This is a genomic window from Rhodococcus sp. IEGM 1366 (assembly GCF_033142425.1).
Lineage (GTDB): Bacteria > Actinomycetota > Actinomycetes > Mycobacteriales > Mycobacteriaceae > Rhodococcus_F > Rhodococcus_F globerula.
On sequence record NZ_JAWLRZ010000002.1, the window covers coordinates 516,946 to 574,616 of the forward strand.

The 57,671-nt window shown below is 61.7% G+C and carries 50 protein-coding genes (2 of these 50 only partly in view); 17 read left to right on the top strand and 33 right to left on the bottom strand.

The window, feature by feature from the left end; all coding sequences use genetic code 11:
- Positions 1-559, top strand: the 3' end of a protein-coding gene (locus R4P64_RS08385; protein WP_317820227.1) for an MFS transporter. It extends 986 nt beyond the left edge of the window; only the last 559 of its 1,545 coding nucleotides appear in the window; its start codon lies beyond the left edge, outside the window; the stop codon is at positions 557-559.
- Between the two features lie 26 nt (positions 560-585).
- On the opposite strand, the gene treZ is transcribed toward R4P64_RS08385, so the two are convergent.
- Positions 586-2,307 (bottom strand): malto-oligosyltrehalose trehalohydrolase, encoded by a 1,722-nt coding sequence (gene treZ / locus R4P64_RS08390; protein ID WP_317820229.1) that lies wholly within the window; start codon positions 2,305-2,307, stop codon positions 586-588.
- Positions 2,308-2,370: 63 nt separating this feature from the next.
- Entirely contained in the window at positions 2,371-4,362 is a 1,992-nt protein-coding gene (locus R4P64_RS08395) for an MFS transporter (RefSeq protein ID WP_258956811.1), read from the bottom strand.
- Between the two features lie 174 nt (positions 4,363-4,536).
- Between R4P64_RS08395 and R4P64_RS08400 the strand changes: the two genes are divergently transcribed.
- From R4P64_RS08400 to R4P64_RS08410, 3 genes are all read left to right on the top strand, one after another.
- On the top strand, positions 4,537-4,725 hold the full coding sequence (locus R4P64_RS08400) for a DUF1918 domain-containing protein (RefSeq protein ID WP_033230977.1): 189 nt from the start codon (positions 4,537-4,539) through the stop codon (positions 4,723-4,725).
- A 77-nt stretch (positions 4,726-4,802) separates the two neighbouring features.
- Positions 4,803-5,432: a TetR/AcrR family transcriptional regulator gene (locus R4P64_RS08405; RefSeq protein WP_033230976.1), complete on the top strand. Its 630-nt coding sequence runs from the start codon at positions 4,803-4,805 to the stop codon at positions 5,430-5,432.
- A 56-nt stretch (positions 5,433-5,488) separates the two neighbouring features.
- Positions 5,489-5,842 (top strand): PLD nuclease N-terminal domain-containing protein, encoded by a 354-nt coding sequence (locus R4P64_RS08410; protein WP_092800644.1) that lies wholly within the window; start codon positions 5,489-5,491, stop codon positions 5,840-5,842.
- Between the two features lie 34 nt (positions 5,843-5,876).
- Here R4P64_RS08410 and R4P64_RS08415 read toward each other — a convergent pair whose 3' ends face one another.
- Positions 5,877-6,470: a TetR/AcrR family transcriptional regulator gene (locus tag R4P64_RS08415; protein WP_317820235.1), complete on the bottom strand. Its 594-nt coding sequence runs from the start codon at positions 6,468-6,470 to the stop codon at positions 5,877-5,879.
- Positions 6,471-6,525: 55 nt separating this feature from the next.
- Here R4P64_RS08415 and R4P64_RS08420 point away from each other — a divergent pair, with 55 nt between their 5' ends.
- The gene (locus tag R4P64_RS08420; RefSeq protein WP_317820237.1) at positions 6,526-6,954 is read left to right on the top strand and encodes a PaaI family thioesterase; all 429 of its coding nucleotides are present in this window, start codon (positions 6,526-6,528) and stop codon (positions 6,952-6,954) included.
- Between the two features lie 8 nt (positions 6,955-6,962).
- Here R4P64_RS08420 and R4P64_RS08425 read toward each other — a convergent pair whose 3' ends face one another.
- From R4P64_RS08425 to R4P64_RS08445, 5 genes are all read right to left on the bottom strand, one after another.
- Positions 6,963-7,886, bottom strand: coding sequence for an NADP-dependent oxidoreductase (locus R4P64_RS08425; RefSeq protein ID WP_317541655.1), 924 nt, complete (start codon positions 7,884-7,886; stop codon positions 6,963-6,965).
- 78 nt (positions 7,887-7,964) lie between these two features.
- Positions 7,965-8,777, bottom strand: coding sequence for a mycofactocin-coupled SDR family oxidoreductase (locus tag R4P64_RS08430; protein WP_317820240.1), 813 nt, complete (start codon positions 8,775-8,777; stop codon positions 7,965-7,967).
- Positions 8,778-8,887: 110 nt separating this feature from the next.
- A complete protein-coding gene (treY, locus tag R4P64_RS08435) occupies positions 8,888-11,242 on the bottom strand; it encodes a malto-oligosyltrehalose synthase (protein ID WP_317820242.1) in 2,355 nt (784 codons plus the stop codon).
- Between the two features lie 10 nt (positions 11,243-11,252).
- On the bottom strand, positions 11,253-13,607 hold the full coding sequence (glgX, locus tag R4P64_RS08440) for a glycogen debranching protein GlgX (protein WP_317541660.1): 2,355 nt from the start codon (positions 13,605-13,607) through the stop codon (positions 11,253-11,255).
- A 60-nt stretch (positions 13,608-13,667) separates the two neighbouring features.
- A complete protein-coding gene (locus R4P64_RS08445) occupies positions 13,668-14,954 on the bottom strand; it encodes an adenosylmethionine--8-amino-7-oxononanoate transaminase (protein ID WP_317820244.1) in 1,287 nt (428 codons plus the stop codon).
- Positions 14,955-14,992: 38 nt separating this feature from the next.
- Between R4P64_RS08445 and R4P64_RS08450 the strand changes: the two genes are divergently transcribed.
- Both R4P64_RS08450 and bioD read left to right on the top strand, forming a co-directional pair.
- The gene (locus R4P64_RS08450) at positions 14,993-16,138 is read left to right on the top strand and encodes an 8-amino-7-oxononanoate synthase (RefSeq protein WP_317820537.1); all 1,146 of its coding nucleotides are present in this window, start codon (positions 14,993-14,995) and stop codon (positions 16,136-16,138) included.
- Entirely contained in the window at positions 16,135-16,827 is a 693-nt protein-coding gene (bioD, locus tag R4P64_RS08455; protein WP_317820246.1) for a dethiobiotin synthase, read from the top strand. Before R4P64_RS08450 ends, bioD begins: the two co-directional genes overlap by 4 nt.
- Before the next feature lie 28 nt (positions 16,828-16,855).
- Here bioD and R4P64_RS08460 read toward each other — a convergent pair whose 3' ends face one another.
- From R4P64_RS08460 to R4P64_RS08485, 6 genes are all read right to left on the bottom strand, one after another.
- On the bottom strand, positions 16,856-18,238 hold the full coding sequence (locus tag R4P64_RS08460) for a tripartite tricarboxylate transporter permease (RefSeq protein ID WP_317820248.1): 1,383 nt from the start codon (positions 18,236-18,238) through the stop codon (positions 16,856-16,858).
- Positions 18,235-18,717, bottom strand: a complete 483-nt coding sequence (locus R4P64_RS08465; protein WP_317820250.1) for a hypothetical protein — start codon at positions 18,715-18,717, stop codon at positions 18,235-18,237. The genes R4P64_RS08460 and R4P64_RS08465 overlap by 4 nt, the downstream gene beginning before the upstream one ends.
- 43 nt (positions 18,718-18,760) lie before the next feature.
- A complete protein-coding gene (locus R4P64_RS08470; RefSeq protein WP_317820252.1) occupies positions 18,761-19,732 on the bottom strand; it encodes a hydroxymethylglutaryl-CoA lyase in 972 nt (323 codons plus the stop codon).
- A gap of 5 nt (positions 19,733-19,737) precedes the next feature.
- Positions 19,738-21,024: a hydroxymethylglutaryl-CoA reductase, degradative gene (locus R4P64_RS08475; protein WP_317820254.1), complete on the bottom strand. Its 1,287-nt coding sequence runs from the start codon at positions 21,022-21,024 to the stop codon at positions 19,738-19,740.
- Positions 21,025-21,140: 116 nt separating this feature from the next.
- Positions 21,141-23,063 carry a helix-turn-helix domain-containing protein gene (locus R4P64_RS08480; protein ID WP_317820256.1) on the bottom strand — a complete coding sequence of 641 codons (1,923 nt, stop codon included), beginning with the start codon at positions 23,061-23,063 and terminating at the stop codon, positions 21,141-21,143.
- Positions 23,064-23,139: 76 nt separating this feature from the next.
- Positions 23,140-23,943: a FadR/GntR family transcriptional regulator gene (locus tag R4P64_RS08485; protein WP_317820258.1), complete on the bottom strand. Its 804-nt coding sequence runs from the start codon at positions 23,941-23,943 to the stop codon at positions 23,140-23,142.
- A gap of 96 nt (positions 23,944-24,039) precedes the next feature.
- Here R4P64_RS08485 and R4P64_RS08490 point away from each other — a divergent pair, with 96 nt between their 5' ends.
- Genes R4P64_RS08490 through R4P64_RS08510 form a run of 5 tightly spaced genes read left to right on the top strand, consistent with a single transcriptional unit; the run spans position 24,040 to position 29,252 of the window.
- Entirely contained in the window at positions 24,040-25,215 is a 1,176-nt protein-coding gene (locus tag R4P64_RS08490; protein ID WP_045070249.1) for an acyl-CoA dehydrogenase family protein, read from the top strand.
- Positions 25,212-26,201 carry an acyl-CoA dehydrogenase family protein gene (locus tag R4P64_RS08495; RefSeq protein ID WP_219111937.1) on the top strand — a complete coding sequence of 330 codons (990 nt, stop codon included), beginning with the start codon at positions 25,212-25,214 and terminating at the stop codon, positions 26,199-26,201. Before R4P64_RS08490 ends, R4P64_RS08495 begins: the two co-directional genes overlap by 4 nt.
- Positions 26,198-26,980, top strand: a complete 783-nt coding sequence (locus tag R4P64_RS08500) for an enoyl-CoA hydratase/isomerase family protein (RefSeq protein WP_317820263.1) — start codon at positions 26,198-26,200, stop codon at positions 26,978-26,980. Before R4P64_RS08495 ends, R4P64_RS08500 begins: the two co-directional genes overlap by 4 nt.
- Positions 26,977-28,155 carry an acyl-CoA dehydrogenase family protein gene (locus R4P64_RS08505; RefSeq protein WP_317820265.1) on the top strand — a complete coding sequence of 393 codons (1,179 nt, stop codon included), beginning with the start codon at positions 26,977-26,979 and terminating at the stop codon, positions 28,153-28,155. The genes R4P64_RS08500 and R4P64_RS08505 overlap by 4 nt, the downstream gene beginning before the upstream one ends.
- Complete coding sequence (locus tag R4P64_RS08510) at positions 28,155-29,252, top strand: acyl-CoA dehydrogenase family protein (protein WP_317820266.1); 1,098 nt, start codon at positions 28,155-28,157, stop codon at positions 29,250-29,252. Before R4P64_RS08505 ends, R4P64_RS08510 begins: the two co-directional genes overlap by 1 nt.
- 57 nt (positions 29,253-29,309) lie before the next feature.
- Here R4P64_RS08510 and R4P64_RS08515 read toward each other — a convergent pair whose 3' ends face one another.
- Genes R4P64_RS08515 through R4P64_RS08525 form a run of 3 tightly spaced genes read right to left on the bottom strand, consistent with a single transcriptional unit; the run spans position 29,310 to position 33,238 of the window.
- Entirely contained in the window at positions 29,310-31,010 is a 1,701-nt protein-coding gene (locus R4P64_RS08515; protein WP_317820267.1) for a class I adenylate-forming enzyme family protein, read from the bottom strand.
- Between the two features lie 28 nt (positions 31,011-31,038).
- On the bottom strand, positions 31,039-32,238 hold the full coding sequence (locus tag R4P64_RS08520; RefSeq protein WP_095886485.1) for a MaoC family dehydratase N-terminal domain-containing protein: 1,200 nt from the start codon (positions 32,236-32,238) through the stop codon (positions 31,039-31,041).
- A gap of 16 nt (positions 32,239-32,254) precedes the next feature.
- Positions 32,255-33,238, bottom strand: a complete 984-nt coding sequence (locus R4P64_RS08525) for an MDR family oxidoreductase (protein WP_095886484.1) — start codon at positions 33,236-33,238, stop codon at positions 32,255-32,257.
- Between the two features lie 337 nt (positions 33,239-33,575).
- Here R4P64_RS08525 and R4P64_RS08530 point away from each other — a divergent pair, with 337 nt between their 5' ends.
- Positions 33,576-34,976 carry a diguanylate cyclase gene (locus tag R4P64_RS08530; RefSeq protein WP_317820270.1) on the top strand — a complete coding sequence of 467 codons (1,401 nt, stop codon included), beginning with the start codon at positions 33,576-33,578 and terminating at the stop codon, positions 34,974-34,976.
- Between the two features lie 18 nt (positions 34,977-34,994).
- On the opposite strand, the gene R4P64_RS08535 is transcribed toward R4P64_RS08530, so the two are convergent.
- The 4 genes from R4P64_RS08535 to R4P64_RS08550 form a co-directional block, all read right to left on the bottom strand.
- Positions 34,995-36,287, bottom strand: a complete 1,293-nt coding sequence (locus R4P64_RS08535) for an acyl-CoA dehydrogenase family protein (protein ID WP_242484547.1) — start codon at positions 36,285-36,287, stop codon at positions 34,995-34,997.
- Positions 36,284-37,423 carry an acyl-CoA dehydrogenase family protein gene (locus R4P64_RS08540; RefSeq protein ID WP_219111932.1) on the bottom strand — a complete coding sequence of 380 codons (1,140 nt, stop codon included), beginning with the start codon at positions 37,421-37,423 and terminating at the stop codon, positions 36,284-36,286. The genes R4P64_RS08535 and R4P64_RS08540 overlap by 4 nt, the downstream gene beginning before the upstream one ends.
- 125 nt (positions 37,424-37,548) lie before the next feature.
- Positions 37,549-38,325, bottom strand: a complete 777-nt coding sequence (locus tag R4P64_RS08545) for an SDR family NAD(P)-dependent oxidoreductase (RefSeq protein WP_233365225.1) — start codon at positions 38,323-38,325, stop codon at positions 37,549-37,551.
- On the bottom strand, positions 38,322-39,848 hold the full coding sequence (locus tag R4P64_RS08550) for a class I adenylate-forming enzyme family protein (protein WP_045071076.1): 1,527 nt from the start codon (positions 39,846-39,848) through the stop codon (positions 38,322-38,324). The genes R4P64_RS08545 and R4P64_RS08550 overlap by 4 nt, the downstream gene beginning before the upstream one ends.
- A gap of 80 nt (positions 39,849-39,928) precedes the next feature.
- Here R4P64_RS08550 and R4P64_RS08555 point away from each other — a divergent pair, with 80 nt between their 5' ends.
- From R4P64_RS08555 to R4P64_RS08570, 4 genes are all read left to right on the top strand, one after another.
- Positions 39,929-41,077, top strand: a complete 1,149-nt coding sequence (locus R4P64_RS08555; protein WP_141484438.1) for a CaiB/BaiF CoA transferase family protein — start codon at positions 39,929-39,931, stop codon at positions 41,075-41,077.
- Positions 41,068-42,312, top strand: a complete 1,245-nt coding sequence (locus tag R4P64_RS08560) for an acetyl-CoA hydrolase/transferase family protein (RefSeq protein WP_317820275.1) — start codon at positions 41,068-41,070, stop codon at positions 42,310-42,312. The genes R4P64_RS08555 and R4P64_RS08560 overlap by 10 nt, the downstream gene beginning before the upstream one ends.
- A complete protein-coding gene (locus R4P64_RS08565; protein ID WP_317820277.1) occupies positions 42,312-43,079 on the top strand; it encodes an enoyl-CoA hydratase/isomerase family protein in 768 nt (255 codons plus the stop codon). Before R4P64_RS08560 ends, R4P64_RS08565 begins: the two co-directional genes overlap by 1 nt.
- Positions 43,080-43,200: 121 nt before the next feature.
- Complete coding sequence (locus tag R4P64_RS08570) at positions 43,201-44,532, top strand: HNH endonuclease signature motif containing protein (RefSeq protein WP_317820279.1); 1,332 nt, start codon at positions 43,201-43,203, stop codon at positions 44,530-44,532.
- 85 nt (positions 44,533-44,617) lie between these two features.
- On the opposite strand, the gene R4P64_RS08575 is transcribed toward R4P64_RS08570, so the two are convergent.
- From R4P64_RS08575 to R4P64_RS08630, 12 genes are all read right to left on the bottom strand, one after another.
- Positions 44,618-45,151, bottom strand: a complete 534-nt coding sequence (locus tag R4P64_RS08575) for a carboxymuconolactone decarboxylase family protein (protein WP_317820281.1) — start codon at positions 45,149-45,151, stop codon at positions 44,618-44,620.
- Between the two features lie 83 nt (positions 45,152-45,234).
- Positions 45,235-45,978: an SDR family NAD(P)-dependent oxidoreductase gene (locus R4P64_RS08580; RefSeq protein WP_116101429.1), complete on the bottom strand. Its 744-nt coding sequence runs from the start codon at positions 45,976-45,978 to the stop codon at positions 45,235-45,237.
- The gene (locus R4P64_RS08585; protein ID WP_095886476.1) at positions 45,975-46,811 is read right to left on the bottom strand and encodes a TauD/TfdA dioxygenase family protein; all 837 of its coding nucleotides are present in this window, start codon (positions 46,809-46,811) and stop codon (positions 45,975-45,977) included. The genes R4P64_RS08580 and R4P64_RS08585 overlap by 4 nt, the downstream gene beginning before the upstream one ends.
- Before the next feature lie 13 nt (positions 46,812-46,824).
- The gene (locus R4P64_RS08590) at positions 46,825-47,385 is read right to left on the bottom strand and encodes a nuclear transport factor 2 family protein (protein ID WP_033230949.1); all 561 of its coding nucleotides are present in this window, start codon (positions 47,383-47,385) and stop codon (positions 46,825-46,827) included.
- 12 nt (positions 47,386-47,397) lie between these two features.
- Complete coding sequence (locus tag R4P64_RS08595; RefSeq protein WP_317820282.1) at positions 47,398-48,291, bottom strand: SDR family NAD(P)-dependent oxidoreductase; 894 nt, start codon at positions 48,289-48,291, stop codon at positions 47,398-47,400.
- 13 nt (positions 48,292-48,304) lie between these two features.
- Positions 48,305-49,735 carry an aldehyde dehydrogenase family protein gene (locus tag R4P64_RS08600; RefSeq protein WP_317820283.1) on the bottom strand — a complete coding sequence of 477 codons (1,431 nt, stop codon included), beginning with the start codon at positions 49,733-49,735 and terminating at the stop codon, positions 48,305-48,307.
- A gap of 69 nt (positions 49,736-49,804) precedes the next feature.
- Positions 49,805-51,511, bottom strand: a complete 1,707-nt coding sequence (locus tag R4P64_RS08605) for a thiamine pyrophosphate-binding protein (protein WP_317820284.1) — start codon at positions 51,509-51,511, stop codon at positions 49,805-49,807.
- Complete coding sequence (locus tag R4P64_RS08610) at positions 51,501-52,427, bottom strand: SDR family NAD(P)-dependent oxidoreductase (protein WP_317820285.1); 927 nt, start codon at positions 52,425-52,427, stop codon at positions 51,501-51,503. The genes R4P64_RS08605 and R4P64_RS08610 overlap by 11 nt, the downstream gene beginning before the upstream one ends.
- The gene (locus R4P64_RS08615; RefSeq protein WP_317820286.1) at positions 52,420-54,273 is read right to left on the bottom strand and encodes an NAD(P)/FAD-dependent oxidoreductase; all 1,854 of its coding nucleotides are present in this window, start codon (positions 54,271-54,273) and stop codon (positions 52,420-52,422) included. Before R4P64_RS08615 ends, R4P64_RS08610 begins: the two co-directional genes overlap by 8 nt.
- A 44-nt stretch (positions 54,274-54,317) precedes the next feature.
- Positions 54,318-55,694: an aromatic ring-hydroxylating dioxygenase subunit alpha gene (locus tag R4P64_RS08620; protein ID WP_317820288.1), complete on the bottom strand. Its 1,377-nt coding sequence runs from the start codon at positions 55,692-55,694 to the stop codon at positions 54,318-54,320.
- Between the two features lie 28 nt (positions 55,695-55,722).
- Complete coding sequence (locus tag R4P64_RS08625) at positions 55,723-56,583, bottom strand: SDR family NAD(P)-dependent oxidoreductase (RefSeq protein WP_033230943.1); 861 nt, start codon at positions 56,581-56,583, stop codon at positions 55,723-55,725.
- Positions 56,584-56,591: 8 nt separating this feature from the next.
- Positions 56,592-57,671, bottom strand: the 3' portion of a protein-coding gene (locus R4P64_RS08630) for an SMP-30/gluconolactonase/LRE family protein (RefSeq protein ID WP_317820290.1). It continues 519 nt past the right edge of the window; only the last 1,080 of its 1,599 coding nucleotides appear in the window; its start codon lies beyond the right edge, outside the window; its stop codon occupies positions 56,592-56,594.

The following is a 57,671-nucleotide window of genomic DNA, read 5'->3' on the forward strand; positions in this document are numbered from 1 at the left end:
CGTCGCCGCAGCCTGGCTGGTTCGACGTTGGACAGTGACTCAGGTGCTCAGTGCCGGTCTGATCATCGCTGGTATCGGCGCGGCGATGTTGCTGGCACTCGGTGTCGACAGCGGACCACTGGCATTCGTCGCGGGCTTCGGTCTGGTTGGCGCAGGTGTCGGTATTGCACTGACGCTGACCTCGGACCTGGTGGTCAGTTCTGTCGAGCCGGAGCGAGCCGGTGCAGCCTCGGCAGTGTCGGAAACTGCGTACGAGCTGGGTATCGCACTCGGTGTCGCGATCCTCGGCAGTGTGGTCATGGCGATTTTCCGTAAGGGAATCGACACGTCCATGCTCGACGCGGATCAGGCGCATGCGGCGCAGGGCACACTCGGCGGCGCCATTCAGGAAGCCGCTCACCTGCCTGGCGACGCGGGCTCGGTGCTGGTCGATTCCGCGAAGTCGGCGTTTGTCGACGGTATGCATGTGGCGACCGGTGCGACCGCGCTCGTACTGTTCATCTGTGCGGCGCTGGTTCTGCGGATGCTGCGGAGTACACCAGAGAACGCGAAGCGTTAACGCATGAAACAGCAGAACGCGAAGCGTTAGTTCTCAAGAACGACAAATGAATAGCCAGGTACAACTGTTGCGGACGCGGTCTCGTCCTGCGTCGGTCGATCCCACCAGAGAATGGGGGTTCCGCCGGCCGGGACGTGGGCCGCGTCCGGTCCAAGATTGCAGGCAATCTGTAAGGTGCCGCGGCGCAGCGTTATCCACTGCTTGTCCTCGTCGTAGTCGACATGAAGGTGTCCGAGCCACGGGTCGGTGAGGTCACTTCGGCTCTTGCGCAACGCAATCAGATCGCGGTAGCACGCCAGGATTCGTTTGTGCGGCAGCTCGGTAAACTCGTCCCAGTTCAGTTTCGATCGCAGGAATGTCCGGGGGTCTTGCGGATCCGGGATGTCCTCGGTGTTCCAACCGTGGGCCGCAAACTCCGCTTTGCGTCCCTGGGCGGTTGCCTCGCCCAGTTCGGGCTCCGGATGCGAGGTGAAGAACTGGAAAGGTGTTGACGCACCCCATTCTTCGCCCATGAACAGCATCGGCGTGTAAGGGGAGAGCAAAACGAGCGCGGCCTTGACGGCCAGCTGTCCTGGCGTCAGGTAGGCGCTCGGACGGTCTCCGAGTGCACGATTTCCGATTTGATCGTGCGTGCACGTGTAGGCCAGCAGCGCACTTGCCGGCTGATGCGTGATGTCGATGGGGCGGCCGTGGACCCGTCCGCGGAACGACGAGTATGTGCCCGCGTGAAAGAAACCGCGGCGCAACGTGTTCGCGAGTGTTTCCAGTGAACCGAAATCCGCGTAATAGCCCTGACGCTCACCGGAGACTGCCGTGTGGATTGCATGGTGAATGTCGTCGTCCCACTGTGCGCTGAGGCCGAATCCTCCCGCCGCCCGCGCGGTGATCAGGGTGGCGTCGTTGAGGTCGCTTTCGGCAATCAGTGTCAGCGGCCGGCCGAGGTGGGTGGACAGCGTTTCGGTACGGACGGCAAGTTCCTCGAGGATGTGGGTGCCGGTGTGATCGACCAGCGCGTGGACGGCGTCGAGGCGGAGGCCATCGATATGGAATTCACGCATCCAGCGCAGTGCGTTCTCGATGATGTACTCGCGTACTTCACCGGACTGCGGACCACCGATATTGATGGTGCGCCCCCATGTGTTGGCTCCGTCGGTGAGGTACGGGCCAAAGCGTTCGAGATAGTTGCCCGACGGGCCGAGGTGGTTGTAGACCACGTCCAGGAGAACGCCCAGTCCGCGCTGATGTGCTGCATTCACCAAGCGCTGCAACCCATCCGGGCCGCCGTACGCCTCGTGGACGGTGTACCAGAGAACGCCGTCGTAACCCCAGTTGTGAGTTCCGTTGAAGCCGTTCACCGGCATGATCTCCAGGAACCCGATTCCCAGATTCACCAGGTGATCGAGGCGCTCGATCGCGGCGTCGAATGTTCCCTCGGGAGTGAAGGTTCCGATGTGAAGTTCGTAGACCGACGAGCCTGCGAGTTGACGCCCTGTCCAGGCGCTATCGGACCACGCAGCGTGGTCGAGGGTATGCAGTTGTGAGCGTTGGTGAACCCCGTCGGGTTGGCGCGGGGAACGCGGATCGGGAAGGGTTGCCCCTTCGACGACGAAGCCGTAGCGAGCATCCTCGGTGCACTCGACAGCGGCGCGCCACCAGCCGTCGGAATCCCGTGTCATCGCGTGAACTACGCCGTCGACGTCGACCTGTACTGATTCCGGCGTGGGCGCCCAGACCTCGAATGTGTGCACGGCATCAGCATGCCTGGTTTTGCCCGGTTGTGCCGCGCACTCGGATTTGACTGTGCCGCGCACTCAGACGCGACTCGGTACCGGGAGCTGTTCCAACGGCACGTCGAAGTCGACGGACGTCGATTGCGCGATCACGGCAATCTGTCTGGCTTGCGAGCCTGCTCCGTCGTCGGCGAGTGCCGTGAGGATGTACCGGCCCGACGAGGGGAGCGCGATTCCGTACCGTCCGGCGTGGTCGGTGAGGGTGGAGGCCACGAATTCGCCGGTCGGTTTGGTCAGCGTGATCACGGTTCCGGAGGTCAGTAGGCCGGCAATGGTGACCTGTCCGGAGATGGTCAGTCGTTCGCCCAACATCACGGTATGTGTTGATTCCGCATTATCGAAGCGTATGACCTGCGACGTCGGTGACCATCCGTCAGCACTGGTCACCACGAGATAGCGCCCGGGTTCGGGCAATGCCAGTGAGAAGACTCCCTCGTTGTCGGCGCGACTCCAGTCCACGGGCGACCCGGCCATGTCCATGACGGTGACGACGGCTTGCTTGACCGGGCGCTTGTCGGCACGAATCACACGCCCTGCCACGACGATGTCGTTGTCGGTGGAGGGGATTTCGAAGCCCTCGGGCGTGACGGGACGTACGGCAGATTCGGGCTTGGCGCCGTAACGCGGAATGAAGGCCGCTGCGGCCAGGGCGGCGACGGCAGCAAGGGCAGCGAGCCAGAAGATGTTCTTGAACGCGTCGAGCGACGGCAGTCCGGCGCCGGGACCGGACGGGATCACCAATGCTGTGAGCATCGCGGCAACTACGGCGCTCGACATCGAGGTGCCCACGGAACGCAGGAGCGAGTTGAGTCCGTTCGCCGACGCGGTTTCCGTGATGGGCACCGACCGCATGATCAGCATGGGCATCGCGGAGTAGGCGATGGCCGTGCCGATGCTGACGACGGCGGCACTGATCACGATCAGCGGAATAGAACCGGTGAGGAAGACGCGGGCCACATACGCTCCGGCGAGCACCACCGCGCCGACCATCAGCGTTGTCTTGGCTCCGAATCGTTTGGTGATTTTCGCGGATACCGGTGCGAAGAAGACCATGGCGAGACCCGCTGGGATCATGCAGATTCCGGCTGCCATTACACCGAGTTCGAAGCCGTAGCCGGAGATTTTCGGCATCTGCAGTTGCTGCGTCGTCGACAGATTGTTGGCGTACATGGAGAAACCGACCATGACTGACGCGAGGTTGGTCAGCAAGACCGGGCGTTTGGCCGAGGTCCGCAGGTCGACCATGGGTTGTGTCACGCGAAGCTCGTAAGGGAACCACAGCGCCAGAACGGTGAAGCCGAGCACGAACATCAGGATTGTCGGCTCGCTGGTCCATCCCCACCGCGCTCCCTTGGAGATGGCAAGGAGGAGTGCTGCCAGGGCAACGGACAGCATGACCGCGCCCAGGAAATCGAATTTTCCGCGGGTGCGCACGCTGGATTCGGGAATGACAAGCGCCACTGCGACTATCAGCATCACGCCGACAGCAGCGGAAAGCCAGAATATCGCTTCCCATCCGAACTGTTCGAAGATCAATCCCGATAGCGGCAGGCCTAGCGCGCTGCCGATTCCGAGGGTGGCGCTCATCAGTGCCGTGGCCGATGCGACCTTGTCCTTGGGTAGCTCGTCTCGCATGATGCTGATGCCGACAGGAATCATCGAGATGGCAAATCCCTGCAATCCGCGTCCGATGAGCAGTGTCACAAACGTGCCGCCGGCAGCCGCGATCAGCGACCCGAGGACGATCATCGCCATCGAAATCAGCATCATCCGTCGTTTTCCGAACATGTCGGCCAGGCGCGAGACGATGGGTGTCGCGATCGCACTTGTCAACAGTGTGATCGTGACTAGCCACGAAGCGTCGTCGGAACTGATGCCGAGAATTTTCGGGAAATCGGGGAGGAGCGGAATGACCATCGTCTGCTGTAGGGCGACCACAGTTCCGGAGAGGCAGAGGATTCCGGTGATGAGTCCGCTGGAACGGCGGGCGGCAGGTGCCGAGTGCAGAGCCAAGGTGGGGGCCTTCCTTGACGAGGTGAATGTGCGTTCACCATAGAGTGAACCACTGTTTACCTCGCTGACGCCACGTAATCCGGTGTGGATTTTGTCACCGCGCTGCATCGGGGTTATTCGACGACGCGGTGGGGAACCCGAATTCCGAGTACTCGTCTCGAGGGAGGAATTCACATGCATGCCCAGGTAGGTGATCGTCTACATGTGCAGGGTCGAGTGGTGGGTCAGCCCGAGACGTCGGCTGAGGTGATCGAGGTGCACGGCGAGAACGGCGCTCCGCCGTATCTAGTGCGCTATGACGACGGACATGAAGTTCTGGTGTTCCCGGGCAGTGACGGTTGGATTGATCATCCGAAAAAATAGATCAGACCTGCAATTAATTTATCTGCATCGGCACTGCATTCAATGCAGCTGAAGAAGTGGGCCGCTAGAGTTCTTCTGTGATCGAGAAGCGGCACTATCAATCGAAGGTTCGCGGCGATGCGGCCCGGCGCACGCGTGAATTGATCCGAGATGCCGGAGCTGCGCTCTTTGTCGACAAGGGCTACGTCAGCGCGACGGCCAAGGATATCGCCGACGCCGCGGGTGTCGCCCCTCGCACTGTCTTCACCGCATTTCCCGGGGGCAAGCTCGAGATCTTCGAGGCGGCATTCAGTCATGCGCTCGAAGCGGAGTCGGGCGACGACAGTGCGCCCGTGCGCCGTGACCACTCTGATCCCGACGACGTTCGGAGGTTGGTTGCGCAGATCGTGGAACAGAGCGTCGGTCTGCTCGAACGGGCCGGTCCACTCATGATGACGGCGGTCCAGTCGTCGGGCGCCGACGCCGATATGCGTCGACTGGCCGCGGAATCTTCGGAACAGTCCTTTGCCAATGCCACGTCGATCGCGGAAGGTCTTTCCGAACACGGACTGTTGCGCAATGACATTTCGGTGGACAAGGCGTCGGGCGTTCTCGCGGCCCTGGTCTCGCCGCACGTGCACCAGCAACTGCGGTCGATCGGAGGCTGGAATGTCAACGATTACCGCGAGTGGCTCGAATTCGCGATTCGGACGAATCTAATGTACTAATCGGTCTGTTTTAGCTAGCATGGCGGGAGTTTTTCGAATCTGGGAGGAAATCCAGCGTGCCTTACGCCTTGTTCGGACTCATCACGATGCTGTTGTGGATTTTCTGCATCGTGGACGCCATCACTCGCGACGACGCGTACATCCAGCACTTACCCAAGGTGGTCTGGATTCTGGTGATCATCTTCCTGCCGACGCTCGGGTCGGTTCTGTGGCTGATCGTCGGGCGCGGACATAACGCACCGGCGGGGTACGTCGGATCGACCGGGTACGGCGAATACGAGCGTCCCGGCCGGGCAGTTGCCACCGATCCGGCCGCGGACGAGGAATTCCTCCGACAGTGCCGTGCCCGCGCCGAGGAGCAGCGACGGATCGCGAAGCAGCAGCGTGACGGCGACGCCGGCCGGATATGAGCTACCGATAGCGCTCTCGTTTCCGGTGTCTCGCTCAGGGCACCTTCGCCGCGGCGATCGCGCCATCGAACAGGTCCGCCACCTCGCCGAGGGAGTCGAGAATCGGCTGCCCTGATTGTTCGACACGAGCCCGTACCAGTGAACCCTCCAGTGCCGATACAGCCAGTACCGCAAGCCGTTCCGCCCGAGTGCGTGCGACACCCGATGCGATCAACGAGTCACTCAGTATCGACGACCACTGTCGGTAGACGGCCTGCCCGGCGGCGGTGACGCTCTCCGAATCGGGGGCAAGTTCCAACAGCACCGTCGTGATCGGTGAGCCTTCGTGGAAGTTCGAATCGCTCACCCATCCGACGAGTAACCGGGAGTACTCGCGCAGCAGCGACCCGGCGTCCGGGTTGTTGTCGGCGAGTTCGGTGAGGGTGTTGGCCACCAACTGCCCGCCGACACGGACGACCTCCGTGCCGATCTGCTCTTTGCCGCCGGGAAAGTAGTGGTAGAGCGAACCTTTCGGGGCTCCGCTCGACTTGAGGATCTCGTTGAGCCCGGTCGCCGCGTACCCCTGGCGTCGAAACAGATCGGCCGCTGCTCGAACAAGTGCTTCGCGGTGTTTCGGGGGAGTCGCCACGAGTCGGAGCTTAAACACCACGGCGAGCCATCACAATCTATGTAGACTGGTCTATATGGAAAGTTCCGAGATTCTCGAGCAGTTGCGGGCGGTCAACGCGTCGGCAGCTTTCAACCGGTGGGCCGGATTCGAGGTCGCGGAGGCTGAACCGGGTCGCGTGAGTCTGCGACTCGAGTGGCGTGAGGATCTTGGGCAGTACGCCGGACATCTGCACGCTGCACTGGTTGCGGGGCTTATCGACACCGCGTGCGGATTTGCTGCTTTCACGCAAGTGGGCGTAGTGGCGGCGTCGAACTGCGCGGTCAATTTCGTGAGTCCAGGGGTCGGGACCGCATTTGTCGCCACGGCACGCTCGGTCAAGACCGGGCGCAAGCAGGTATTCGTCACCTCCGAGGTTCATGCCGAACGCGATGGCGAATCGGTGCTCGTCGCGTTCGGCACGACACTTTTGGTGCCACTTGCTCCGGGTTCCGAGGCGAAATAGTCCACACGTCAGGGAATCAGGATGAACTTCCCCGCAGGGTGGGAACTCTGGAGCTCGGCATGAGCCTGGGCGGCGTCGGCCAAGGGAAAAGTCTTGGCGATTTTCACGGTCAAGCGTCCGGCTCCGGCGAGTTCGACGAGTTCGCCCCGGGCCTTCAAGCGAGCTTCGGCACTCTGCGGATTGCCGCCACCGACGGCATTGAATCCGTCGGACTCTGCTCGCCCGAACGCCACGATCGTGACGATGCGGCGCTTATCGGCAACCAGCGCCAGGGAAACGTCGACAGCTTCGTCGGTGCCCGCGGTGTCGAATGCGGCGTCCACTGAACCCAGTTCCCGGACTCGGGCTTCGAGTCCGTCGCCGTAGAGCACCGGTGTCGCGCCCAATGATCGGACGTACTCCTGATTGGATGCGCCGGCGGTTCCGATCACCGTTGCACCGCGAGCGACGGCCAGCTGCACGGCAAGTGATCCGACACCACCGGATGCTCCGTGGATCAATACCGTGTCACCCTCGCTGACGCGGATCGTATCGAGTGCGTCGACAGCGGTCCCGCCAACCAGGAGAAGACCGGCTGCCTGCTCCCAACTGATCGAAGAAGGTTTTGGCGTGACGGACGACGAGGGAACCACAACCTGTTCGGAGTACAGGCCACTTCCCGGGCTGACGATCACTTCGTCGCCGACGGCAACTGTCGTGACATCGGGGCCGATCGCGGACACAACTCCGGCAGCCTCACCCCCGAGATGTATCGGCAGTTTGCTCGGATCGGTTCCCCACGCACCGCTGTAGAGCTTGTAGTCGAAGGGATTGACGCCGATTGCTTTGACGTCGACGCGTACTTCTCCGCGCGCCGGCGGCGGAACCTCCACGTCGATCAGCTTCAGAACATCGGGGTTTCCGTATTTCTGCGCTACCACTGTTTTGGTCATGTGTGGCGCAACGGGCCTCGGGGGACCGATATTCCCGAGACCCGCTGGACATTCACTGATTTTGTCGGTGTGACTCGATCAGCGAAGCAAGGTTGCCAGGTCGAGCGGCATGGCAATTCCGGTGATGTGGTGCGCTTCGTCCGATCCCAGGAATGCGACCGCTGCGGCGATGTCTTCCGGCTGGCTGACCGGATCGGGCAGGGTCTGCATGAAGATCGGTCCGAGTGTGTGAGCGTGTTCCGCGATGAGGGGTTGCATATCCGTCATCTGCATCCCGGTGGCCACACCGTGTGGGTGGATGGTGTTGACCCGAATGTTGTACTGCCCCAACTCCGACGCCATGGTCTTCGCGAGACCGGTGATGCCGTGTTTGCTGGCGACGTAGTGGCCGAGAAACGGAAGCCCGCGCAGGCCGGCCACGGAACTGGTGAAGATGATCGAGCCGCCGGTGCCCTGCTTGATCAGGTGCGGGATTGCGGCTTTCGCGGTGTAGAAGACGCCGGTGAGGTTGACGTCGAGCGTTTCCTTCCACTGCTCGGGCGTGATCTCCCAGGACATGTTCGCGGAACAGATTCCGGCATTGGCAACTACGACGTCGAGGCGGCCGAGTTCGGCGATACCGGAGTCGAGTGCGGCCGAGAGCGCGTCGAAGTCGCGGACATCGGTCTTGGTGGCGACAATTCGGCGGTCGAGTGCCTTGACCAGTTCGACGGTCTCGGCCAAGTCGTCTTCGGTTGCTCCGGTATACGAGGTGGAATCGAATTGGACGCACGCGTCGACGGCGATGATGTCGGCGCCTTCCTCGGCGAGCCGAACTGCTTCGGCGCGGCCCTGACCGCGAGCGGCTCCCGTGATGAATGCGACCTTGCCGGTGTAGCGACCTGTGGACATAGTGTGCAACCTCTCGATGGTCCTTTAGTGCTGGTACCAAGAAAGTTAGCGTGGGAAAGTGTGTTGCAGGACACGTAACCCGCTCACCGGAATACACGGGCAGGCCCGGTTTACGGTGATTCGGTCTCGCGAATCAGTAGAGCAGTAGGACCGCCGCGGAAAATATCGCCGGCACGAGACGACTCGATGACGTTGCCGGTTGCATTGTCGGTCCAGCGGCCCTCCGGTAGCCCGATCACCGTGTCACCCCAGCCGTGATCTGCGAGGACCATCGAATGCCGGGTAGCTAGTGCAACGACGGCGGCCTTCCCACCTCGAGGACCGCGCGAGAATCCGACGACGTGCCCTGAGCTCTCACCGGATGCCAGAACCGGGAGATAGGTGCCGCCGACAAACCAGGAGGGGTACTCGCGTCGCAATGTCAGCGCGGTGCGAACTACATGGAGTTTTGCTGCGCCGGTCGCGTCGACGGAGGTTTCGGTGCTGTCAATCAGCCCGCGACGGACATCGAAGTCGGTCAACCGACGGTTGTCCGGGTCCACCAGCGAATCTTCCCAGAGTTCGGTGCCCTGGTAGATGTCCGGGATTCCCGGTCCGCAGATCTGAAGTAGTTTCTGTCCCAACGAGTCAGACCAGGCATGTCGGGCGATGCGGGAGACAAGTTGTGTGATCGATGCGGCGACCGGGCCGTCGATGACGTTGTCGATCCAGGTGTGGACTGCCGTCTCGAATGACGAATCCGGAGAATTCCACGAGGTCGCGAGCGCGGCCTCGCGAATTGCCTTCTCGGCGTACGCGTGCAGACGTGAGCGGAAGTCGGGGGCAGCCTCACCCACCGGCCACACGCCGACAATGTTCTGCCAGAGGAACAATCCGGTCATCGGTTCGGGGCTGGGTTCCACCTCTTCCCAGTCTTGCACCAGCCTCGACCACACTTCCGGCATCTGCGACAGGACGTTGATCCGGGCGCGAACGTCTTCGCCGCGTTTGGTGTCGTGGGTGGACAGGGAGGTCATCGCTGCGGGCCACAGTCGAGCCCGATCGGAATTGGCGAGGTGGAACTCGGCAACTGAAATGGAGAACGCGGCCGGATTGCCCCCGACTTCTTGCCGCGAGATCAATCGCGCAGTCCGATAGAACAACCGGTCCTCGACGGATTTTGCCATCACTGCGCCGCACACCTGCTGGAAGCGGACCGCCGCCTCGCCGCCGCCGGACAGTGCCTGCGCCAGGGCGTTGAAGGCTTCTTCGTGGCCAGGAGCAAGTTCGTGGATTCCGCCGACAATCCGAGCCGTCAGACCGGCAAGGGGGCTGTAGTCGGAGCGGTACACCGGCATTCGTGCGATGACAACCACAACTGCGTCATTGAGCGCCTTGTCGCTGCATCGGGTTCCGGTTTCGCTGCGAATAGTCCGCACCAGGCGACGGATTTCAGGGGCGAGTTCACCGCGCGCCGTCTCACGTTTGAACTGACGTTCTGTGTGATGTAGCCAGGTGCTGTCGCCGTCGTTGCCGGTCAAGGCGCCGGACAGTTCGGAAAGCTCGTGCTCGCCGCTGGGATCGACAAATACTCCGCCCAGTTGGTTCAGAGCGTCGTACCCGGTGGTGCCGTCGACGGGAAGTAATGGATCGAGTGGTTCGCTGTGCCCGAGAATCTTCTCGATCACGATCCACTGATCCGGTCCCAGCAACGATCGAAGGCGTTCGAGGTATTCCACCGGATCGGCAAGTCCGTCGGGATGATCGATCCGAACCCCGTCGATCAGGCCCTCGTCGACCCACGATTTCAGTTCACGGTGGCAGAGTTCGAAAACCCGCGGATCTTCTTGGCGCAATGCCGCGAGTTCGTTGACGGCAAAAAATCTCCGGTAAGTGATGATTCCGGCGTCCCACGGAACAAGCCGGTACGACTGACGGGCGTGGATTTCCTGAGCCGATCCCGTGCCTGTTCCCGGGGCGATGGGGAACCGATGTTCGTAGAATGCGAGAAGCGGTGTCGCGGTGGCGTGATCGACGGTGAGGGAGTCGAGATCAGCGGGCTTTCCCAACACCGGGAGAGCTAGCTTTCCGTCCGCCCCGTTGTCCTTGTCCCAGTCGATGTCGAAGAAGTCTGCGTACGTAGATGCCCGCCCGTACGTGAGAACATCCCACCACCAAGCATTTTCGTGGGGTTTGGCCACTCCGACGTGATTGGGCACCAAATCGACGATCAGTCCCATGCCGCGTTCTCGGCACACGCCCGACAGCTTCACCAGTGCCTCTCGGCCACCGAGACCCTCAGCGACGGTGGTGGGGTCGGTGACGTCGTACCCGTGGGTCGATCCGGACGTCGCCGTCAGGACGGGGGAGAGGTAGAGATGTGAAACTCCCAGAGTGTCAAGGTAATCGACGATACCGGCCGCGTCGTGGAGCGTGAACGCGTCTGGTCGCAGTTGCAGGCGGTACGTGCTGGTGATCGGCGTCATCGTTGTCTCCTCAGGCCGTTCTGCGAAGGACCATCAATGCACGAGCGCGGACGCCCAGAACCGTTCCGGCTTCGATCACCACATCACTTTCGCCCGTGGGCATCGAGGTGTCGAGTACCACCGTCCACTCCGCCGCATAGTCGGCATTGGGAGTGGAGAATTCCATGTCTTCGTAATGGGCGTTGAAACACAACAGGAATGAATCGCCCACTACGCGCTCGCCGCGGTAGTTCGGCTCGGGGATAGCTTCGCCGTTGAGGAACACGGCTAACGATTTACCGAAGCCGCTGTCCCAATCCGCCGGTGTCATTTCCTCGCCGGCGGGAGTGAGCCACGCGATGTCGCGGCTCTGATCACCACTGCGGATGGGCCGACCCTCGAAGAACCGTCGACGCCGGAACACGGGGTTCTTGGCGCGCAACGCGATAGCGCGTTTGGTGAACTCGACGAGGTCGGCGTTGGTCTCCGCCAGTGACCAGTCCATCCAGGACAGTTCGGAGTCCTGACAGTAGACGTTGTTGTTACCCAGCTGAGTTCGGCCCATCTCGTCGCCGTGTGCGAGCATCGGGGTGCCCTGGCTCAGCATCAGCGTGGCAAGGATATTGCGACTCTGGCGTGCGCGGAGTTCGAGGATCTCGGGGTCGTCGGTGGGGCCTTCGACGCCGCAGTTCCAGGACCGATTGTGTGATTCGCCGTCATTGTTGTTCTCGCCGTTGGCTTCGTTGTGCTTCTCGTTGTACGAGACGAGGTCGTGGAGAGTGAAACCGTCGTGAGCGATGACAAAATTGATGCTGGCGCCGGGGCGCCGACCGGTGGCCTCGTACAGATCGGACGATCCGGTGAGCCGGGACGCGAATTCACCGAGTGTTGCCGGCTCGCCGCGCCAGTAGTCACGAACCGTGTCGCGGTATTTGCCGTTCCATTCGGTCCACAGTCCGGGGAAGTTGCCGACCTGGTAGCCGCCTTCTCCGATGTCCCACGGCTCGGCAATCAGCTTGACCTGACTGACAACCGGATCTTGTTGCACCAGATCGAAGAACGCGGACAGTCGGTCGACGTCGTGCAGTTCGCGGGCCAGTGTGGACGCGAGGTCGAAACGGAATCCGTCGACGTGCATTTCGGTGACCCAGTAACGCAGCGAGTCCATGATGAGTTGCAACGTGTGCGGATGACGGGCATTGAGGCTGTTGCCCGTTCCGGTGTAGTCCATGTAGTGCGCTTCGTCGCCGTCGACCAGGCGGTAGTAGGCGGCGTTGTCGATTCCGCGGAAGCTAATGGTCGGCCCCATGTGGTTTCCCTCGGCAGTGTGGTTGTACACGACATCGAGGATTACCTCGATGCCGGCCTGATGGAAACTGCGCACCATCGCCTTGAACTCTGCCACTGCAGCATCGGGTTTGGCGGCCGACGAGTAGTCGGTGTGCGGCGCAAGGAATCCGAAGGTGTTGTATCCCCAGTAGTTTCGCAGTCCCTGGTCGAGGAGAACCTGATCGTGCATGAATTGGTGCACCGGCATCAGTTCGATGGCGGTAACTCCGAGGTTGGTCAGGTGGTCGATGATCACCGGATGTGCCAGTCCGGCATAGGTTCCGCGCAGCTCCTCCGGAATTCCGGGATGTGCGGCGGTCATGCCCTTGACGTGCGCCTCGTAGATCACGGTTTCGTGGTAAGGGCGCCCGGGTGAGCGATCCGACGCCCAGTCGAAGAACGGATTGATCACGACGGTAGACATCGTATGACCGAGCGAATCATGCTGAGGGAAAGAGATTGTCGAGGGTTCGTCGACCAACTCGTCGTCTTCGATTACCGTGTCGCCGGTATCGACGGTGTCGTCTTCGGGTGTTTCTTCGGCCTGGGTTGCTTCGGCAACTGTTTCGTCGATGCCTGTTTCTTCGCCGGTAGGTTCTTCGGCAGCAGTTTCCTCGAGTTCGCCGGTTTCAGGAATCGTGTTGTCGTCGTTCGCTTCAGCCATGTCGGCCGCATCGATGTCGTAGGAGAACAGCGAACGATCACCGTCGAAGTCGCCGGCAAAGGCCTTGCCGTACGGGTCGAGCAACAATTTGCTGGGGTCACAGCGCAGTCCGGCAGATGGATCGTACGGACCGTGCACCCGGTAGCCGTAGCGCTGACCGGGGGATACCGAGGGCAGATAGGCGTGCCAGACGTATCCGTCCACTTCGTCCATCCGGATTCGGGTTTCGGTTCCGTCCTTGGCGATCAGGCAGAGTTCGACGGCGTCGGCAACTTCGGAGAACAGGGAGAAGTTGGTCCCTGCGCCGTCGTACGTCGCGCCCAGAGGATATGCGCTGCCCGGCCACACGGCGATTGGTGTGCTGGCAGGTTTGTCTGTCGGCGACTGCTCCATGAACGAACCCTATCGCCCACGTCGGGCACCCTCCTGTCGGACCGCTTCCCTCCAACCTTGTCAGGCCTGGCTGCGGGCGACTTCGAGCATTGCGGCTGTGATCTGTTCCACCTCGTGGGCGGAGCAGAGATACGGCGGCATCGTGTACACGAGGTTGCGGAACGGGCGCAGCCACACACCTGATCTGACCGCGGCATCGGTGGCGCTGCGCATGTCGACCGGACGGTCGAGTTCGAGAACTCCGATACCGCCGAGAACTCGGATGTCCTTCACGCTTCGGATCGACCGTGCGTCCGCGAGTCCTCGATCGAGTCCCTCGGTCAGTCTCGTCACGTCGCGTCGCCAGTCCATCGCCAGCAGGAGTTCGGTGGACGCGACTGCGATCGCGCAAGCCAGTGGATTGCCCATGAACGTCGGCCCGTGCATCAGGCCGCCGCCCTCGCCTGCGGTGATGGCCTCGGCCATGTCGGTGGTGCACAACGTGGCTGCCAGGCTCAAATATCCACCGGTCAGAGCTTTGCCGACGCACATGACGTCTGGGCTGACGCCGACGTGATCGGCGGCAAACAGTTCACCGGTTCGACCGAAACCTGTCGCGATTTCGTCGAAGACCAGAAGGACGTTGTACTTGTCGCAGAGCGCTCGAAGGTCGACCAGGTAGGCGGGGTCGTGGAATCGCATACCGCCTGCGCCCTGAACAACAGGTTCGACAATGACCGCAGCCAGTTCGTGGTGATGCGCCGCGAGCAATCCGTCGAGATGCCGGACGTACTCGGGGTGATACTCGGTTGGCGGTGCGTCCGCAAAAACCTGAGCGCGGAGAACGTCGGTCCAGAGGGAGTGCATGCCGCCGTCGGGGTCACAGACGCTCATCGGGGTGAACGTATCGCCGTGGTATCCACCGCGCCACGTCATCAAGCGATTCTTCGACGGTTTTCCGAGACTGCGCCAGTACTGCAGACACATCTTGACGGCAACTTCGACGGCGACGGAACCGGAGTCCGAGAGAAAGACCTTCTCGAGCCCCGCCGGGGTGATATCCACGAGGAGTTTTGCGAGTGTGGCCGCGGGTTCGTGAGTGAGTCCGCCGAACATGACGTGACTCATCTTGCCGAGTTGGGATACCGCGGCGGCGTCGAGAACCGGATTGCGGTAGCCGTGGATCGCAGCCCACCACGAACTCATGCCGTCGACGAGTTGGGTGCCGTCCGACAACGTCAAGGTGGCGCCATGTGCGCTGTCGACGACCAGTGGTTCGGTTGTTGCCGGCAACGCTCCGTACGGATGCCAGAGGTGCGCGGCGTCGATCGCGGAGACGGTGGCTGATTCCTGTCCGAGTGTGTGCACACCTGCACCATAGCGACATGCTTGAACGGCGTTCAAGTATGGTCGGAAATGTGACTACCTCGTTGAACTGGCTCACTGCCGTCGAAACGGAACGCCGCGCCGCCGGATTGCGCCGTGACGTGCGCCCGCGAACTGCCGACTCGCCGCTGATCGACCTCGCGTCCAATGACTACCTCGGATTGGTGCGTCATCCCGAGGTGATCGCCGGCGCCATGGCCGCATTGGAGAAGTGGGGCGCCGGTGCGACGGGTTCGCGACTCGTGACGGGAAGTACCACCGAACACGAATTACTCGAACTCGAGCTCGCAGAGTTTGTCGGGTCCGATTCCGCCTTGGTCTTCTCGTCGGGCTACACCGCCAATCTCGGTGCGGTCACGGCATTGTCAGGGCCGGGGTCGTTGATCATTTCCGACGCCGGTTCGCATGCGTCGTTGGTCGACGCGTGTCGTCTCTCGCGGGCGAGGGTGGTGGTTGCTCCGCATTCCGACATCGACTTCGTCGCGGCGCAGCTCGAGTCACGAACCGAGGAGCGCGCGCTGGTGGTCATCGATTCGGTGTTCAGCGCCGACGGTGATCTGGCCCCGCTTCGCGCGTTGCACGGCATCTGCCGGGAAAACGGCGCGTTGTTGCTGGTCGACGAGGCCCACGGTATCGGTGTCCGGGGGAGCGGTGGGCGTGGTCTGGTGCACGAAGTCGGTCTTGCCGGTGAACCGGACGTAGTGGTGACCGCAACGTTGTCCAAGTCCCTCGCAAGTCAGGGTGGGGTTGTATTGGGGCACAGTAAGGTTCGCGCACATTTGATCGATTCGGCACGGACGTTCATCTTCGACACGGGGCTGGCGCCCGCAGCGGTGGGTGCGGCGCGGGCAGCGCTGACGGTTCTACGTCGGGAGCCGTCGCGCGCGAAGGACGTATTGGATCGTGCGTCGGAGCTGGCCGCGATCACCGGCGTCGGAACGCCTGAATCTGCCGTCGTGTCAGTTGTTCTCGGTGATCCGCAACGGGCGTACGACGCGGCCGCCGAGTGTAGTCGGCAGGGGTTGCACGTCGGTTGTTTCCGGCCGCCGTCGGTTCCCGAGGGAACGTCGCGTCTGCGACTCACCGCGCGCGCTTCCCTGTCGCGAGCCGAGATGGACCAGATCGGTCAGATTCTCGGAAATGTCCTGGCGGAGGCCGCGGTATGAGCATTCTTGTGGTGACGGGGACGTCGACAGACGTCGGAAAGACCGTGGTGACGGCGGCATTGGCGTCGTTGGCGCTGCAGTCTGGGCGCTCGGTTGCTGTCCTCAAGCCGGCGCAGACCGGCGTCGGACTCGGCGAACCCGGAGATCTGGCCGAGATCGATCGTCTGACCGGCGGCGGCGTCACGCTGGCCGAATTGGCGCGGTATCCCGATCCGTTGGCGCCCGACACCGCGGCACGGCGCAGCGGCCTTCCGATGCTCACGATGGGCGCGGTACTGGCCTGCGCGCGAGAGTTGGATGCCGCTCACGACCTGACGCTAATCGAAGGTGCCGGCGGAGTCCTTGTTCGCCTGGGCGCAGGTAACTTCACTGTGCGCGATGTTGCAGCGGAACTGGGTGCCCCTGCCGTCCTCGTTGCCGCTGCTGGGTTGGGAACGCTCAACCACTGCGCGCTCAGTGTGGAAGCATTGGCGCACAAGGGTGTTCGGTGCTCCGGTCTGGTGATCGGGTCGTGGCCGGACGAACCGGGGCTGGCTGAGCAGTGCAACCGCGACGATCTTGTGTCGGTGACCGGTGTTCCGCTGCTCGGATCGCTGCCGGCCGGTAGTGGCACGGCCAGTCCTGAGAAATTTGCACGTCTTGCACGGAAAAGTCTCGACGCGCAGACCTGCGGGTTCCTGTTCGAGTGATCAGGAACCCGCAGTGGGGCGGTTCGGGTCAGAACAAGTTGATCAGGGCCGGGACGCTGAACAGGGCGACGTAGTAGCCCATGAACAGCACGCCACCGTGAATCTTGAACAGCCTTCCCAGAAGCCCGCCGACCAGTCCGACGGTGACGGTGATCAAGAGACCGAGGATGCCGCCTTCCCAGATGCTGATGACCACAACGAGGCCGGTGAAGACGGCGATGACGGCCTCATGGCTGATGTGCTTGACCACTGCAGAAGCGGCCCGGTACGCATAGTTCATCGCGAAGGGATAGGCGATGACGGTCGCGGTGATGACTGCGAGTAGACCGTACAGCAGGAACTCCCACTGCGTCAGATATGTGGAGAGGTTGTTGATGACTCCGGTTTCCTGATTGGTCTCGAAGACTGGAGGTGCGTTGAACAGGGGAGCCGCAGGTCCCGCGGCGAGCGGGCTGAGCGGCAAACCGAACGCCACGAGCGGAATGAGGGTTTCCGCGATGTAGGTGGATTCCGTAGTGCCGTTCTTGGCCGACACCATCGTGGTGAGTCGGTGATACCCGTTCTTGATGCGGGCACCGACCAGTTCACCCATCAGCACCGTCATGGCAACGGGACTGAAGACGAAGGTTGCACTGGAGACGGTCGCTGCAGCCGAGGTGTATCCGACCTGCTTCTTGTCGAGTACCGCGAGCGGGTTGGGGAAGTAGCCCTTCCATCCCTTGATATCCGGTGCCAGTGCAACGGTCTTGGGTTCGCTGCGTTCCATGTCTTTGCGGCTGGAGGGGCCGAGGGTCAGTGCAAGATCCGCGATCAGGGGTCCGACTGCGATGGCAAGGAAGTAACTGATGTTCAGTGACACATCGTAATTCGACGTGAGGGCGCGGACGCCGAGAATGAGGATCACAAACGGAACGAGCGCCACGACGCCGGCCCAGCGGCCGGGTGATGCGTAAGCGATGCCGATTGCGGCAACCAGGAACAGCCATGGAGCCATGGACTGCACGGTGTCCGCGAATGGCGCCAGGATCGTGGCGAACAACACTGCGACCGGCACTGCCACGAACGCCGCGACAACTGCGCCGGAGATTGCCTTGCGGAGCGCGATGTGAGGGACGCCGAGTGAACGCATCATCTGCGCTTCGGGCAGAAGCGGAATCGCCATCGTGTCGCCGGGAATGCCGAGGAGCATCGTCGGAACGGCATGGGTCATGTGTTTGGCGATGGCGCCGGACAGGAAGAACGTGAACACGGCTGCCGGGGGAGCGCCGAGCAGAATCACGAGCAGTGTCAGCGGCGCGATCGTGGCGGTTTCGTCGGTACCGGAGATCAGCCCGATGAAGGTGAAAGCGACAGCGCCGATGATGCCGAAGAGCACGGCGATCAGGATCTCGTTGGTGAGGACCGAACTCATGACGTTTTGCCTTCTTTCTGCGCGGCGGCAGCTTCGGCAGCGGCAAAGTACTCGTAGAGTCCGAGTTCGTGGAGTTCTTGTCGGCTCTGCTCCGGGATGTCGGCGAGTGCGCCGAGTCCCTGGCGCTGTTCGGCCATCATCGTGATGACGCCGTCGATGGATTCCGCGTCGGCAGCAGCCAGCGCGACAATACGTTTGGGTTTGATGAAGATGCCGCACACGACACCGGCGACCAGGCAGGCTGCGATCCCGACGAGCAGGCTGTATGCCTCGGCAAGCGATGCTTGGCTGACGACACGCTCGAAGAACGCCTGGGCGGCCAGGAGGGCGGATGCGCCCACCACGCTGCCGACGACGACGGATATCGCGAGGTGGCGGCCGTCGACGGTATCGCCCCAGACTTCGAGGTAAGGCTTCGTTTCGGATACACCGTCGTCTGGTGGGGTGGTCGGCGTCGTTGCCGACTGTGCTGTTGCCATGAGAAGTTCTCCAGTATCGGGCGGGTGAAGTAGGAGGTACGGGTCAGGTCCGTTGGGCGGCGCGGAGGGCATTGACCACCCGCGCCGGGCTCGTGTGGCCGATGCGTTCGGCCATCCAGGAACTTGCGTCGGCCAAGGCGTTCAGATCGATTCCGGTATCGATGCCGAGTCCGTGGAGCATCCACACCAGATCTTCGGTGGCGAGGTTCCCGGTTGCGCCCTTGGCATACGGGCAACGGCCGAGTCCGCCCGCAGCGCTGTCGAACTCGGATACACCGGCGGTCAACGCCGCGTACACGTTGGCCAGTGCCTGCCCGTAGGTGTCGTGAAAGTGCATTGCAATCGTGTCGATTCCGATCCCGCGTTCGCGGATCGCGTCGAGCAGGGCAAGTACGTGTCCAGGGGTTGCGATGCCGATGGTGTCGCCGAGTGAGAGCGTCGTAGCGCCACTGTCGACGAGAGTTCGTGCGATGTCCGCGACGCGTGAGGTTGGGACTGCACCTTCCCATGGGTCGCCGAAGCACATCGAGATGTACGCGCGGACGGGAAGCCCTAGTGCCCGAGCGGATTCGATGACCTGGGCAGCCGCCGACACTGCGCCGTCGACGGTGTTGTTGAGGTTGCGTTTGGCGAATTCCTCGGTGGCGCTGACGAAGACGGCCACCTCGGTCGCCCCGGCAGCAAGCGCACGCTCCAAACCTGTGAGGTTGGGCACGAGCACGACGGTGCTAACCGAATCCGGCAGCTTCAGCCGTCCCATGAGATCGGCGGCGTCGGCGAGTTGCGGGATCCACCGCGGCGAAACGAAACTGGTCAGCTCTACGGTGCGCAGGCCGGCGGTGACCAACCGCTCGATGAACTCGACCTTGGTTGCGGTCGGGATCACTTTCGTTTCTGCCTGCAATCCGTCACGCGGCCCGACCTCGTACACGCGAACCGAGGTAGGGAGTCCGGGTGCCGGCACTCGATGGGGTGCAGGCTTCCATATGGGCGATCCTGCAACTGTTTCCGTCATTGCGATCAATTTCCGGTGCGAATCTGGGTGAGAACCTTTTCGGCGTGTTCGACGCGAATGCTCTTGTCTGCGATCAGACGCGCGACAACAGAGTCGATCTCGTGTTTCTCGGCGCCTGCTGCGGCAGCAACGTTGCGGGCATGCAGACCCATGTGTCCACGCTGGACGCCTTCGCTGGCGAGCACTCGTACGGCGGCCAGGTTCTGTGCGAGTCCGACAGCGAGGATGACGCCGGCCAGTTCTTCTGCGCTCGTGACTCCGAGCATCGTGATCGCTGCCTGTGCGGCGGGGTGGACCTTGGTGGCACCGCCGACGAGGCCGACAGGCATGGGAAGCTCGAGGGTGCCGACGACGTTGCCTTCGGTGTTCTTCTCGAAGTGGGAAAGTGACGAGTAGATGCCGCTGGTGTTGACTGCGTGAGAGTGGCAGCCGGCTTCGACTGCGCGCGTATCGTTTCCGGTGGCGAGTACGACTGCGCTGATACCGTTCATGATGCCTTTGTTGTGCGTGGCCGCACGGTACGGATCGAGTTCGGCCATGCGCGCGGCGTGGATGAGGTTGTCTACGACCTCAGGGCCACCGATGAGTTCGGCGTCGAATACCGCGCGTACTCGGGTCAGACGCAGATCAGCCTTGTTGGTGAGGATGCGCAGGACGACGTGGCCGCAACCGATCTCGGCTACGCGGTCGGCAATTGCCTCGGCCATCGTGTTGACGGCGTTGGCGCCCATGGCATCTCGTACGTCCACATGGAGGTGGAGTACGACGTAGGTGGCTTCGGGTGAGGAGATGATGCGGACGGAGATGTCCTTGACGCCGCCGCCGACGCTGACGAGCTTGGGGTCCTGCTCGTTGGCCAGGGCGATGATTTCTTCGCGAGCCTCGAGCAATCGGATGCGGGCTGCTGCGGGATCGACGACGTCGACCAACTGGATCTGCGCCTGCATGATCGGTGCGGTGCTCGAGACGTGGAAGCCGCCGAGGCCGCGGGCGATGCGCGCTGCGTTGCTCGCTGCCGCGACTACCGAGGCCTCCTCGGTGGCGAGTGGGATGAGGTAGTCGCGACCGTTGATCGTGAAATTCGTGGCCACGCCGACCGGGATGCCGATGACACCGAGGACGTTCTCGACCATCCGGTCAGCCTGGTCGGTGCCGAGTCCACCGTGGTCGTATACCGCGATGTCGGCGTCCGTCAGGTCGGTCTGGCGCACGACCTCGGCGCGCCGTGCGGCGACGTCGTATGACCTGAAGTTTGCGATGCGGCTGTTGATTGCCCGGTTGTTGGTTGACACGGGGTCGTCCTCCTGAAGTGGTTTGTGCTCCGCTTCACAGTAGGAAGGGCAATGCGACTTGGGCTATGTGTCGACAACACATCAATCGATACATGTTATGGGCTATCGGACCACTACTACGTTGTGTCTGTGATATCTCTTTGGCGAAGCTCCTCGAGTCTGACCGCCATGGATACTCGAAAGAATGGCTCTTCATCTCTCCAGGTGTCACCAAGAAGTGTTCGGATGCGCTCGAGACGCTGCACGACTGTGTTCGGGTGATAGTTGAGTGCGCGTGCGGCCTTGGTCGGACTCCCTTGATTGTGTACCAATGCACGCAGGGTCGCAGTCAGGTCGGTCTCGCGATTCCGGTCGTAATCGAGTACGGGGCCGATCGCATGGTTGATGAAATCGTGCAGCGCGTCCGGATTGTCGCCGAAGAGAGTTGCGTAGGGCAGGTACGACGCCGTCGTGGCAGCACCGTTGGTTGTACCAAGCGCATCGAGAAGCCGGGCGGTGCGCAGGGCGGATGTGAAGCGCTGGGGGAGATGCTCGGGAAGATTGGCACGCGCCGGGGCGATCACCACCACATGTGGGCCGACCGATCCCGCGATCTGGCGGTGGGCGATGGTCGCCGCGGCTGCCGGATTGCCCGATTCCGAGATGACTGCGATCAACCCGGCATGTTCTGCCGCAATTGCGCCTGCCGGCAAATTCTGTTGCACCGCACGCAGAGTGGCGTGGCGCAGTTCCGGTGATACCGACACGACGAGAACTGTGTCGAGTTCGCTGAGCATCACGCCGTGGTTGCGTGCGCGCCTGTCCAGATCACGGCGACGTTCGGGAGCAGCGCTCAGTAGGTCGGCAACCAACTCGTCTCGTGCTCTCCGATCGGCCGCCGCAGACGCCGAGTGTTGAAGGACGAGGATGGCAGCTACTTGGGCTGCGCGCTCGACCGTTCGCTCCTCGACCGGCCCGAGCGGGGCGTCGGATCGGTTAAGCAGAATGGCACCGAGGAATGATTCGCCGGCGGTGATCGCGCTGACCAGTTCGATGGAGGTGCTATCACCCGGGACAAATACACAGCGTCCGGTTCGGCGACTCTCGTCCACTGCGTCCGCGACGACCTTCGTCAATGTCAATGGATTTGTTGTGATCTGCTCGTCGGAGGAGGTGACGAGGGTGTGTAGTTCTGCGTCGATGACGGTGATGCGACGTTCCAGCGCGTTGCTCAGGGTGCGCGCAACTTGCGAGTATCCACCGCCGTGAAGTACCGCATGTATCAGGTCCTGATGGACGACATTGGATTTGTCACGCGCGGAAACGTGCTCGCGCAGTTCGTTGAGCGCACGGCGGGCCTCGGCTGCTGATTCCTCGGCACGGTCCAACACGCGCGCAGTCTGAAGTACGACGGAGGCGTGGTCGGCCAGTGCCGAGAGCAATGCGATCTGATCGGCGGTGAAACGGCGCTCACGGCGATCGGCGGCAAAAAGGACACCGAGAATCTGTCCGTCGGAGAGCATCGGCACACCGAGAATCGAGACCAATCCCTCGGCGACGATTGCTGCGTCGACTGCGTCGTCGTGCCGCGAGGCGGTGTATTCGCTGTAGTTCGGCACCCACAGAGCCGAGCGGGATTCTGCGATGGCGCTGACCAGTCCGGCGCCCGCCGGAACCTGCAATTCGCGCAATTCAGGGGAAACGGCGCCTGCCGTCTTGCGCACGTTGAGATCGCGAGTGACCACGTCGAACTCGGAAAGATAGGTCACGTCAGTACCCATCATTTCGTGGGCCCGGTTCACCAGTCGCTGCAGCAGACTGTCGACATCGCGAACCTGAGCGAGTTCGCGCGCACTCGAGTAGAGGACAGCGAGCTCGTTCTCACGTCGCCGTAGCCGCAGTACCTCCGAGTGGCTGCCCCGGATTCGCGCGATTACTTGCGCGACTTCCGTTGTAGTCAGACCTAATTCGATCAGGATCTGCTCGGAACGCTCGTCGCCGACACTGTCGCTGGTGACATCGAACAGTGCCGCAATGTCGCGGGGCTCAGCGTCGGTCACACCGAACAAACTACCGCCCGGTGGCTCGCACCGTCCCGTTGCCGGTAGTCACAGAGTGGATTGCGTGCTCGCGCAGTCAGAGTCGAGCACGCCGATTGGAGTGGATTGCTTGCCGTGACATGGCAACCGAGGCATTGACGACCGTCTCGCCGAAGCGCTCGAGAACCAGTGACTGGGTAGCCGCGAGGTGAACGCGCGCCAGGCGCTCCGCTTCGGCTGATCGTCCGGCTGCGATTTCTTCGACGATGCGGCGATGCGTGCGAACCGCTTCTTCGGCTTCGCCCTCGGACGGGTACTCGCCACGAACGGTGAGTGCCTCCGCCCAGGCTTCTTCCTGTGCGGACCACAGGGCAACATAGCTGCTCACCGCGTAGCGAATGGTGGCATTCGGGGTGAAGGACACAACAAGATCGTGAAACTCGCGCGCTGCGTGCGTGAAGGCAACGCCGTCGCCGATCTTGCGCGCAGATGCGTCGATGGACGCGGTCAGTGCCGGGACTACAACGCGGTTGCGGTCCGCCCGCTTCGCACATTCGGATGCGCAGAGGGGTTCCAGCATCTGGAGACCGGATGCGAGGTCGCGCAACGTGACTCGCGCGGCTTGAAGGGAGAGGCCAAGGTGGTAGGCGGCCGAAACTTCGTCGGGGCGATGCACGTCGGCGCCGCCGACATTGCCGCGCCGTACCGTCACCAACCCCTCGGTTTCGAGTATGCGCAGTGCTTCCCGGATGGACGGGTAGCTGACACCGAAGTCTTTGACCAGCTGTTCCTGGGTGGCGAGTCGGTAGTTGTCGTCGGCGAGGATGTGGTCGCGAAGTTCGTCGGCAACTGTTTCTGCAATGCGGCGCTGCGGAACGCGGCCGCGCCCGCCGGTATTCACACGGGCACCTTTTTGCTCATGGGGTGAATCCTAGACGGAGAATCTCGCACCTCCAAGTATTGCTATCCTTATTAGGATTGAACTAATGTAATTCCCATGGACTTCACGATGAGTGAGGCCGCGACGGCGTTCCGAGGTGAGCTGCGCCAGCTGGTGAAGGAGCACGTTCCCGAGGATTTCCGCGGGGCCTTCACAGATGACCCGGCTGATCTTGATGTGGCCCAGCGGTTCTGCCGCATTCTTGCCGACCGCGGACTGTTGTGCATGGCATGGCCCGAGGAGTTCGGCGGTCGCGGCGCCACGGTGTGGGAGCAGACGGTGGTTCGCGAGGAGATGTGGGCGCTTCACGAACCGCGCGGCGCGCAATACATGGGCGTCAACTGGGTGGGGCCCACCATCATGCGACACGGAACGCGCACGCAGCAGAGCCTGCACCTCCCACCGATTGCCCGAGGCGACGTCATCTGGTGCCAAGGATTCAGTGAGCCCGAAGCCGGTTCCGATCTGTCCTCGCTGCGTACTGCCGCACGCCGTGACGGCGATGGTTGGCTCATTTCCGGCCAGAAGATCTGGACGTCGTACGCCACGATGGCGCAGTGGTGCTTCCTACTTGCCCGGACGTCGACGGGTGAGCGCCGGCAGCAAGGCCTGACGGTATTTCTCGTACCGATGTCCGACCCGGATATCGAGGTCAGGCCGATCCGCGCCATGCTCGGACCGCACCACCTCAACGAGGTGTTCTTCAACGATGTGCGGGTTACCGAAGAGAACGTGCTGGGTCAGGTGGACGAAGGCTGGAGCCTGGTTCAGGAAGTGCTTGCCTTCGAGCGCGTCGGCATCGCTCGCTACGCGCGCTGTGAACGGCTGTTGCACGACGCCGCAACGGTTCTCGGGGACAGCTGGGACAGTGTCCCGGAAGGATTGCGAAACCGGTGGGCGCGAATGCTGACTCATTGTCGGCGCGCTCGACTGCTTGCCTATCAAGTCGTCGCGTTGCAGAGCCAGGGAACAGTTCGCCCGGGCGACGCCGCCGCATACCGCATCGCTGTGACCACACTCGATCAGGACAGTGCCGAAGTGCTGACGGAACTCGCGGCCTTCGTACACTCGTCGGACACTGCAGGGGGCGTGGTTGTGGATAACGCAGACGCGCAACGATTCTGCCGCGATGTCGAGGAACATTGGCGCTATTCGCAGGCCGCGACAGTGGCGTCGGGAAGCATCGAGATGCAACGAATTCTCCTTGCTCGGTCACTTCTGGCGGCCGCATGAAGCTTGAATTAAGTAACGAGGCAATCGAATACGGTCGAACGGCCCTACGTGCCTTCGAGTCTGCGGGTGGTGATCAACTGATTCAGCGGGGCGAGCGGGATCCGGCGCGTCGGGGCAGTGTTGTGGCACCGGTGTTGGCCGACCTCGGCGCGTGGGATCTCGATCCTCGCGGTGACAGGGATGAACTCGAAGCGGCGGCCGCGCTGTGTCACAGTGCTGGTTACTGGGCTGTGCCGTATCCAGTGGCTGAGCGGCTGGCGAGGCCGGTTGACCTTGCCGTCGACGGGTTGATCGTTGTTGCCGATCGCGCCCCTGCCGGCCCGGTATCCGGAATCGATCTACGCTGGGCCGCAGTGACATTGGGCGGCCGTCGTAGCTCCGTTGTCGTCCGCCCGTCGCAGGACTCGCCGCGCACAACGGCATTCGTCGCGCAGTTCGACACGAACTTCGTCGACGACAACGGAGCGAAGGATGTGGCGCTGGCGTTGCTGTTGCCCTGTTGGACGCTACTCGGGATGCTCGATCGGGCGATGGACCTGACCCGCGCACATGTGTTGCTGCGCGAGCAGTTCGGGCAACCGCTCGCGAAGCTGCAGAGTGTGCAGTTCCAACTCACCGATGCACAGGTGCAGCGCAGTGGCCTCGAGGTGCTCGCGAAGTACGCACTGTGGAGCGTCCAGACCGATAGCAGTGAGGCGCTCGACGACGCACTTGCGCTGCGGTTGGCCGCAATCGAAGCTGCCGAGATCGTGTTCCGTGTTGCACATCAATTGCACGGGGCGAGTGGCTTCTGCGACGAGACCACGCTGTCGTGGCTCTCGCGGTACAGCCTTCCACTGCGGCGGCTACCGCTCGGCTTGTCGGCGACGGGTAGCGCATTGACGCAGCGGATCGGCCGTCGCGGCCTTACCGGACTATTCAGTGACACAGCATCTATCGGTGGTGCAGCGTCTATCGGTGGTGCAAGGGAAGTGGCAACACTGTGACCTACGACCTTCCTGAAGAGCTAACAGTCGAGTGTGACGGCCCGATTCGACGTGTCACGATCAATCGACCGGCCGAACGCAATGCCGTGAACAAACCTCTGCACTGGGCTCTGGCGAACGTGTGGCGACAGTTGGCCGCGGATCGCAAGGCGGCTGTGGTGATTCTGACCGGGGCCGGCAAAGCCTTCAGTGCTGGTGGCGATCTGGACTGGATCTGTTCGTTCCTCGACGATCCGGTTGCCCGGGACGAAAGCATCCGTGAGGGTGCAGAAGTCATCGACGAGATGCTGAGATTTCCGCTTCCCGTGATCGCCGCGGTCAACGGTCCGGCGGTAGGCCTCGGGTGCAGTGTGGCTGTCCTGTGTGACGTCGTACTGATGTCGGACACCGCTTATCTTGCCGATCCGCACGTTGCCGTCGGCCTGGTTGCCGGCGACGGCGGGGCTGCCTTCTGGCCGCTACTCACCCCGATCATGAGATCGCGAGAGTTCTTGTACACGGGTGATCGAATCTCCGCTGCTACGGCAGTCGAGTTGGGGCTTGCCAGTCGAACCTGCGCGCCCGAGGACTTGGTTGGGGAGGCGAGACGCCTTGCTGTGCGATTGGCGGCGCAGCCGCGCGAGGCATTACAGGGGACCAAACGCATCGTCAACATGTACCTGTCCCAAGCACTCGGTGGTCCCATGCAAGCCGGTTTTGCTGCGGAGGTTGCCACCATGACCTCTCCCGAGCATCGGCAGCGTCTTGGCGCCATGCGATCGACGGCCGTGACCCGATGACCGTGCTCGCTCCTGGTGGCTCGCTCGACGAATTTCGCGAGAACGTGCGGGACTGGTGCCGCGCCCATGTGCCGACAGACTGGCGAGCCGAGCAGACCGGAGCGTCGGACGAGGAGTTCGTTCGGTTCCAGAAGGCATGGATGCAGGAACTCCGCACTGCTGGTCTGGCGGTGCCGCACTGGCCGCAGGAGTGGGGCGGCGGGATGTCCACCCCGCGGCAAATCGTCCTGTATCAAGAGCTTGCGGCCCATGACGCGCCGCGCCTCGTGCTGCCGTTCGTCTCGATCCATCATGCAGCGTCGACGCTGCTTGCGGCGGGGACCGACGAACAGCGGCGTCGTCATCTACCGGCGATCCTCGACGGCGAAATCTGGTGTCAGGGTTTCTCCGAACCGGGAGCAGGATCGGACATGGCGGCACTGAAGACGACAGCGCGACGGGACGGGGATGCCTACGTCGTCAAGGGACAAAAGCTGTGGGCGAGTGGCGCGATGTACGCGGACTGGTGCCTTCTCCTGGCTCGAACCGACCCGAACGCACCGAAGCGGCAGGGCATTTCGTACTTTCTGATGGATATGAAAACTCCGGGAATCGAGGTCCGGCCGATCCGGCAGGCCACCGGCGAGTCGCACTTCTGCGAGATATTTCTCGACGACGTTGTCATCCCGGCGTCGCAACTGGTCGGCCGGCCCAACGAGGGATGGCAGGTTGCGCAGGAAACGCTTGGCGCCGAACGTGGGATGACTATGCTCGAGCTTGCAGAGCGCCTGGGCTCGAGCGGGTTTCGGTGGCTGGTGGAGTTGTGTTCGCGTCACCGCGGCGATGCTCTGGTGGCAGATGAACTGGCGTCACTCGAGATCGAACTGACGGGATTGCGCGCGCTGTGCGCAGACTTTGCCGGTAATCCCCGGCCTGGTCCGGCGGATGCATCCATTGTGAAGTTGCACTACAGCGAACTCCTGCAACGGATGACGGATTTCGGCGCCGACATCGCGGGCCTTTCCGCGCACACCGTGCTGCGCAAACCTTTGTCGAGTGGGTGGGAATCCGGTGCGTGGGTTCTGGACTTCATCGGCTCGTGGGAATGGACGATCCCCGGTGGAACCAGCGAAATCCAACGCACCATTATCGGCGAGCGCGGCCTCGGCCTCCCTCGCGAACCGAGAGGCCACTGATGTCGTCGTCGCTTACAGAACTTGCCGAAGTGCACGCAGAACTGCGTGCAATGGTGCGTGAGATTCTGGCAAAGTCCGGTAGTGAGGCGGTGAACGGGGAGGTGGACTGGGGACTGATTGCTCGCTCCGGTGCAGTTGGTCTCGAGGTGCAGGCGGAATTCGACGGCGCCGACGCAACGTTCGTGGAGGTCGCGCTAGTCCTGCAGGAAATCGGTCGTACGGCTTCACGCACCCGATACGCGACTGTTGCGGCACTTGGCGTCGGCGCGCTCAATCTGCTGGAATCGCGGCCGGAACGAGATCGGCTGTTGTGCGATACCGCCGCCGGATACGCGGCTCCGATTGTTGTTCTCGGTGGTGAAATGTTGGGGGAGAGCACCTTCCGTATCGACCAGAATGCAGATGGTTACCAACTGAGTGGGCACGCGAGCTTTGTGCTCGATGCGAGCGCAGCGGACAGTTACCTTGTGCCTGCACGTGAGGCTGACGGGAACCTCGTTGTTGTCAACATCGACCCGCGGGCTGCCGGACTGACTGTGACGGAGCAGGAAGTTCTCGATGCCACGCGCAACTTCGGGTCCGTGACAGCCTCGTGCGTGGTCGTCGGCCCGGAATCGGTGTGGCGTGTGCGCGATGATGCGTCGAATGCTCTTACCCGACTGTGTGATCGGGCTGCGGTTGCAGTGGCGTGTGACAGCCTCGGGCTGAGCGAGGCCATGTTGGAGGCGACCGTCGACTATGTCGGAGTGCGTGAGCAGTTCGGACGTCGGATTGGTTCGTTTCAGGCCGTCAAACATGCGTGTGCGGACATGCTCGTTCAGGTGACGATTGCCAGGTCTCTGGTCGCGGCGGCGGTGCGTGCTTTAACCCAGGACACGTCGGACGCTTCCGTCGCGGGCGCGATGGCGAAGTCGTACGCGTGTTCTGCGGCAGTTGATATTGCCGGGAAGGCAATGCAACTCCACGGCGGCATGGGCTACACGTGGGAGAGCGGGATACACGTCTACCTCAAACGTGCGACGCTCAATCGTTCTCTGTTCGGGTCTCCGGCTGCACACCGAACGCGGTTGGCTCAGAGGTATTTTCAGGAGTCGTAGATTTCGCTGGGTGTACCGGCTGATCAACCCGGTAGCTATCGATCAGCCGGTATACCCTCACGCCTTCAACATTTGTGCAGCGCGCTCTCGAACTTCACTGGATTTGATTTTTGCGCTGCCGGTAAGAGCGATTTGGTCCTCGTCGAAAAACAGCACATGACGCGGAACCTTGTAGCTGGCGAGGCGTTCTCGCAGGAAAGTGCGAATTTCTTCTTGATGCAGATCGGTGCCCTCGTGCGCAACGATGCAGGACACGACGACCTCGCCAAGCGTCTCGTGCGGAACACCAACAGTGCGGGTGACCTTCACTCCGGGATGGCTGACCAGAGCCTCGTCGACTTCGAGCGGTGAGACGTTTGCGCCACCGGTCTTGATGATGTCGGTGAGGCGGCCCTCCCAGAACAGCCGGCCGACATCGTCGAGATATCCGCCGTCGCCGGTGTGGAAGAAACCTTCGGCGTCGACGGTCTCGCTGAGTGGTGTGCCGATATACCCGAGCATCAGTGTCGGACCCTTGACACAAATTTCGCCGCGTTCGCCGATCGGGAGAACATCGCCGGTGAGCGCGTCGACAACCTTGACGGTTGTTCCGGGAAGCGGCTCACCGCTGCTGCCCCCCGTTACGTCGTCCGGCGTATTGGCCGGGAAACAAGTTGAAATGGTGAAGGTTTCGGTGTTTCCGTACGCATGGCCGGGTTCGAACCATGTGGCCGTGACGCTGGGGTGACGGGCTACCGGTGTGTTGAAATCGACGTACGACAAGCTACTCAAATCCGCGCCGGTCCAGTTGGGTGCGGATTCGAACTGTGCCCATTGGTGCGGCCACGCAAACGGAAAGTTGACTTGTTCCGACTCGATGAGCCCGATTGCCTCTGCTGCGTCGAACGTCGATTGCAGTACCAATGAGCCACCGCTCGCGAAGGTCGTGCCCAGCGCCATCGCAAAGTTGCCTGACCAGAAAAATCCGTTGGCCGACCAGCATCGGATGTTGTCCTCGGGGTTGAAACGATACATGCGCCGAAATCGCCACATCTGAATGCTGACACCACGATGTGCGCTGAGAATGCCTTTGGGTTTGCTTGTCGTCCCTGACGAGAAGAACAGCACAGCAGCATCACTCGGGCGCACAGCCGCCGCGATGGATTCGATCAACCCCCTCGATTGGTCGACGCCTCGCGAGCGGAATGTGTCCCACGTGTCGATCGCCCCGATTGCTTCTCCGTCGCCGACCATGGCCAGATGACGAAGAAAAGGGAATCGCGGCGACTGCACTGTGCCGGGAGCTGCAGTGCCGAACTGTGGTTCGAGCGTGGTCAGCACCTCCGCAAGGTCTTTACCGAGTACGGTGCGCTCGAACAGCAGAACCGAGACTGCAGAATTCTCCAGCAGGTAGTCCAGTTCCGCCGCTGTTGAGAACGTGCTGAGTGTGACCGCTACACCGCCGGCGAGGGCGGTGCCGAACACCGACACGATCCACTCCGGACGGTTGGTCATCAAGACGCCCACCCGGCCGTCCTTGTCCAGACCGATACCCCGCAGAGCTTGGGCGACTTCGATTGCGCGCTCCCACAATTGTGCGTAGGACCAGCGGACGACACCGTCGTCGGAGCGCATGACCAGAGCTTCGCGATCGCCGTACATCTGCGTCACTTCCCGGAGGAATCCGGGAAGAGTCAGTGCGCCGAGGCCTGGTTCGTCGAGCAGTGGTACACCGTGCGCGATTGAAACAGCTGGTGCCGCATTCACATCGGTGGTCAAGGCTTGCCTCTTTCATGTCGAGGGAGAGTCAGGAGAACGGCAGTTCGACCTCGGCCGTGCAGGACACCAGAACGTCGCCGTCCTGATTGGTCAGACGCAGCTTGATCTGGACAAGCGGTACGCCCCAGGCTGATTGAGCTTCCTTGCCAACGACCTCGGCGTCGAAGTACGTCACGTCGCCCTCGAATGCAGGTGTGCGGAAGTCGGCCTTGGTATGGCGGACCATGCCGTTGTGACCTGCCCAGTTGGCGAGGAAGTCGGTGCACCAGGCGCCCATCGTCGCGCCGTAACCGTAGGCCCTGGCCATCCCGACTTCGCTGGCCTTGTCGCTGTCGATGTGGCCGCGAGACGGACCGACGTACAGGCCGTCGCGCTTGCGCGGGTCGATCTTGGCTCCTTCCTCGTCGTAACCGAAGCCCTCCACCCAGCCCGGATCCTGGTAGACCCAGGGATCTTCGACGCCGTCGGGTGCAACCCAGTGGAAGGTGCCCCAGATGTTGAAAAGGAATGCGCGGTACTCCGTGGTGAAGCTTGCGATGCTGTGCGGGCCGATGACGCGTCGCTGCAGTGTGTCGCCGATCTCGACCTCGTCGAAGCGCGGTGAAACACCCATGCGGTTGGACATGAGCCATTCGTGGCGCAGGTTCTCGACCTCGATGAGTTCTGCGTTGGTCCACCGTTTGACGGCCCCGACATTGTTGTTGTACATGCCGCGCTTTGTTGCCTCGTCGGCCAGGTAACGGATGGCTGTCGACCGTTCGAGTGCAACCTTGGAGCCGTGCTGGTTGGTGTGGAGCGTGTCGCCGCGCGAGAACATCGTGGGACCGGCGAACTTCGTATCGGCAACCTTGTAATCGTGGAAGCGTCGTTCTTGGAACAACGTGTCGCCGGGCCGCACCGGCGTTCCGTAGAACCACCATTCCTCGCCGCCGAAGATCAAGTGGCTGTTCGGAATGTGTCCGACGCACGCCGGCTGAGCTCCGTGCCCGTAGTCCAGACCTACTGCGATGGACTGCGGTGCGATCAGACCGCCGAACTTACTGGCACGGGCAAATTCCTCATCCCAGTGGATCGGGTTGGGGTTGTCCATCGCCATGACCCAACGCCGCACGTCGGTGGTGCTGCACGGATCCCACAGCTGCCCGCCGCCGACAGGTTGGCCTACACGGTGGTCTACATCGGACAGATCGAGTTCGACGGTTTCCGGTTCGGTTAACTTCGTATTCATCGTCTCTGGCTCCCGGCTATCGATTGACGTCGACGACGATGCGTCCACGCACCGTGCCGTCCATGAGTTTTCTTGCAGCAGTGATCGATTCGCCCAGTGCGATGTCGTGGGCGATTGACTCCAGTGCCTCGGCATCCAGATCACGAGCCAGGCGATCCCAGGTGGCCAGGCGACGAGACTTGGGTGCCATCACGCTGTCGACACCGAGCAGTGACACGCCGCGGAGAATGAACGGCGCAACCGAGCCAGGGAAATCCATCCCCTGAGCGAGGCCACAGGCTGCGACAGCACCGCCGTACCGGGTTTGCGCGCACGCGTTCGCGAGGGTGTGACTGCCCACCGAATCGACGACGCCCGCCCAGCGTTCCTTCTGCATCGGCTTGCCGGCACCGGAGAGTTCGGCGCGGTCGATTACCGTTGTTGCGCCAAGGCTTTGGAGGTATTCCGCTTCGTCGACCTTGCCGGTCGACGCAGCGACGGTGAAGCCTGCCTTTGCCAGTAGGGCGATCGCGACACTGCCCACTCCGCCGGATGCTCCGGTCACGAGTATCTCGCCCTGGTCGGGCGATACACCGAAGTCGATGAGAGCGTCGACGCACAGGCTGGCGGCATAGCCCGCAGTGCCGATAGCCATGGCGGCATGGGCGGTGAATGCCGCGGGAAGTGGTATCAACCAGTCGCCGTTCAGGCGCGCGCGCTGGGCGAGTCCACCCCAGTGGGATTCGCCGACGCCCCAACCGTTGAGTACGACGCGATCGCCGGCTGCCCAGTCTGCGTGTGAACTCTCGGTGACTGTTCCGGCGAGGTCGATTCCGGGGACCATCGGGAACTTGCGCACTACTGGAGACGAACCGGTAATGGCCAGAGCGTCTTTGTAATTGAGAGTTGAATAGTCCACGTCGATGCTGACATTTCCGTCGGGTAGATCAGCTTCGTCGAGACTGGTGCAGGCGACGCTTTGTCCCGTGTCGTTCTTCTCGATGACTATTGCCGAAAACATCAGAAATGAATTCCTTCCTCAACCGGTTCGGAGCGCGTTCGCGTCCTGAAATCCGTGGGTGATGCACTGCAGATCGCGGTGTCCACCGTTAGCGGGGCCGAACTGCCGGGACTGTACTGCGCAGTAGCTGTCGTACAGGTCTTTTCGCACAGTACGTCAATCCTATCAATGATGGCAATACTTGACATTTACGCAGATCGGAATGTACTGACGGATGTCCTTGATTTGACAGCTCTAAAAGGGATAATTAGCGCAATTCGTCGGTTTCCAGCGCACGTTTTCCGCTGTATGTCCGATCGCCTCTCACAATTGATCCAAAGATTAGGTAGGTAGGGCGGTGGATGCGGTGGAAAACTCGACGTCAGCTGCGGCGCTACGCCACAGCCTGCTTGTCGGTCTTTGCGTTTTTGTCGCGTGCTTGATCGGGACTTTCAGCCGGCTTCCCGGTACCCTCGCCGTGTTCTGGCCGGCAAACGCACTGCTGCTCGGTCTGCTTGTTCGATCACCCCGTTCGGCAACCGTTTCGACGTGGTTCTGTGCGGCGACGGCCTATATTTCCGCGGATCTGGTCACTGGCGGTTCCGTCGAATCAGCTTTGTGGCTCGGTGCAAGCAACATCATCGGCGTTGTCGGTGGGTTCTACGCATTTCGATGGGTCTGCGCGGAAGATCGAAGGCTTTCGAGTATCCGCTCGGTGGGTTACTTCGTATCCGCGACCATGGTCGCGGCGGCGCTGACAGGATGTGTCGGAGGAGCTGCGAATGTGGCACTTTTCGGCGGCACATGGCCGGACGGCTGGATTCTCTGGTTCTCGGGCAACCTCGTCAACTACATGACGATTGTTCCGCTGGTACTGACTTTTCCGTCGCTTCGACCTGAGGACCGAGACCCTGAGGCCGTGTCCAGGATCCTTCGGCTGTCCGTGATTCCGGCCGCATTGTTGGCGTTGTGCATTCTGCTCCAATGGGTCATCGGCGGCGCCGGTGCAATTGCGTTTGCCATGCCTGCTCTTGTCACCGCCGCACTGCTGACCAATGTCTTTGTCACGTCACTGATGACCGCCATATCGACCGTATGTACGTTGGTCTTGACAGCCGACGGGCACTTGGGAACAGCTGTCGAAGGTTTATCCGCGGTCAGCGTTTCCGTAAGGATCGGATTGGCTCTGTTGGCAACTGCGCCCCTCGCGGTTGCCTGCGTGATCTATGAACGTCGACGCGCTCTCGCTGCTCTGACTGAAGCTGTGATGCTCGACGACCTGACTGGAGCGCTGCGCCGGGACGAATTCATGCGAAAAAGCATCGGCGCCGTCGGATCTCTTCAGTCCGGCCTGCCAGTCAGCGTCCTGATGATGGACCTGGACCACTTCAAGAAGGTCAACGACACCTTGGGCCATCGGACCGGGGACACGGTCCTTGTTGCGTTTGCGGATCAAGTGCGGCGCCATCTCGACGACACAGCGCTGTTTGCGCGCCTGGGCGGTGAGGAGTTTGTCGTTCTGTTGATCGACACGGATCTGGACGAGGCAACGCAAATAGCCGAAATAATTCGGGTGGCACAGCAGGAGCAATCGAGGACAACGCTCGGAGAACTCGGCCCGACTGTCAGTATCGGTGTGGCGTGTTCGCCGTCCGGTGACGCGGACGTGAACAGCATGATCGATTGCGCCGACGAAGCGCTGTATCTGGCAAAGAAGTTCGACCGTAACTGCACCGTGTCCCTGACCGCGAGAAGCTGATGTCCTGACCGCCGGAAACTAGTGACTGCCGGAAGTTGATCGGCTTTTCGGAATGTCCCGGAAGGCGATGTTCTGCTCGTGTGTGCGTTCACGCGGCATACCGAGGACTCGCTCGCTGATGGCGTTGCGGGCCATTTCGGTGGTCCCGCCGGCGATGCACCACACCTGTTGGCCGAGATAGTCCGTGGCGCAGTCGCCGACCGTACCGTCGTCGTCGTCCCACGCTGCCCCGGCAGGCCCGGTGAATTCGTAGATGATCGTCACCAGACGGGTAGACATCAGACCTGCCATCAATCGGGCGATACTCGCGGCCTGATCGGACATTGCGCCGGTGGTGATGCCCTGGACAACCCGATGCTGTAGTGCGTTGTTGGCCAGTTCCAGCATGCGGGCCTCACCGATGAGGTCACGGCTGACGGGGTCGTTCAAGCGACCCGCATCGCGCGCGACTGCAAGCAGTTCCGGCATCTTCGTTCCTCGTTGCGTGCTTCCGGCTGCCATGGTCGCGTACGGCGAGTTCGACAGCATTCGTTCGTGGAACATCCAGCGTGTGCCGACGGTCCAACCGTCGTTGATTTCGCCGATGCGGTCGCTGTCCGGAACCCTGACGTCGGTCATGAACTCTTGACAGAATTCCCGCGACCCACTGAGCAACTCGATGCGGTTGACTTCCATGCCGGTGCGATCGAGCGGCACCATGAACACGCTCAGCCCCCGATGCTTGGGCACGTCCCAGTTGGTTCTGGCAAGACAGAGCGCCCAATCGGACCACCAGGCGCCGGTAGTCCAGATCTTCGATCCGTTCAGTACCCAGTCTTCGCCGTCTCGAACAGCGGTGGTGACCGCGCCGGCGACGTCGGAGCCACCACTGGGCTCGGAGAGCATTTGCATCCAGATCTCTTCGCCCTTCAAGATGGCGGGGATGTGGCGTTGCTTCTGCTCCTCGGTGCCGAATTCGAGAAGCACTGCGGCGCAGGGCACAAAGGTCGGAGACTGTAGACGTTCGGCGTACTTGTAACCGGCGAGTTCCTCGTTCAATGCCCGCTGGTGAGCATGAGTGAGGCCTTGCCCGCCGTACTCCTCAGGGAAGCAGATCCCGGCAAGGCCCGCATCGAACAGTCGTCGCTGAAGTGCGCGTTGCTCCGCGACGTCGGTGAGTTCGTCCTCGTCGGGTCCTTCGGCGCGCATGACACCGATGTTTGCCTTCGGGTCGCTGGGGCCGAGGTTGTTTCGGATCCAGGTGCGTGCCCGAGTGCGAAACTGCTCGACCGATTCCATGTCGACGACGGTCTGGGGTGCCTGGGTGCTCAACGGATGCTCTCCTGACGTACGGCGATGGCGGCGATCAATTGGCGGTGCTCTGCGGGAGTGCCGTAGCTCGAGCGATTAGCTGCAGCCCGCCGCATGAACAGGTGTAGATCGTGCTCGAATGTGACGCCGATCCCGCCGTGGATCTGCACACAATCCTGGAGTAGTTCGCCGCCGCGATCGCCGATGTATGCGTGTGCGGCGCTGGTGAGTTCAGCGGCGTCCGGGCTTTCCGCAGCAACTGCGGCTGCTGCCGCGTCGGCGAGACCGTGGCTGGCTTCGAGCCAGGTCTTCATGTCTGCGAAGCGGTGTTTGAGTTCTTGGTACGACGCAAGGGGGCGTCCGAACGAGTATCGGTCGAATGCCCACGCAACGGTGAGGTCGAATGCCGCTTGCATCGCTCCGACGGATTCGGCGCAGCCCAGCACGATGGCGAGTTGCCGACAACGCTCGACGTCACGAGCCGCATCGCGTGTGTCTCCGATCATGGCGCTCAGGGGGAGACGTACGTTGTCGAACGTCACCGCGGCGTAGCGCCGTGTCAGATCGATTGATCGCAACGGCTTTACGTGCACACCGGGAGTATCGGTGGGCACCAGGACTTGCGCGACGGAGTCGCCGTTCTGGCCGGTGACGAGAAGGACATCGGCGGTCTGGGCAGCTTCGACGGGGCGTTTTGTGCCGGACACAATTACGTCGTTGCCATCGACGCGAATCTCCAGTGGTGGAGTGCTCACGAGACTGTTCGCTTGTGGCTGGGTGAAACACCATGCTGCGGTGGAAGTTCCGGCGAGTAGTTCTGCAAGAACTTGGTCTGTGGTCTCGCTGGAGTAGTTGTCGATAAGTGCGGCAACGACGTTGGTCGGGGTGAGTGGGCCGGGCGCGGCGGTGCGGCCGAACTCGTACGCGACAAGTGTGAGGTCGACGAGTCCGCGATCGCTGATTGTGCCCCCACCGTGCTTTTCGTCCACCAGGAGGCTGGTCCAGCCGAGTTCTGCGCCGCGCCGCCAGTATTCGGAGTCGAAGCCCATGGGGTTGTCGCGCAGAAGACGCACAGCTGAGCTGGGCACCTGTGTGTTCAGGAACCGGGCTGTGGTGTCCCGGAAGAATTCCTGGTCCGGGGTCAGCTCCAACAACATGTTCGCCCTCTCGCCCTGCGGTTAGAAATCGCAATCACAGTATGAAACTCTCTATTCTGAGAATAGCATTTTCAACGTCGAAATTAAAGCGAACTCGAACTGAGATCGGCACCCGTGTCGAACACTCAGCGTGCCGTCCAACCACCATCGACAACTATGGTCTGGCCTGTGACGTAACTTCCTGCGTCACTTGCGAGCCAGAGAACAGAGCCGACAACATCGTGCGGCGTCCCTTCGTGCGGAAGTGGAGTGTTTCGTCGCAGATACTCCGCCGATCGGTCATCGGTGTACAGCTGATCAGTGATTTCACTCCGGAAGAATCCGGGAGCAACTGTGTTCACCCGGATCGAGTGCCGCGCCCACTGGATCGCGAGTTCTGCGGTGAGTCCTGATAATCCGGCCTTACTTGCGGCGTATGACGCCTGCGGGATGCCCGGTATTCCCACCCGGCCGCTGATGGACGAGATGTTGACGACAGTGCCGCGGCCGATGGACTGCATGTGGGGGAAAGTGGCCTGCGCCAACAAGAACGGAGCGATCAAATTCAGATCCAAGGTCTTGCGGACGGCATCGAGTGGCTCGGATTCGGCTCGTTCGTAGGTGAACATGCTGCCCGCTGCGTTGATCAGAATTTCGGGCGGCCCAAGGCTTTCGACCACGGCGGGTACAACAGAGCCGACCTGGCCGGCCTCGGAGAGATCGCACTCGATGGCGGTGCCGTTGATCCGCTCGGCGAGTTCGGCTAGTTTGTCGCGGCGGCGCGCGACGACGGCAACTCGGGCGCCGAGTGAGGCAAGTGCCTCGGCTATGGCAGCGCCGAGGCCTGATGAAGCGCCCGTCACGATGGCTACCCGGCCGTCCAAGCCGAACATCCGTGCGGCGGTATCGCGGTGTGTTGTCACCGGAGACCTCGCTGCGGTGCCCTGACGGCGGAAGTGGTGAGTTCTGCGAGTCCGGCCCGCTGGATTTTTCCCATGGCGTTGACCGGCAGTGCGTCGACCTGTGACCAGAATTCCGGAACCTTGTAGGGCGACAGCTCGTTCCGGCAGAGGTCGGCAAGGATGCCGAACTCCATCGGAGGTCCGACACTTTCGACAATCGCGGCAACCCGCTGACCGAGTCGGTCGTCGGGTACCGGGTACACGGCGACCTTCGCGACATCGGGGTGCGTCGCGATGACTCGTTCCACTTCGAGCGGGTAGACGTTTGCACCACCGCGAATTATGACCAATTTCTTGCGGTCCAGGACTGTGAGCCAACCGTCGGCGTCGACAGTTCCGATATCCCCAGTCGCGAGAGGGCCGGGTTCAGTCGAAGTGACACCGCCGTGCTCCCAATGGCCGAGCATCGGCGTCCACGAGCCCGCCCATTGACCTGACCTCGCTGCTCTGACGCGCAGTTCGCCCAATTTTCCTGCAGGCAGCGGGCTTCCGTCCTCGCTGTAGGCTGCAACCTCGTACTGTGGCAGTACCTGCCCGCTGGTCCCGGGGTGCCATTCGCGCCCGGGAGGATCGATCGATACGACGGTCGGTGCTTCGGTCAGGCCGTACGTGACGCGGGGGACGAGGCCGTGCGCGTCGGTGAACGCCTGGCGCAATCCGTCCGGTGTATCGCCGCCGCCGCACCAGATCTCCTGGAGTGAACTGAGGTTGACGTCGGGACGTCGCGCGAGGTCGTACAGTTGCGCGGGGGCGCCGTTCCACACTGTGACACGCCGCGAGGCGATCCATTCGGCAACCCCGTCGACGTCGCGCCGGTTCATCACGACTGAGCACCCGCCGGCCTGGGCCGTAAGTAGCGTCGACAAGACCATGAGATTGAGGATGGTCAGCGGGAAGCTGTCGCCCTTGCGTAGTTCTGGCCCCCATCCTCTGGTCGCGCACAGGACGGCGCCGGGGAGGAGTAGGTTTCGTTGACTGTGCACCACAGCTTTGGGCTGACCCGAAGTGCCACTGGTGAAAGCGATTCCGGCGGGAGCGTCGATATCCAACTCGACCGAAGGGGCGGTCTCGTCGCGCCCGCACAATTCTGCCCACTGAGCCTCGCTGACGCAGTCGAGAGGGTCCAGCCGACAGTTCGGTCCGGCCAGGACAACACTCGGCTTGCACAGAGTTTGTAATTCTTGCTGCTCACTGGATGACAGCGCTTCGCCGATTCCCACCCAGATCGCACCGATCCGCTGAGCGCCGTGAAATGCCGCGACGATGCCGAGATCGTTGGGCAGGCATGCCGCGACACGATCGCCTGGTCGCACGCCCAGTGACCACAGCGCTCCGGCGCAGCGCCTTGCCTGTGTGTCGAGTTCGGCATATGACCAGATCCCAGATACGGCTTCCACGGCCGGGGCCTGCGGGTTTGCCGCCAGTGCCGCATCGAGCACCGTCGCTATCGTGCCGAGGACGGCGGTCCCGTTGGATTTCTTCACCACTCACTAATACCACTATCCTTGTAAAGATTCACCTGATAGCGTCGAATCGTTCTGAAGAAAAGTGGAGGTTCATTCTGATGAAGCACTCGGGTCCGTTGACCGGGGTTCGGATCGTCGATCTCACGGCGATGGTGATGGGTCCCTACTGCACGCAGATCATGGCCGACATGGGGGCTGATGTTCTCAAGATCGAAAGCCCCGCCGGCGACAACACCCGCTACATTTCGGTGGGTCCGGAACCGGGATTGGGCGGTGTGTTTGTCAACGTGAATCGTGGAAAGCGCAGTGCGGTACTGGATCTGCGAACCGATGAGGGTGCAGGTGTACTGCGTGACTTGATCGCCGATGCGGATGTATTCATCCATTCCATGCGAGGCTCGGCAATCACAAAACTTGGTTTTGGCTACGACGACGTGGCCGCCGTCAATCCGTCGATCGTCTACACCAACTGCTACGGATACGGGCGTCGCGGGCCGGATGCCGATTTGACGGCCTACGACGACACAATTCAGGCCGAATGCGGCTTACCGCACGTGCAGGAACAGTTGACCGGCGAGAGTGGTTATGTCGGAACCATTATCGCGGACAAGGTTGCGGGACTCACTGCCGTGTACGCCACCACGATGGCCCTCTTTCACCGCGAACGTACTGGAGAAGGCCAAGAGGTGGAGGTTGCCATGTTCGAGACGATGGCAGCTTTCATGCTGGTCGAACATGCAAATGGGGCACTGTTCACCCCGGCGCTGGGTCCGGCGGTGTATCCCCGTGCTGTGGCACCGAATCGGAAACCGTACCGGACCAAAGACGGCGAGATCTCGGCCATGGTGTACAACGACAAGCAATGGGCGGCTTTCGTCGACGCAGTCGATCCACCTTGGGCGGGTGCACATTTCGCGACTCTCGAACAACGAGCCCGTCAGATCGACACGGTGTACGCGCTGCTGGGTGAAACCTTCCTCGAACGCACGACGCAGGAATGGCTGGATCTGCTCCGATCTCACGATATTCCGGCCGCTCCGGTGAGGACACTGGACGAGTTGTTGAACAACGAGCACCTCGATGCCGTCAACTTTTTCGAAGACGTCGATACTCCCTACGGCTCAGTGCGTTTCCCTGGTCCGCCGACATGGTTCTCGCGCACGCCCGGTCGTATTGCCCGGCCGGCCCCTCGACTCGGTGAGCACACCGAGGAAGTCCTGAATGAGGTCGGTCGAGCGTGGAGTTGAATCGGTTCCTGAATCGGGGAGACCGTATTGTCATCGGACAGGCGTGCGGCGAACCGACAACGTTGATCGAAGCTCTGATCGATCAAGGGGCAGACATTGGCGGACTATCGGCATTTGTCGCAACGAGTTTCTCAGGAGTCTTCAATGCCGAAGCAAGTGAGAGCTTTTCGCTCTCCAGTATGGGGGCGATCGGAACGCTGCGATCATTGACCAAAGTGCACAAGCTCAGTGTGATTCCGTGCCACGTCAGTCAAGTTGCGCCGATGATCGAGGCCGGGTTGATCGGGTGCGACGTTGCCTTCGTACAAGTAAGCGCTGCGGATGGGAACGGCAATCACAGCTTCGGATTGATCAGTGACTACGTTCAGGCGGCTGTGGCGAAAGCGCGCGTTGTCGTGGCGGAAGTGAACGATCAAGTCCCGTTCACCTGCGGGGAACTGTTACCGGCAGCGAAGATCGATTACGCCATCGAAGTATCCAGACCTCCGGTTACACTGGCGCCGGCAACAATTGGACCGACCGATCATGCAATTGCCGAACATGCCGCTGCGTATATCGAGGACGGCTCGGTCATCCAGGTGGGGATCGGAGCCGTGCCGGATGCGTTGCTTCGGCTGATTCGAGACCGGAAAGATCTGGGTGTTCATTCGGGAATGGTGGGCGACGGCCTCGTTGATCTGGTGGAAGCAGGCACGGTGACCAACGCACGCAAACGAATCGACACGGGAGTGTCCGTCACCGGCGCACTCATCGGCAGCAAGGAACTGTACGCGTTCGCGCACCGTAACCAGGCAATTCGCATGTGTGCGACGTCGTACACACACGACGCGGCAGTTCTGGCTCAGCTCGACAAACTGGTGACGGTCAATTCCGCACTCGAAGTTGATCTCACAGGGCAAGTCAATGCGGAGCAAAGCGGTTCGGCGTATCTCGGTGGCACGGGTGGTCAGGTGGACTTCGTCCGGGCCGGTTCGCGTTCACTGGGTGGTCACGCGATCATGGCTCTCCCCGCCACGGCCAAGGGAGGAACCGTCACCAGGATAACCGCGCACCTGTCCGGGCCTGTCACGACGGCGCGTAGTGACATCGATGTTGTGGTCACCGAATTCGGTGCAGCCGAGCTGCGAGGACAGAACCTCGCGGAACGAGCGCGACGTTTGATCAATATTGCCCATCCGGATTTTCGCGAAGAGTTGATGCGCGAAGCGCATGCAATCGGGCAGAGGGGATTTTGATGAGTGATGCTGTGTTGTTCGACGCGCGTGACGACGGCATTGCTGTCATCACGCTGAACCGACCGGAGTCCCGAAACTGTCTCGATCGAGACGTGCGCGAGGGATTACGCGACGCCTGGAACCGATTCGAATACGACCCAGCGTTGCGGGTAGCGATACTCACCGGTTCCGGCGACGAAACATTTTGTGCAGGTGGCGATCTCAAAGAGATGGTCAATACCGCAATGGCGGTACCGCCGCGCGATATGTTTGCACTTCCCTACGACACGGTCGAACTGTCAAAACCCACCATTGCTGCGGTCAACGGCGTTGCCTACGCCGGTGGTTGGATGATTGCTCAGGCCTGTGACCTGTGTGTCGCCAGCACCACCGCGAAGTTTGCGGTCACGGAGGTCAAGGTGGGGAGAAGCTCGCCGTGGGCGTCGCCGCTGATTCACATGATTCCGCAGCGCATCATGATGGAAATCCTGCTCACGGGTAAGCCGATATCTTCTGCGCGCGCTTACGAGATCGGTCTCGTCAACCGACTTGCCGAGCCTGCGGATCTGATGGCGACGGCTCTGGACCTGGCAACCGAAATACTCTCCGGTGCACCTCTTTCCGTCAAAGCGGCGAGAGAAACTGTGATGCTGTCGACGGAGATGGGTCGTTCGGCCGCACTCAAGGCCGCACGCCACGTATCCGAGCACTGCTACAACAGTGACGACGCACAGGAGGGGCCGGCTGCATTTGCGGAAAAGCGTCGCCCGCAGTGGATGGGGCGCTGACTGGCTCATGTGACTCGTGCACGTCGCATTGCAAGAACGTGGGGGAACGAACTGTGCCCGGTATGTCCCTTGATTCGAATAGATGTTCGAGTATAATTAGGTCAAGGGTGGGGAGGCCTTGATGACTACGGTTTGCGATTCAACTTTGGTGGGGGATGTTGTAGCGGGTTCGGCTGTGGGTGTGCGGGGCAGGTTGTGGCGATTGCGACCGGCCGAGGTTCGAGACGTTGCAGTCTGTGTATCTGCGGAAATCCTTCGGCTGGAAGCGATTCGAGTTGCCGCGGTCGACGAGTTGGCACTCAACCCGGACGAGCAGGTGCTCTGTTACCGCGGTGTTGGTCGCTGGTTGGCGGCGAACACGATGCTGCAGAACGCGGCCGGTAACAAGATCGCCGCCCTCGGTGCCGCACTGCGGGGGTTCCCGGATATTACTGCCCAATTCGAGGCCGGCGATCTCTCGCTCGATCATGCGGCAATGATCGTCGCGTTCTGTGAATCTCCACCAAAAGGTATGCCGGACAGGGCGTTACCGTCCTGTATGAAGACTCTGTTGGCTGCGGCATCCGGGGTGGAGGCGACCACTATCAAGCTGCGGTATGCGATTGCGGTTTTGGAGCGGATCTTCGAATCCGATGAGACCCCGCCCGGTGAGGATGATGACCTCAATGTCTTGCGGATTGCTCCGACGCTCAACGGTCGGGTGGCGATCAAGGGCGATTTCGACGCGTTGACTGGTGAAATGTTGTTGTCGGCTCTCTCGGGGTTGTCGATGCCGAAACCGGCCGCGGACGGGACCCCGGATCAGCGGTCGGCTGCCAAGCGCACCGCGGATGCCTTCACGGAACTGATTCGCCGCTATCTCGACAACGCCGTCACCGGTGTTGACGGTGGGCAGCGTCCGCACGTGAACGTGCACATCACCGCGAAAGACCTTGCCGAGTATCGCGAATGCGCCGCTACGCGAACTAGCAGGGACGCAGAGCTTGATGTCGAGGATCTTGATGTCGGGTACATGCCGTGGATGGGTCCGCTCAGTGTGAGCCTGACCCGGATGCTCGCCTGCGATTGCATGCTCTCCACCGTCCTGATGGACGGCAACGGCGCACCGCTGGATGCGACCCCACACAAACGCCTCGTCACACCCGAACAACGCACCGCGCTGATCGCCCGGGACAAAGGCTGCGCCTTCCCCAACTGCGATGCCGTACCTGCTTGGTGCGACGCCCACCACATAAAACCGTGGTCGGTCGGCGGTTTGACGGTTATGGACAACCTCACCCTCCTCTGCCGTAGCCACCATCGGTTGATTCACAGCACCAGCGGATTCCGCGGGATCTGGGAAATCAAGATGGGCGACGATCACAAACCCTGGTTCATCCCACCATCCGCAATCGACCCCAAACAACGACGCCGACGCTCCACAACCCGCCAAGGTCCAGTTCACCGAGACTGAATCCGGCTCCGCCGGAAACTGAACACCGCGTGCAAGCTTCGCATCACGAGCTAAGACGATGCGAAGCCAACACGCATGTGTCCATTTACCGAACGGCAGGGAGGTACGGAGCAAGCTCCGGTTCAGGATTCACGTCGAATGACCGCAGCGCCATGGCGAGCATCGAGTAGCAGCCAACTGTGAACACCATATCCATCAGTTGCTCGGTGTTGAACTCCTCGGCCAGCGCCGACCAGGTCAGCTCACTTACCATGCCGTCCGCCAGCAGTTCGTCTACAGCACTGAGCAGGGACCGTTCCAGTGATGACCACTCGGATGCACCCGGGCCGTCCGCGACGCGAAGGATTTCGTCTTTCGTCATGCCGGCAGTTTCGGCAAGGATGACGTGCTGGGCCCATTCGTAATCGGATCGCCGAACCGACGCGACGCGGAGTACAAGCAGTTCCCGTTGCCTGTCGGTAAGCGAAGTCCCAGAAAGCAAGTGCGCGTTGAAGGACAGGAATGGCATCGCCAATGCGGGATATCGGGCCAGGGTCCCGACCAAGTTAAGTCCAGCCTTGCCGGCCCGTTGCGGATCGGCAGCAACGGTCGTTCGGAAGCCGTCGAAGAATTCCCTCATCTCGGGCGTCCATTGTTGTGGTGTTGCAGGCGAAATTCGAGCCATCGGCTGTAAATCCTCTCGGGTAGCGAACTTGCTTTCGATCAGGTGTTCCGGCCACCGTTGACACCGATGCTCTGCCCGGTGACGTAACCGGCTTCCTCGCTGGTGAGGAACGCACAGACAGCCGCCACATCCTCTGGTTGGCCGATCCGGCCGACGGGTGTTTTTGCTGTCTGTTGGTCGAGGTCGATGAATCCTTTCTCGACTGTGTTGCGCAGCATCGGGGTGTCGATGAATCCGGGAGGAACCGTATTGACGGTGATTCCGAATTTGGCGAATTCGAGCGCCAGCACTTTGGTGAGGCCGACAACTCCCGATTTGGCGGCCACGTAGCCGGCCAAGCCGGGGGCACCGCTGTGAATGCTCGACGACGAGATGTTGACGATCCGGCCCCAGCCTTCTTCGATCATGTCTGGCAGCACAGCCTGGCAACAGTCGAACGTGCCGGTCAGGTTGATCGCGAGTGAGCGGTTCCACGTTTCGGCAGTGATCTCGAGGAAGGGGCCGTCGATGCTCAATCCGGCGCTGTTCACCAGGATGGCTGGTCGTCCTAGACGTGTACGCGCTTCGTTCAATCCTGCGTCGATCGCGGCGCGGTCGGTCACGTCGACGGTCAATCCGATGGCTTTGCCGCCTGACAATTCGATAGATGACGCCAACGCCTCGGCGGCACTGCCGTCGATATCGAAGATCGCCACCATCGCGCCGTCAGAGACGAGTCGCCGGCTGATCGCTGCTCCGATTCCCGATGCCCCACCAGTGACTACCGCGGTGCGACTGCTCACTTGATGATCTCGTGGCCGACCAGGGTTGAGCGATGCATACGGCGGGGCTCACTCCGGTCGAACTCGCAGGCCCGGTGGACGAGGCCGGAGTTGTCCCAGATCACCAGGTCACCTTCGGACCATGTGTGCCGATACACCAGTTCTTGTGTTGTGGCGCGCTTTTCGAGATCGTCCAGGAGCGCACGACTTTCGTCGAAGTTCATTCCGACGACGTGCGATGTTGTCGCCCCGAACACGAGCGATTGCCGACCCGATTCATGCTGCCACACCAAGGGATGTTCCACTTCACGGCGCGAGGCCCATTCCTTCAATTGAGTCGGTGTCGGATCTGGGTACGTCAGCCGCTGAATTGCCGCGAAGGTGTGGACTACGCGCAGATCGGCGAACAGTTTCTTCTCGTCGTCTGATAGCGCCTCGTATGCGGCGTAGGTACTGGCGAATTCGGTTTCACCACCGCGGTCGGCTGTGACGCGGGCACTCATCACGGACGCCTTCGGTGCGATCTTGTCGAGTAGGCCGTCGATGTGCCAGAAGTCATTACTGGCAAGGTATTCCGCATTGGGGTTGGAGGGGTCGAAGCTGATCTCCATCACTTCTTCCGCGTCGTACGGTGGGAAGCGGGAGAAGTTGATCAGTGTTCCGAGTTTCCGGCAGAACTCGACTTGCGTGCGATCGTCGACATTGATCTTGCGAAACAGCAATACGCCATGTTTTTCGAGTGCAGTCATACACGCGTCTGCGAGACCGTCATCGCGGAGTAGCCGATCGGTATCGACGCCCAGAACCTCCGCACCGAGATTGTTGCTGAGTTTCTTGATGTCAAGCGTGGTCATGGCTACTCCTGGATCAGTCGGGGACATGCGGATTCCGCATGTTCGTCAGTGGTCGTTGGTACGACGGGTCTGTTGTGCTGCGCGACGGGGCGCCGTTGACGTGAATGTCAGGAACGTCGGCGAAGGGTATGCCCATTGTCGGAACGATGCCGGACCACTCGATTACATTGGTGCGCAGCGCGATTCTCCATTGTCCGTCACGGCGTTCGACGCGGTCGATGTACCGGCCGCCTGCGATCCAATTGGTGTCGTCGTGATTACGTCCGACGAATAGGTAGTACGTCTCGGTGTGTGCCGTGTCGCCGTCGATGTCGCAGGTGTGGTTCAGCAGGTTGTGATGCGTCGACACCTGGCCCAGTTCATGGGTCGCTCTGGCCCACTGGTAGAGATCGATCGGTCCACCGACAAAGTTCCCCGCCGCAATTGTGGCGTCGTCGTGGAAGGCGGAGAGGAAGATATCGCGGTCGAAGCGATCCATGCCACGGCTGAATCTGGTCAACGCGTCGTGGATCTCCTGACGATCGACCATAACGTCGAGGGCGGCTAGCCGATCCGAGGTGGCAGATGTAGTCATGAAGTCCTCCGGTCAATTACGTGAGATGTGTTGATCACGATCACTGAAGATCGGAGACCAGATGGGCGCGCCGCGCGACGAGCGCAGCGACGGAACGACCTTGCCGTCAACGTCTTTGATTCCGTATTCGTGGGCAAGTTCGGCGGTGATGAAGGTGCCGCCCGAGCGTGTCGCGAGATTTGTGTCGACGGCGAGAGCTGCGATGACGCGACCCGGGAATTCCGGGGTGCAGCCGTCCTCCGGCCGAGTAGCAGCCCGGCCATCCAAGCCAGGGACATTCGCCAGGTTTCGCTGCGCGCGTTCGGTGAAGGTGAGGCCCTGCCAGAGCGAAAGGGACGTCACGTTATGCGGTTTCAGCTCGATGGCCATATCTCGTGCCATCCGGTCCACCGCAGACTTCGCCGTGCCGAAGATGACGTTGTAGGTGTAAGTGACGCCGGTGTATCCGGAGACGGCCACTATGAGGCCGGACTTGTGCGGTGTCATGATCTTGGCGGCATGCCAAGCTGCTACGAAGTTCGAGCGGACGCCGACATCCACCATTTCCCAATGGGAGAGCGGTTTCTCCCAGAAGGACTGTGGGTCGGTCAGGTCTTCGGGCAAGGAGAATGCGTTGTTGACAAGAATGTCCAATCGGCTTTGCTCGTCTCGTACCTGCTGGAACAGGGCAGCAACCTGTGCGTCGTCGGCGTGGTCCACTGCGACGGCAACGCCCTTGCCGCCGCGCCGCGTACACTCAGCTGCTGTCTCTGCGATCGTGCCGGGTAGAGGATTCGACCCAGCGAGAACCGTGCGTCCCGTGACGTAGACGACGGCGCCCTGCTCTGCGAGCGCCAGCGCGATTCCTTTCCCGATACCGCGACTGGCGCCCGTGACCACAGCAACTTTGCCCGACAGCGAACTCATCTCCCGTGTTATTTCAGGAAGCGTCAGCGGTGTAGCCGAGCATGCCCTTGATCTCCAGGTAGTCGTGGAAACCGAACCCGCCCCACTCACGTCCGTTGCCGCTCTTCTTGTAGCCGCCGAACGGTGCGGCGAAGTCGAATCCGTCATTGATGGCGACGGACCCGGCGCGGATCCGTCGAGCGACGGCGCGAGCTTGCTCGAGGTCCGCGCCGGCAACAAATCCGGCGAGGCCGTACTCGGTGTCGTTTGCGATGTCGATGGCGTCGTCGATGTTGTCGTAGCCGAGAATCGTGAGAACCGGTCCGAAGATTTCCTCGCGGGCGATGGTCATGTTGTTGGTGACGTCGGCAAAAACGGTGGGGCGGACGTAGTAGCCCGTCGGCAAGTCGTCCGGACGTCCGAGGCCGCCCGCAACCAGCGTCGCACCTTCGCCGATCCCCTTGTCGATCAGGGACTGGATCCTCTCGAACTGGGCCTCGGACACTACGGGGCCGATTGCAGAATCGCCGCCCGGATCACCCACGGTCACCTGTGATGCTGCCTCTTGCGCGGCGCTGATGGCTTCTGCCATCCGGGAATTGGGCACAAGCATGCGTGATGGTGCGCTGCACGTCTGCCCGGAGTTCATCATCATGGTTGCCACACCCTTGGCGACGTTCTCGGCGAAGTCACCGTCGTCGAGGATGATGTTGGGGCTCTTGCCGCCGAGCTCCTGCGAGACTCGCTTGACGCCGGGTGCGGCGTTGGTGGCGATGTCGATGCCGGCGCGGGTGGAGCCGGTGAACGAGATCATGTCGACGCCCGGGTGTGCGGACAGTGCTGCCCCGACAGTGGGTCCGTCGCCCTGGACGAGGTTGAACACGCCGGCGGGAACTCCTGCAGCGTCGAGGATTTCGGTGAAGATCTGGCCGGTGAACGGTGACTTCTCCGAAGGTTTGAGCACCATGGTGCAACCCGTTGCCAGTGCGGGGAAGACTTTCACGGCAATGAGGCTGATCGGCCAGTTCCACGGGGTGATCAATCCGCAGACTCCGATCGGTTCTTTGACGATCAGTGAATCGCCCTGCTGCTCCTCGAAGACGAAGTTCTCGAGCGCATCGATCGCGGTGGTGAGATGACCGGCACCAAGGTTCACCTGGAAACCGTTGGCCAGCGCGTTCGGTGCGCCCATCTCCTCGGTCAGAGCTGCAGCGAGGTCGCCCATCCGGTTCTGATACTCGGTGAGAATGTTTCGCAGAATCGTGAGTCGTTCCTCGCGGCTGGTTGCAGACCAACTCGAGAACGCGTCGCGTGCTGCTGCAACGGCGCGGTCGACGTCTGCCGGTGATCCTGATGCTACTGTGCCGCAGACCTTCTCGGTCGCAGGATTGACAACCTCCAGTGTGCTGGACTCCGCTGGATCGACCCATTGTCCGCCGATGTAGAACTTCAGATATTCACGCATGACTGTTCTGGTCCCTTTCGCAGTGTTCGTGAGTACTCGTCGAGCCGGGCATGATGCGAGCTGGAATGTTCACTGAGTGCCTTCTGCGTACCATGTTCGGAACTCGTCGTAGCTCGGCATTTCCTCGGAATTCGCCTTGGGGTCGACGGCAACGTGGATGACACCCGGCTTACCGCTGGCGTAGGCGCGCTTGATCGCCGGCGCGATATCCTCGTCGCGGTCGACGTACTCCCCGTAGCAGCCGAAGCCTTCGGCAACCTTGTCGAGCCGCGTATCTGCGCTCCAGTGAACACCGGTCTCGAGTGATCCCTGGCCGTAGGTGCGTTTGTAGACACCCACCTCGAGTCCCCACGCATAGTCGACGGCAACTACGCAGACCAGCGGCAGGTTGAGTCGCGCAGCGGTTTCCAGTTCTGCGATATGGAATTGGAACGACGAGTCGCCGGTGATCAACATGATGGGGCGTTGGCCGCCGTCAGCTACACCGGCGCCGACGGCATACGGGAGCCCGGTGCCGAGGTGGCCGAAGTTCTGATTCCACATCACGTCGTGGGGTTTTGCCTGTGAGTACGTCCAGCCGAAGATAGTGGTGGCGCCGCCGTCTCGGACCATGATGCCGTCGCTCGGGAAATCCTTGGTCGCCTCGACAATCAGACGAGCGGGATGCACCGGAGTCATACCGGACGGCGCGGTTTCGGCAAGTTCCGCCAGCTGCGCCGCATCCTGTGTGATCCAGCCGTCGAGCTCGGGGGTTGCCGTGCGCGGTGCATCCCACAGCGCGTCGGAGAGTTGGGGAACAATCGCGCGGAGATCGCCGACGAGGGGCACGTCGATCCTGCGGTTGACGCCGATCGCCTCCGGATCCTGTTCGACGAGGATCCATTTCCGGTTCGCTTCGTTTGCGATCCAGTGCCGGCCCCGGCCGTAGTGGACCGGCTCTCCGAGTTCGGTGCCGATTGCCAGGCACAGGTCGGATTTCACCACGGCGTCGACTGCGGCGGAGGAGAAGCCGTATGGAAAGGTGCGGTTCTCGAGTCCTTCGATGAAGGAGGTGCCCCCCGAGGTCTGAATGACAGGGCAGGCCATGGCATCTGCGAGTGCCTTGACGGATTCGCCGGCGCGGGAGGTGTGGACTCCGTGCCCGATGAGCAGAATGGGTTGCTGGGCCGCTTGGATCAATTTCACCGCTTCGGCAACGAAGTCTGGGCCCGCAGTCTGTCCGACCATGCGATATGCATTGGGGGGCAACGGGTCTGGAACGTCCAGCTCTTCCTGGATGATGTGGGAGGGGTATTCGATGTACACGGGTCCAGGGGTGCCGGACAGCGCCTTCCGCAGTCCTTCGCGGATAATTTCGTCCGTCTGATCGGCGTATTCGATACTGGCACTGTATTTTACGGATGCTTCGAAGAGGTTTGCCTGTTTGACGAATTGAATGCGCCCACGTCGAACGCGCTGTTCGGTGATGCGGGCGCGCTGGCCACCGAGGAAGATCACCGGTGAGTTCTCGACTTTGGCGCACATCATGGCGCCGGCCAGGTTTGCGACGCCGGGGCCAAGGGTGCCGATACACACCGCGGCCTTGCCGGTCATGCGCGATACGGCCTCAGCCATGAATCCGGCCGACTCTTCATGGTGCGGCGCAACCACATTCCATCCGCGTTCCTCGGCGAGGTGGAACATGTGCACGAAGTTCGGGTCGGGGATTCCGAAAATCGTGTTGATGCCCTCGGCTTCGAAGAGCTGCAAGATGCGTTCGTAAACCTTAACTGACATGTGCGTTGCCCTCCATGGCTATCGCAAAACTCTTGGTGATGTGGTCGACGTGAGCTGACGGGACGACAGGCAGGATCCACGGATCGCGGATGTCGCGGATGGCGCCGATCTGCCTTCCAACCTCCTCGATCGACCATGACGGTTGGTACACCCCGGGGGTTTCGGCGATGAATGCCCGAGCAACGCGGCCGCCGATTGTCACCAGCATTTCGCCGGTGACGGAACAGGATTCGTGAGCCAGCCAGGCGGCCGTCGGGGCCGTGAGTTCCGGTCCCATGGGCGGGTACGACGACGTGTCGAGCCCGTCGGCCAACCGCGTGATCGCTGCGGGAATGACGACGTTGGACAAGACGCCGTGGTCGGCACCCTCGATTGCTGCCACGTTGGACAGTCCGATGATGCCGGCCTTGGACGCCGCGTAGTTCGCGATGCGGTTGTTTCCGTACAGACCGCCGATCGACGAGGTCAGCACGATCCGGCCGTATCCGGCGTCGCACATCAGCGGGAATGCCGGCCGCAGTACGTGAAATGCGCCGCGGAGGTGAACGTCGAGAACTGCGTCGAAATCCTCGTACGTCATCTCCGTCAGCGGTGCGTAGCGGTTGTTTCCGGCGTTGTGGATGAGGATGTCGATACGTCCGTAGTGCTCGATGGCCGCGTTGACGATCGCCTGGCCGCCCGGTGCGGTTGCAACGGAGGCAGTGCTCGCGACTGCATCGCCGCCGGCAGCAGTGATCTCCGCGACGACCGCACTGGCGACTCCGCTATCTGTATTCTCACCGCTGATCCCGACACCGGGATCGTTGACGACCACTTTGGCCCCCTTGGATGCGAGTAGTAGTGCGTACTCACGTCCGATTCCTCTGCCGGCGCCGGTAATGACGGCAACACGACCGTCGAAGCGGGCCTCAGACATCGAGTTTCAGGCCTTCCAATGTGCCTGTGTCCCGCCAGGTTTGAAGGATTTCGCCCAGTTCGTAGAAACCGCCCCAGAACGGGTCGCCGAGGAATGAGCGCCCGTTCGGCTCGCCTTCGCTGTTGTAATAGCCGGGGGTGCATTCCGACGTGAACGTGCTGTTGTCGATCGAGTGGGCCCGGATGGTCTGGATCCAGCCTTCTTCGGCTGCCGCGGTGGGTTCGACATGCGTGGCTCCGCGCGCCTGAGCCTCTTTGATGATGTACGCGATATGGTCGGCCTGCTGCTCGAACATCAGCGTTGTCGATGCGGTGACTCCGCCTTGAACGAAGCCGGTGGCGAAGTGGTTGGGGAAGCCGTGCGCCATGACACCGTGCAGGGTGCGGAATCCCTTGCCCCAGTGGTCGTAGAGGGAGGTTCCGTCGCGACCGGCAAACGGCGCGATGTCGAACTGGCGGTCGAGCGCGGTGGTGATCTCGAACCCACTCGCGAACACGATCGCGTCGAACTCGAGCTCGACGCCGTCGACCATGACGCCCTTCTCGGTGATCCGTTCCACGCCTTTGGTTTCCGACACATCGATCAGAGTGACGTTCGGGCGATTGAAGGTCGGGAGATAGTCGTCGTTGAAGACGGGACGCTTGCACATGTTGCGGTAGTACGGCTTCAGTAGTTCCGCAGTGTCCGAGTCGTCGACGATCTCCTCGATCCGTCGGCGGAGCCGCTCCATCGATCGGTAGTCCTCGATCTCCTTGAGTTCCATGAACTTCACCGGATCGGCGAGCGCAGCCCAGCCGTTGGTTTCGGTCAGTTTCGCGGCCATGTTGCGCGACACTTCGGTCCAGCCGTCGCAAATGAGATCCGGCTCGCCGGGGGAGTAGAAGGCAAAGGCGGCATTGTGGAAGTTGCGCTGACGTGCTGCCCGCCAACCTGGCTCGAGGCTGTTCACCCATTGGGGATCGGTCGGGTAGTTGGCTCGCTCGAAGATGTACGACGGTGTCCGCTGGAAGACGGTCAGGTGCTTCGCGCCTTTTGCCAGGTGAGGGATCGCCTGAATACCACTCGATCCGGTGCCGATGACGGCGATTCGTTTGTCGGCGATCTTGTCCAGCCCGCCGTGCAGGTCGCCGCCGGTGTAGTCGTAATCCCAACGAGCCGTGTGGAATGTGTGTCCCTTGAAGTCCGTGATCCCGGGGATACCCGGAAGCTTCGGCCGGTTGTATGGGCCCTGTGCCATGACGACAAAACGAGCACGGATCTCGTCGCCGCGATTGGTACGGATCTGCCAGCGATTGATCTCCTCGTCCCATTCCAGCGAGCGGATCAAGGTATGGAAGATCGCATTGTCGTAGAACCCGAAGTGCTTACCGATGCGCTGAGCGTGCTCGAAGCACTCGTCGCCGCGCGAGAACCGCTCCTTCGGCATGTAGCCGGTTTCCTCGAGCAGCGGGAGGTAACAGTAGGCGTCCGAGTCGATCTGGATTCCCGGGTAGCGGTTCCAGTACCAGACGCCGCCGAAGTCGCCACCGAGTTCGACGATCTTGAAGTCTGTGACGCCCGCCTGCTGAAGGCGGTGCGCGGCAATGAGGCCGCAGAATCCACCGCCGAGGACTACGACCTCGATGTCGTCGGTGATGGGCTCGCGCGGTTCGACGGGCAGGTGCGGATCGCTCTCGTAGAAACCCGCGAATTCGTCGGCGGCCTCCACGTACTGCTGCTGACCTTCGGGACGAACACGCTTGTCGCGTTCGAGGAGGTACTTCGCCCGGAGAGCGTCGATGTCGACTTCGGGAGTGTGTGTGGGCGCGCAAGGCGCCATGGCCGTAGCTTGGGTCGGTGCGGTCATCGGATCTTCTTTCGTCAGAGCAAGTCAGTACACGATGTGAGGAGTCAGGCGAAATCCACCGGCGCACCGGTACCCATGTACGTGGCTAGGTTGTGGTGGAGGTTGACGATGCTGCGTTCGCGGTACGGGTTGGGTTTCGGCCCTGAAAAGCCTTGCGACTTCATACCTTTCTGGACCGCAGCCATGTTCACGAAGTCCTGTGGCAGGACGGTTCGCCAGGCCGGATCCTCCGGCGGGGTGAACTCCCATTCGGTTTCCGGTTCCTCGCCGGCGGGGAAGAGTTCGTAGACAGCGGCCTCGAAGATGCACTTGTTCGGATCGTCGCCGTATGGCCGGGCGCTGTAGCAGAGCATGTTGTTCAGGGCGTGCCCGATCTGGAAGTTCGGGAAGATCTGCCACGCCGTGCCACTTGCGGCGACAACCTGTGGGTCGACGGTCGGCCAGATCACGCCACGCGCTTCGTCGTCGCGCCTGGCCGAATCCAGCCAGTGACGCAGAACCTGATCCGATGGGGTGCCCTCGGGGAGTTCGTCGATCAGTCGCTGGGCCGCATCGACGAGGGTCCGAGTTGTATTGGTGTTTGCATTTTCCCACGTGAAGTTCTGCATTTCGATGGTCGACTTACGGGGGTCCGCGCCGCTGCCGATGCGCAGTTTTGCCTGGTTTTCTTCCATGCCCTTCGGTGCGTCGTAGCCGATGTTGCTGTGCTTACCTTGGGCGCGCGACCAACCGAGAAAATTCCCGAAGTTCATGAACTCCGGGTGGGTGTACGGAACATGGTAGGTCTCCATGAACGCTTCGAGCGCAACCTTCCAGTTGCAGTCGAAGACAAGCCATTTGCGCCAGCGGTACCGCATGTTCTCGAGGTGGAAATGATCGAGAAGGGAAGCCGCGGGCTCGAGATAGTCACGTAGAGGTTCGCAGCCCGGATCCATGTTGATCCAGATCCATCCACCCCAGGTGTCCACTGTGACACCACGCAGCTTCGTTGATTCCTCGGTCAACCCACACGGCCAGTCCTGACGTTCGGCGGCGAAGGTGTTCTTGCCGTCGAGGTCGTACCGCCAGCCGTGAAACCCGCAGATGAATTGCCTTGCCTGGCCGCGGGCTTCGTGGGTACCGGGCGGCGTGTCGACGAGTCGGCGACCGCGGTGGGAGCAGACGTTGTGGTAGGCACTGATCGTGTCCGGGGTCGAGCGCACGATGATGACCGAGTCATCGAGAATTTCGTAGGTGAGAAAGTCGCCGACCTTGGGAATTTCCTCCACCCGACCGACCTGCTGCCACACTTTCGACCACAGCTTGTCGCCCTCGGCGCGGGCATACGTCTGCGAAATGTATGCATCCACACTGATGGTGAGTGGTGTGGAATGTGACTCGGTTACAGTCGATTCCGGAATGTTCTCGGCAGTGTCGGTCATGGTGTCTCCTCTTCACATCGGTTCTGTGTCAGTGCGTTATCGCGTCGCGGAACGATTCGTCCTTGAGAAAAAGTGACGTGTGATCTGGGCCCATGTGCGTCCACTTGAGATTCAGTCCGCCGTCCACGAGCAATGTCTGTCCGGTGATGTAGGTCGAGAGATCCGACAGCAGGAAGAGAATTGCACCGGCTTGCTCCTCAGGGCGGCCGCGTCGACCCATCGTGATGGCGCGGCGATCACGCTCGGGATCGTCGTCGACGTAGGTGGAAGACGCAGGGGTGGCGGTCACGCCGGGAGCGATGGCGTTCACTCGAATACCGACTTCGGCGAGTTCCACGGCCATCGTGCGGGTTGCCGCGACCAAGGCGGCTTTTGCACTGCCGTAACCGATATGAAAAGGCGCGGTGTTCATTCCGCTGATCGACGAGATCGACACGATGGAACCGGGACGGCTCTGCGCCTTCAATTCCGACGCGACCATCTGGCTCATGAAGAACATCGTTTCGAGATTTGCCGTGAACAATTCGCGCCAGTCCGCTCGGGTGACGCGAGTGGACGGCATCCAGGTTGCAGGGGCAGCGCCGCCGGCGACGTTGACCAATCCGTGCAGTTTGCCGTCGGTGCGTCGAATCTGCTCCCGCACGATGGCAATACCGTCGTCGGTGGACGCATCGGCCGCCAGTGGGATGATCGAAAGACCCTGCGCGATAAGTGGTGCGATGTGGGTGTCGAGGTTTTCCTTGGAACGGCTCACGGCGATCACGGTTGCTCCGGCGCGGGCAAGCATGCTCGTTACCGACGTGCCGATCCCGCCGCCTGCTGCGCCCGAGACAACCACGATGCGTCCGTCCAGACCGACAAAGCTGTCGCCAACTTGGCTGTTGCTCATGGCGCGGCTCACACTGCCTTGCGTAGTGCCAGGACGCTGCCCTCTGCATCTGCGGAGACGTAGATTGTTCCGTCCGGTCCGGCCGCGATGCCGGCGAACGGGCCCTGAGGACCGGAGAACGGCGCTAGTCCCAGCAGCGGCTTGGGGGTGACACCCTCGGGTGCGCCCACCGGCAGATTACCGGCAACTCGCTGCTGAATCTTGGTCGACAGATCGAAGCTGATCAGGGCTTTTGTTCCGACATCGACGATGTAGAGCACGCCGCCCCGAACAAGAATTCCCTGCGGGTTCTCGAGTCCGTCGACGATCGTGTCGACGCTGGAGCCGTTGATCGCGACGATTCGTCCGGCGCCGGCTTCGGAGACCAGACAGGTACCGTCCGCGGTGAAGGCCACGCCCATCGGGTCGTGCAGTCCCGAGGCCAATTCTTCAACCTGCCCGCTCGACCCGACGGCAACAACTTTGCCTGCTCCCAGGTCGGCAACCGCGATGGTTCCGTTCGCGGAGACCGCGACACCGTAGAGTTGGTCGAGTCCTTCGGCGAGGACCTCACTTTCAGCGGTGACGGCGTTGTAGCGCGAAACGGTTCCGTTGCCCGCGACGATGAATTCGCCGTCGCCGACGGCCGTCATTCCGCGGATGTAACCGGGGTATCCTGGGCTGAAAAGCATTCCGAGAGTGCGGAGTTCGCCGCTCGGTTCGAGTGCGAGCAAGAAGGTGCCATCGGCGATGTACAACGTGCCGTCCGGGCCAACGGTCAAATCCAGGGGCCAAGTCAAACCGTCGGCCAAGGCGGTGCGGGTTCGGCCACCATCGAGGATCTCCGTGATCTGGCCGGTGAAACTCGATACGAACAGTCGATCACCTACGAAGGTGAGGTTGTCGAGTCCGGGATTGAGGCTTGCCAGTACGGTGCGATCGCCGTTGCGGGGATTGATCCGCAGCACTTCGCCCGACGCCACCTGGGTGGAGACGATGAAGCCCTCGGAGTCGAACTTGACTGCGTCCGGGACGCCGAGATCTGCTGCGACGCGTTCGGGTTCACCGTTGCCGTCGGGGTCGATGCGCCAGATTTCGTTGGTCCCGAG

What these genes read in the sequence shown, in the direction of transcription:
- R4P64_RS08400 (WP_033230977.1), top strand. Translation starts at nt 4,537, where the DNA reads ATGCATGCCCAGGTAGGTGATCGTCTACATGTGCAGGGTCGAGTGGTG.
- R4P64_RS08420 (WP_317820237.1), top strand. Translation starts at nt 6,526, where the DNA reads ATGGAAAGTTCCGAGATTCTCGAGCAGTTGCGGGCGGTCAACGCGTCG.
- R4P64_RS08425 (WP_317541655.1), bottom strand. Translation starts at nt 7,886, where the DNA reads ATGACCAAAACAGTGGTAGCGCAGAAATACGGAAACCCCGATGTTCTG.
- R4P64_RS08430 (WP_317820240.1), bottom strand. Translation starts at nt 8,777, where the DNA reads ATGTCCACAGGTCGCTACACCGGCAAGGTCGCATTCATCACGGGAGCC.
- treY (WP_317820242.1), bottom strand. Translation starts at nt 11,242, where the DNA reads ATGACGCCGATCACCAGCACGTACCGCCTGCAACTGCGACCAGACGCG.
- glgX (WP_317541660.1), bottom strand. Translation starts at nt 13,607, where the DNA reads ATGGAGCAGTCGCCGACAGACAAACCTGCCAGCACACCAATCGCCGTG.
- R4P64_RS08450 (WP_317820537.1), top strand. Translation starts at nt 14,993, where the DNA reads ATGGTCGGAAATGTGACTACCTCGTTGAACTGGCTCACTGCCGTCGAA.
- bioD (WP_317820246.1), top strand. Translation starts at nt 16,135, where the DNA reads ATGAGCATTCTTGTGGTGACGGGGACGTCGACAGACGTCGGAAAGACC.
- R4P64_RS08460 (WP_317820248.1), bottom strand. Translation starts at nt 18,238, where the DNA reads ATGAGTTCGGTCCTCACCAACGAGATCCTGATCGCCGTGCTCTTCGGC.
- R4P64_RS08465 (WP_317820250.1), bottom strand. Translation starts at nt 18,717, where the DNA reads ATGGCAACAGCACAGTCGGCAACGACGCCGACCACCCCACCAGACGAC.
- R4P64_RS08470 (WP_317820252.1), bottom strand. Translation starts at nt 19,732, where the DNA reads ATGACGGAAACAGTTGCAGGATCGCCCATATGGAAGCCTGCACCCCAT.
- R4P64_RS08490 (WP_045070249.1), top strand. Translation starts at nt 24,040, where the DNA reads ATGGACTTCACGATGAGTGAGGCCGCGACGGCGTTCCGAGGTGAGCTG.
- R4P64_RS08495 (WP_219111937.1), top strand. Translation starts at nt 25,212, where the DNA reads ATGAAGCTTGAATTAAGTAACGAGGCAATCGAATACGGTCGAACGGCC.
- R4P64_RS08505 (WP_317820265.1), top strand. Translation starts at nt 26,977, where the DNA reads ATGACCGTGCTCGCTCCTGGTGGCTCGCTCGACGAATTTCGCGAGAAC.
- R4P64_RS08510 (WP_317820266.1), top strand. Translation starts at nt 28,155, where the DNA reads ATGTCGTCGTCGCTTACAGAACTTGCCGAAGTGCACGCAGAACTGCGT.
- R4P64_RS08520 (WP_095886485.1), bottom strand. Translation starts at nt 32,238, where the DNA reads ATGAATACGAAGTTAACCGAACCGGAAACCGTCGAACTCGATCTGTCC.
- R4P64_RS08525 (WP_095886484.1), bottom strand. Translation starts at nt 33,238, where the DNA reads ATGTTTTCGGCAATAGTCATCGAGAAGAACGACACGGGACAAAGCGTC.
- R4P64_RS08540 (WP_219111932.1), bottom strand. Translation starts at nt 37,423, where the DNA reads ATGTTGTTGGAGCTGACCCCGGACCAGGAATTCTTCCGGGACACCACA.
- R4P64_RS08555 (WP_141484438.1), top strand. Translation starts at nt 39,929, where the DNA reads ATGAAGCACTCGGGTCCGTTGACCGGGGTTCGGATCGTCGATCTCACG.
- R4P64_RS08565 (WP_317820277.1), top strand. Translation starts at nt 42,312, where the DNA reads ATGAGTGATGCTGTGTTGTTCGACGCGCGTGACGACGGCATTGCTGTC.
- R4P64_RS08570 (WP_317820279.1), top strand. Translation starts at nt 43,201, where the DNA reads ATGACTACGGTTTGCGATTCAACTTTGGTGGGGGATGTTGTAGCGGGT.
- R4P64_RS08575 (WP_317820281.1), bottom strand. Translation starts at nt 45,151, where the DNA reads ATGAGGGAATTCTTCGACGGCTTCCGAACGACCGTTGCTGCCGATCCG.
- R4P64_RS08585 (WP_095886476.1), bottom strand. Translation starts at nt 46,811, where the DNA reads ATGACCACGCTTGACATCAAGAAACTCAGCAACAATCTCGGTGCGGAG.
- R4P64_RS08590 (WP_033230949.1), bottom strand. Translation starts at nt 47,385, where the DNA reads ATGACTACATCTGCCACCTCGGATCGGCTAGCCGCCCTCGACGTTATG.
- R4P64_RS08595 (WP_317820282.1), bottom strand. Translation starts at nt 48,291, where the DNA reads ATGAGTTCGCTGTCGGGCAAAGTTGCTGTGGTCACGGGCGCCAGTCGC.
- R4P64_RS08600 (WP_317820283.1), bottom strand. Translation starts at nt 49,735, where the DNA reads ATGCGTGAATATCTGAAGTTCTACATCGGCGGACAATGGGTCGATCCA.
- R4P64_RS08605 (WP_317820284.1), bottom strand. Translation starts at nt 51,511, where the DNA reads ATGTCAGTTAAGGTTTACGAACGCATCTTGCAGCTCTTCGAAGCCGAG.
- R4P64_RS08610 (WP_317820285.1), bottom strand. Translation starts at nt 52,427, where the DNA reads ATGTCTGAGGCCCGCTTCGACGGTCGTGTTGCCGTCATTACCGGCGCC.
- R4P64_RS08615 (WP_317820286.1), bottom strand. Translation starts at nt 54,273, where the DNA reads ATGACCGCACCGACCCAAGCTACGGCCATGGCGCCTTGCGCGCCCACA.
- R4P64_RS08620 (WP_317820288.1), bottom strand. Translation starts at nt 55,694, where the DNA reads ATGACCGACACTGCCGAGAACATTCCGGAATCGACTGTAACCGAGTCA.
- R4P64_RS08625 (WP_033230943.1), bottom strand. Translation starts at nt 56,583, where the DNA reads ATGAGCAACAGCCAAGTTGGCGACAGCTTTGTCGGTCTGGACGGACGC.